Origin of the sequence: Herbaspirillum sp. SJZ099, from assembly GCF_007828355.1 — a bacterium.
GTDB lineage: Bacteria > Pseudomonadota > Gammaproteobacteria > Burkholderiales > Burkholderiaceae_D > Herbaspirillum.
The window spans coordinates 113,289-154,717 of the sequence record NZ_VIUO01000009.1 but is presented as its reverse complement, the minus strand read 5'-3'; the positions used below and the strand labels follow the sequence as shown (position 1 = coordinate 154,717).

The following is a 41,429-nucleotide window of genomic DNA, read 5'->3' as shown; positions in this document are numbered from 1 at the left end:
CTTCGGATGTGAATCGCTTTTTCGGCATGGTCTGACTCTCCTTTTCAATAGCATATGAAATTTCAAGTCGGACCAGTTTTTTCAGGTCAGGTCAACTCCGTTCTCCTGCTCGCTGTCATGAGCAGGATTGTGGTCTAAACATGGGTCAACTTTGGATGCAAATTTCCGGGGAAAGTGGGTCAGTTTTCAATGCAAATCAACAGTCCATGGGAATACCTGCGTATAGATGCACCTATATTAAGTGGGAATCTTGGCGGTACAACTACTGTTCAAGGGCTTTCTGATGGTATTGAGGAAGATATTTCTATTGGATGGAAAATATTTGATTTGCAGGGCCTGATATTGAGGTTGCGTGAAAATATCTCAGGATTAACAGGAGAAAGAATTTGGGGATTTAAATTTACTTTTTATCCCAATGGAAAATTTAATGTTGAGTTTAATTACAACAAACCGGAAGGGTATGAGGAAACAGACGAAACAATCAGCGGAGATCAAATCAATACATCTCTCAATCAGATTCATACCAAGGATGGTTAATTCGGGACAGGACTCCAATCTGATCGGCGCCACAGTGGCAATCTGTAGGTGGTGCAACACAAGCTGCAGTCAAATCACCTGCCGATCGCTAGTTGGAGATTATTATGTTTGACGGATTTTGGTACGGCATATTCGGTGGTTTATTTGGTTCTGCAATTGCTCAGTGGATGAGTCGATTTAAATATTTTTCAATTTTCTTTGTGACAGTATTGGGGTCACAATTCGTTTTTTTTGTCATGGCAGTTTTTTATAGAGGATGGGGTGGGGCGTTCGATATTCTTATTCAAGACCAATCAACATCCCTTATTATTTTTTTATATGTTCCTTTGGGATTTGGTGGGTTGGGTATTCTTGTAGCTTTTTTAGGTTCTTTAAGCTCGTCTAAGAAACTTGGCAATGAAAAAATTGATAAGACGTTGTAATACCCCAGTGGATAAAAAAGTACCCGCGTAGAGACGAGCAACTTCATTGACCTGCTCCGAATTTTTCGGCCCGCTGAAAATTTGAGAAGATAGTTCCCCCATTCGAAAGGGAGCCGCACCAAGCCAAAAAGAGAGATTTTCCTGGCCCTCGGCCAGCGGCGACGACAAGGATCTTCCCCAACATCGCCGCACATTATCTGTATAATCTTTGCAAATATTTCCAGCCGTTGCCTGAACCGGTAACGAACCACCCCGGAAATACGTAAGCGTTCACGTCAACCAACGCGTCCATCCGGCATCGCTGCCAAGCGCGACTGCGTTCGCCTGCGATGCCTCAGACGCTATGGTGAAAAACTTGAAACGACTTTCCCGGCCGGCGCGCTTGCGCATGACAAACGGCTTCTTCCTATCCCCTTTACAACATTCGGTATTCAATCCTCCCGCGGTTGCCGTTTTCGCACGCGCCGATCTTTCCGTCCAGCGAGGTTGAACATGTCCATGAACATCCAACAAAACGAGCAAGAGCGCTCGGCTGCGCGCAACCTGCTGCCGCTGGTGGCTATCGTGTTTTCCGGTTTCCTGTGCATCGGCATCCCGTTGCCGGCCTTGCCGCTGCATGTGAACGGCACGCTGGGCTACAGCGCCATCGTGGTGGGCTGGATCGTCGGCATCCAGTCTTTCGCTACCATCCTGACGCGCAAGTTCGCCGGCGCTTATTGCGACCGGCATGGGCCGAAGCAGTCGGTTTCCATTGGCTTGCCGATGGCGTCATGCGCCGGCCTGCTTTACCTGGTGTCGACCTGGATCGCCAATCCCCTGGGCAGCATCGCCGTGCTGACGCTGGGGCGCTTGCTGATGGGGCCGGCCGAGAGCCTGTTCCTGACCGGCACCATGACTTGGGGCATCGGTCGCGTGGGCATTGCCAAGACCGGCAAGGTGATGGCCTGGCAGGGCATCGCCATGTTCGCCGCGCTGGGCATAGGCGGGCCGCTGGGCGTGGCGATCCAGCAGCGCTTCGGCTTTGCGGGCGTTGCCTGGACGACTATCGTGCTGCCCTTGCTGGGCTTTGTCATCGCCCGCATGCTGTCGGCGCTGGCGGTTTCGCGCGGGCATCTGCAAGGCTTGTCCTTCATGGGCGCGCTGGCGCTGATCTGGCGCTTTGGGCTGGCTCTGGCATTCAGTGCGATGCCGTTTGCCATCCTTACCAGCTTCTTGGTGCTGTTCTATGGCAGTTACGGTTGGCAGGGGGCGGGTTACGCCATTCTCGGGTTTTCGGTGGGGTATATCGGCGTACGGCTGTTTTTCGCGCATCTGCCGGATCGTATTGGCGGCGCCAAGGTCGGCGCGGTTTCCGTCGTCATCGAACTGTGCGGCCAGTTAATGCTGTGGCAGGCGCATGACCCGATGATGGCGCTGGCCGGTTCGGTACTGACCGGCATCGGCTTCTCGCTGGTGTTTCCCTCGATGGGCGTGCAGGCCATGGCGCGCGTACCGGCGCATTCGCGCGGCATGGCAGTGGCTTGTTTCATGGCGTTCATCGACGTTGCTTCGGGGCTGACCGGTCCCATTGTCGGCATGGTGATTGGTTTGTATGGTTATCCGGCGGCGTTCCTGGCCGGCACCTTGGCTTGCGTGGCGTCTTTGCTGGTGATGTGGTCGAGCGTACGGCGCAACTGAAGCTGACGCACAAGAAAAACGGCCCCTGAGTCAATCTCAGGGGCCGTTTTTCATTACTGGATTCGGGGACGTTCAATTACGTTTCGGCACGCAACCCCGCAGGCTTAAGCTTAGACTCCAACGCCTTCCCCTTACGCGCCCGCTTGCCGATATGCACGCCCAGCGCGGCCGCCGACAACGACACTTCCTGCGCCTTGCCGCCGCGGCCGATGCCGTAGACGACGACACCCTTCTGGCTGATTGCTTGCGCGCCCAGGAGCTTTTCGTTTTTCTCCAGTTCCATCAGGTTCACGCCGCGTCCGCCGGAGGAGAGCGTCTTCATTTCGTCCAGGCCGAACACCAGCAGGCGGCCGTTGCCGGAGAGGCAGGCTACGGCGCCGGCGTCGGCTGCTACCGTGCGCGGGGCCAGGGGCAGGGCGCCTTCGTCCAGCGTGAAGAAGGCCTTGCCGCCCTTGACGCGGCCGAACATGTCGGAGGCCTTGGCGACAAAGCCCACGCCGGCGTCGGAGGCCAGCAGCAGCGTGGCGTCGGCCGGGCCGGCGTAGTAGTGCAGGATGTTGCTGCCGCTGGCCAGTTCGACCAGCGTGGTGACGGGCACGCCGTCGCCGCGCGCGTTGGGCAGGCCATTCACGGCGATCGTGTAGACCCGGCCGTTGGAGCCGAAGGCCAGCAGGTTGTCGACCGTGCGGCATTCGAAGGCGCCGTACAGGCCGTCGCCGGCCTTGAAGGTGAATTGCGCGGCGTCGTGGCCGTGGCCGGTGCGCGCACGCACCCAGCCCTTTTGCGAGATGATCACGGTGACCGGTTCGTCGATCACCTTCTGTTCGAAGGTGGCGCGTTCGGCTTCTTCGATGATGGTGCGGCGCTCGTCGCCGTATTGCTTGGCGTCGCCTTCGATTTCCTTGATCACCAGCTTCTTCATCGAGGCCGGGTTGTCGAGCAGGTCTTGCAGCGTGCTCTTCTCGCCGCGCAGCTCGGCCAGCTCTTGCTGGATCTTGATCGCTTCCAGGCGCGCCAACTGGCGCAGGCGGATTTCCAGGATGTCTTCGGCCTGGCGGTCGGACAGCTTGAAGGCGGCGATCAGCGCGGGCTTCGGTTCATCCGATTCGCGAATGATCTTGATGACCTTGTCGATGTTCAGCAGCACCGCTTCCCGGCCTTCCAGGATGTGGATGCGGTCGTTCACCTTTTGCATGCGGAATTGCGTGCGGCGGGTGACGGTCTCGAAGCGGAAGCCGATCCATTCGCCGAGGATGTCGGCCAGGCCCTTCTGGCGCGGGCGGCCGTCGCCGCCGATCATCACCAGGTTGAGCGAGGCATTGCTTTCCAGCGAGGTCTGGGCCAGCAGCGTGTTCATGAACTCGGTCTGGTCCTGGTTCTTGGACTTCGGTTCGAACACCAGGCGCACCGGGGCGTCGCGGCCGGATTCGTCGCGCACGGCGTCGAGCAGACCGAGGATGGCGGCCTTTTGCGATTGCTGCTCGGGCGTGAGCGTCTTCTTGCCCAGCTTGACCTTGGGGTTGGTCAGTTCTTCGATCTCTTCCAGCACGCGCTGGGAGGAGACGCCCGGCGGCAGTTCGGTGATCACCGCCTGCCACTGGCCGCGCGCCAGGTCTTCGATCTTCCAGCGTGCGCGCACCTTGAGGCTGCCGCGGCCGCTCTGGTACATCTCGGCGATGGTGGATTGCGGCGTGATGATCTGGCCGCCGCCGGGGAAGTCGGGGCCGGGGATCAGCGCCATCAGTTCGGCATGGCTGATCTTTGGATTGCGGATCATCGCTACCGCCGCCCTGGCCACTTCGGTCAGGTTGTGCGAGGGGATTTCGGTGGCCATGCCGACCGCGATGCCGGAGGCGCCGTTGAGCAGCAGGAAGGGCAGGCGCGCCGGCAGCAGCTTGGGTTCTTCGGTGGAGCCGTCGTAGTTGGGCTGGAACTCCACCGTGCCCATGTCGATCTCGTCGAGCAGCAGTTTGCTGATGGGCGTCAGGCGGGCTTCGGTGTAACGCATCGCCGCAGCGCCATCGCCGTCGCGCGAGCCGAAGTTGCCCTGGCCGTCGATGAGCGGATAGCGCAGCGAGAAATCCTGCGCCATGCGCACCAGCGCGTCGTACACCGACTGGTCGCCGTGCGGGTGCAGCTTGCCCAGCACGTCGCCGACCACGGCGGCGGACTTGCGCGGCTTGGCGGTGGCGTTCAGGCCCAGCTCGTTCATCGCGTACAGGATGCGGCGCTGCACCGGCTTCTGGCCGTCGGCGACGTCGGGCAGGGCGCGGCCCTTGACCACCGAGATCGCGTAGTCGAGGTAGGCGCGCTCGGCAAAGGTCGACAGCGTCAGCGAGTCGCCGTCCGGCGGGGGCGGGGTCTGGTCAAACAGGTTGGCTTGTTCGGTCATGGAGCTTTGCTAATAATCTGTGTTCGGTCGGTCATGTCGGGGCGGGGCGATCAGATATCGGCCTCGGCCTCATTGCCGTGTTCCTCGATCCATGCCCGGCGCGAGGCGGCTTCGCCCTTGCCCATGAGCATGGTGAAGCGCTCTTCGGTACTTTGCACGCCGGGTTCGCCAAAGCCGATCGGCAGCAGGCGGCGGGTGTCGGGGTTCATGGTGGTTTCCCACAACTGCTCGGCGTTCATCTCACCCAGGCCCTTGAAGCGCGAGATGGCCCAGGCGCCTTCCTTCAGGCCGTCCTTGCGCAGCTTGTCTTCGATGGCTTCCAGCTCGCCGTCGTCCAGGGCGTACAGCTTCTGCACCGGCTTCTTGCCGCGCGCCGGGGCGTCCACCCGGTACAGCGGCGGGCGCGCCACGCAGATGTTGCCGTTTTCGATCAGCTTGGGGAAATGCTTGAAGAACAGCGTCAAGAGCAGCACCTGGATGTGCGAGCCGTCCACGTCGGCATCGGAGAGGATGCAGATCTTGCCGTAGCGCAGGCCGGACAGGTCGGGCGTGTCGTTGATGCCATGCGGGTCGACGCCGATGGCTACCGCGATGTCGTGGATTTCGTTGTTGGCGAACAGGCGGTCGCGTTCGGTTTCCCAGGCGTTCAGGACCTTGCCGCGCAGCGGCAGGATGGCCTGGAACTCCTTGTCGCGGCCCATCTTGGCCGAGCCGCCGGCGGAGTCGCCCTCGACCAGGAACAGTTCGTTGCGCGAGACGTCGGAGGATTCGCAGTCGGTCAGCTTGCCGGGCAAGACGGCCACGCCGGACGACTTCTTCTTCTCGACCTTCTGCGCCGAGCGCAGGCGGCTTTGCGCCTGCTTGATCACCAGCTCGGCCAGCTTCTTGCCGTAGTCGACGTGATGGTTCAGCCACAGCTCCAGCGCCGGGCGCGAATAGCCGGCCACCAGGCGCACGGCGTCGCGCGAGTTCAGGCGTTCCTTGATCTGGCCCTGGAATTGCGGATCCAGCACCTTGGCCGACAGCACGAAGGACACGCGCGCGAAGACGTCTTCGGCCAGCAGCTTGACGCCCTTGGGCAGCAGCGAGTGCATCTCGGCGAAGCTCTTGACCGCCGAGAACAGGCCTTCGCGCAGGCCGGATTCATGGGTGCCGCCGTTGGAGGTGGGGATCAGGTTGACGTAGGACTCGCGCACCACGGCGCCTTCCTCGGTCCAGGCCACGACCCAGGCCGCGCCTTCGCCCTCGGCGAAGCCTTCGGCATCGCGGCCGGCGTACTGTTCGCCTTCGAACAGCGGGATCAGCGGTTCGCTGTTGCTGGACTGGGCCAGTTGCTCCATCAGGTAGCCGCGCAGGCCCTGGTCGTATTGCCAGGTCTGGGTATCGCCGCTCTTGGCGTTGACCAGCGTGACCTTCACGCCCGGCAGCAGCACCGCCTTGGAGCGCAGCAGGCGCTGCAGCTCGCCCAGCGGGATGGTGGGCGAGTCGAAATATTTGACATCCGGCCAGACGGTGACGCGGGTGCCGGATTTTTTGTCGTCGCGGCCGGCCGGGCGCGACCGGAGTTTCTCGATCACGTCGCCGCCGGAGAAGGCCAGCGTGTGTACGGCATTGCCTTGCTCGTCCTTGCGCCAGACGGTGATTTCCAGGCGCGTGGACAGCGCGTTGGTGACCGACACGCCGACGCCGTGCAAGCCGCCCGAGAACGCGTAGGCGCCGCCCGAACCCTTGTCGAACTTGCCGCCGGCGTGCAGGCGGGTGAACACGATCTCGACGGTGGGCACCTGTTCTTCCGGGTGCAGGCCGACCGGGATGCCGCGGCCGTCATCCTCCACGGCGACGCTGCCGTCGGCATTCAGGGTGACGATGATGCTCTTGCCGTAGCCGCCCAGCGCTTCGTCGGAAGCGTTGTCGATGACCTCCTGGATGATGTGCAGCGGATTCTCGGTGCGGGTGTACATGCCCGGGCGCTGCTTGACCGGTTCCAGGCCCTTGAGGACGCGGATCGATGATTCACTGTAATCGGACGGGGATGTTTTCTTGGTTGCCATGCAGGTGAGATTGGGTCTGGTCGGAGAGCGGCCGCAAATCAATGTGTAGCCAAAATGACAGCACATGCCGGCCTTGAGAACCTGTCAGAGAGCCTGCGGCATGCGGTGCCAACTGCGCATTCTAATGAAAATTGCGCCAAGCAGAAAATTGCTTTTTGGAAATGAGGTGTTTTTGGCGGCCGGCGCGCGGCTGCGAGGGCGGTGCGCCGCCGTCGGCGGACGGCGGCGCGAGGGGGGCGGGCGTGCGGGTATCAGGCAGCCAGCAGGCTTTCGACCGCCCGCGCGATCGACAGCAAACGGCGGTCCTGGCCGCCGGGCGCGGCCAGCGACAGGCCGACCGGCGCGTTGCCGGGCTGCTGGCAAGGCAGGGAGATGGCGCAGCCGTCGAGGAAGTTGATCAGCGTCGGGTTGCGCAGGATCAGGCCATTGGCGGCGTAGTAGGCGTCGTCGCTGGCTTGCAGGTCGGCGATTTTGGGCGCCACGACCGGCACGGTCGGCATCGCCAGCGCGTCGAAGCCGTCCAGCTGCGCTTCGGTGTTGGCGATCCAGCGGCGGCGGGCGTGGATCACGTCCAGCAAGTCGGCCGCGCCCATGTCCTTGCCGCGCAGGATGCGCGAGACCACGCGCTGGTCGTAGCCTGCCTTGTTTTCGGCGATCAGTTCGCGGTGCCAGGCATAGGCCTCGGCGGCGGTGAAGCCGCCCTTGGCGTTGATCGCGGCCAGTTCGCCGAAGGCCGGCAGCGGCTGCTCGACGATCACCGCGCCGGCGGCGGCCAGCTTGGCCAAGGCCGCCCGGTAAGCGGCGGCCACCTGGTCGTCCATGCCGTCCAGCACTACATTGGTCGGCGCCAGGAGGCGTAGGCCGCGCAGCGGATGGGGGATGGGGGCGGCGTAGTCTTCGCCGGACAGCACCGCGTCCATGATGGCACAGCACTCGACCGAGGCGGCCAGCGGGCCGATCGAATCCAGGTATTCCGACAGCGGCAGCACACCTTTCATCGATACGCGCGAGGCCGTCGGCTTGAAGCCGGTCAGGCCGTTGAAGGCCGAGGGGATGCGCACCGAGCCGCCGGTGTCCGAGCCGATGGCGGCAAACGCCATGCCGTCGGTGACCGAGATGGCGGCGCCCGAGGATGAGCCGCCCGGGATGCGGCCGCCATCCACGTCGCGCTGCCAGGCATTTTTCGGGGTGCCGTAATGCGGATTGATGCCCAGGCCGGAATAGGCGAACTCGGTCATGTTGGTCTTGCCGATCACGATGGCGCCGGCGTTGATCAGGTTCTGCACCACCACCGAGTTGGCGGCAGCGGCCGGTTTGCCGCGCAACACCACCGAACCGGCCAGCGTGGTTTCGCCGGCCACGTCGAACAGGTCCTTGACCGAGACCGGCAAGCCATCGATGGGCGAGCGGGCAAGGCCGGCCGCGCGCAGCGTGTCGGACGCTTTGGCGGCGGCGCGCGCCTGGTTGGCATAGACGCTGGTGAACACGCGCGCGCCTTCGCCGTTGGCGTCGGCGATCCTGGCCAGCGCCTGTTCGGTCAATTCAACGGAAGTGGTGCGGCCAGCCGCGAGGTCGGCGGCGAGTCGGGAGAGTGTGGGGAGCATGGTCGGCATTGTCGTGCAGTCGATGGAGGGAAAGAGTGTAGCGCACCAGGCAGGCGGTCGTCCCCGCGCAAGCAGGGGCGACATGAATGGCACAGGGCGATGAATCAGGCCACTTCAGCCAGCGACTGCGCCACATAGGCGTGACGCAGCGAGCGGCCGCGGCGCGGGTCGAACAATTCCATGGTGAAGGAGGCCGCCGGGCGGATGCCGCCGATGGCGCCGACGGTGCCGCAGGTCATGCCGCAGCCTTCGGGCAGCACGGCGCTGCCGTCGGTGAAGCGGGCGATCAGGTCGGCCGGCGTGCGCAGCGAGGACAACGGCCCTTCCTGGTACAGCACGGTGGCGCCGTTTTCTTCGATCCAGGAGCGGATCACCAGCTCGTCCCAGTACTCGGCCACGTCGGCCAGCTTCCAGGCGCCGGTGCCGACCGGCTTGACGCAGGCCTGCTTGGAGAAGGCCACGCTGTGCGCTTCCAGCTTGCGGTCGGTGTGGTCGGAGGCGATCGAGACATACAGCTCGCCGCCGGCGTTGAAGACGAAGGTTTCGACTTCGCCGGAGGACTCGAAGCCCAGCACCTGCACGTCGTTGGCTTGCGTGAGCTGGTTGGTCGAGACGCGGTAGAACAGCGGCACTGCGCTGGGGCGCGAAATGCCCAGGGCTTCCAGTTCTTCGATGTGGTGTTCGATGGCGGCCATGTCGCGGCCGGCCCAGCCGGCGATGACCAGGGTGTGGATGTCGGCGCTCACGGTGCCGTTGTCGGGGAGGGAGAAAGAGAGCTTCATGGCGGTTGCTTCAATATTCAATAACGATTGCGTGAATCAAACGCCGGAACCGTGCGGTTCCGGCGGGGGAAAGCTGAAATGCGGAATGCGGCTTACTGCTTCTTGATGAACACCACCACCAGGAAGCTGGCGAGGAATTCGAGCGCGGCCACGAAGTACAGGCCGGAAGACAAGGAGCCGGTGCTGGTCTTGAGCGCGCCGATCATGTACGGCGCGACGAAGCCGGCCAGGTTGCCGATCGAATTGATCAGCGCGATGCCGCCGGCGGCCGCGGTGCCGGCCAGGAACGCCCCGGGGATCGACCAGAACACCGGGAACGCGGCCAGGATGCCGATGGCGGCGACCGTCAGCGAGCACAGGGCGACGGCGGCGTTGCCCAGCGTCAGGCCGGTGGCCACCAGGCCGATACAGGCGATCAGCGTGGCGATGGCGCTATGCATGCGGCGCTCGCCGGTCTTGTCGGAGTGGATGCCGTTCCACACCATGGCCAGCGTGCCGGCGATGAACGGGATGGCCGAGATCAGGCCGATCTGCAGGTTGCCCTTGATGCCGATCTCCTTGATGATCGACGGCGCCCAGAAGGCGATGGTGGCGTTGCCGCTGACCACGCAGAAGTACACGGCGGCGCAGATCCATACGCGGTAGCTGGCGCAGGCGTCCTTGAACGAGAAGTGCTTGCCGGGGGCGCTGTTCTCGGCGGCCAGGGTTTGCGTCACGGCGACTTTTTCGGCGTCCGACAGCCACTTGGCGTTGGCCGGTTTTTCCGGGAGCCAGGCCAGTACCGCCAGGCCTGCCAGCAGCGAGGGAATGCCTTCGATGATGAACAGCCACTGCCAGTTGGCCAGGTGGCCGACGCCTTCCATGCCGCTCATGATGAGGCCGGCGATCGGGCCGCCGACGGCGCCGGCGATGGCGAACGAGGTCATGAACAGGCCGTTGACGCGGGCCCGGCGCTGGGCCGGGAACCAGTAGGTCAGGTACAGCACCACGCCGGGGAAGAAGCCGGCTTCGAACACCCCCAGCAGGAAGCGCAGGATGTAAAAGCTGGTCGGGGTGGTGACATAGGCCATCGCCATCGAGGCCAGGCCCCACAGGATGGTGATGCGCGCCAGCGTCTTGCGTGCGCCGATCTTTTCCAGCAGCAGGTTGCTGGGCACTTCGAACAGGAAGTAGCCGATGAAGAAGATGCCCGCGCCCAGGCCGTAGACGGCTTCGGAGAATTGCAGGTCCTGCAGCATCGACAGCTTGGCGAAGCCGACGTTGACGCGGTCGATCCAGGCCAGCACGAACAGGAAGACCAGAAACGGAATCAGGCGCCAGGCGATCTTGCGATAGGTGGCATCCATCGCGGATGGGTTGCAGCCGGCGCCCGATACCGGATCGAGTGCGGCTGATGTGGAATAAGACATGCATTACCTCCCTAATTATTGATGAGCCTCGGCCGGTTTGCGGCGGCGCGCGGGTGTCTGGACAGTGTGCGGAGCCGGTCGGGTTCTTGTGATTGCCAGGCGCATGCGATGGCGCATGGCGGGTGCCGGTCTTAATTCAGTATGGGGATGAGGGCGGGACGCTGTCCAACAAGAAAATCTGAACAGGATTGATTGAAAAATCTTATGAGCAAAAGCGGGGCGTGTTTGCGCCAATACCATGCACTCAAGCTGGATTATTTATCTCCGTCGCCCTGACGAAGGCCAGGGCCCGGCGTCGTTCAGCGGCCGTTGAGGCACAACGAAAGACACTGGGTCCCGGCCTGCGCCGGGACGACGGATTTCGGATTGGCGATTCAGCCTGCGGCCAGGGGCGAAGGCAGGCGGGCGATCTCATGTCCCCAATTGAGTGCGAAGTCGGACGCCGTTTCCTGTGCGATGCGGGCCACGGTCTCGGTCAGCGGATTCTCATGGTCTGAGCGGAAGCAGGCGATCAGGGCCAGCGCCGGAAACTCGGTATCGACCCGCAGCAGGTGCAATATCTCTTCATTCAGCTCGCGCTGGATGATGGCCGGCGGCACCGCCGCGATGCCGAAGCCGTCGGTCACCAGCCGGATCATGGTCGCCACCGAGGCGATGCAGTTGATATGCAGGTTGCCGCGTTCGCTGCTGGAGAACATGCGTTCGATCACCGCATGCGGGCCGGAGTTGCGCGCGAAGCTGACCACCGGGAAGGCCGCCAGGTCGGACAGCGTCAGCGTCTCGCTGCCGATGTCGAGCTTGGGGCTGCCGACCCAGCGCATCGGGAACTCGCACAGCGCGATGTTGCTGACCTGCGGGCCGATCACCGGTTCGGCCTGCAGCACCAGGTCGAGGTTGCCTTTGCTGAACTGCTCGTGCAGGTGGATGGTGGTATCGCTGGCGATTTCGATCTGCAGGCGCGGGAAGGTCTTGTGCAGACGGCCGAGGAAATCGGGAAACCAGCTATGGACGATCGATTCGATGACGCCGATGCGGATCACGCCGGCGTAGACCTGCTTGTCGGACATGTCGTCCTTCATCTCGCGCATGAGCTTGACCATGCGTTCGGCATACACCAGCGCCTTGCTGCCGTCGGCGGTCAGCGCCACCTCGCGCGCGCTGCGGTCGAACAGGCGTACGCCGAAGTCCTGTTCGAGCGAGGCGATGCGGCTGGAGACGGCGGCTTGCGTGGTGTGCAGGCGTTCGGCGGTGAGCCGGAAATTGCGCAGCCTGGCCAGCCAGACGAAGGTTTCTAGGAAGCGGATATTCATGGCGCTGGAGTTGGCTGGGTGAGGGGAAGGAGGGATGCGGGGCAGGCGAAATCGTTTTGCCGCCATGCGTCCGCAAAGGAGCGTATTTTATCCACTGCCGCTGGTTTTTGGATGTTCTCGTTTTTGGTGCGGCGCGATAGAAAAAGCATCTATAACAGTGCATCTCGAAGGATTTTTAGGGTATTTCTGGTGCAAATATGGATATTCTGTTTTTGAAAGTATTTTTTCTTTACTCTCCAATAAAATGAAAATATATTTACATTTTTCTTGAGCGCCGGAGACGGCCATCTGCCTCCGGGCAAGTGGCCAGTAAATGGCGAGTAAGTGGCCGGTAAGAAGCGCCTCAAGGCATCGATAAAAACACTTTCATGGGGCAGGCGGACTGTGACGCAACAGCCGAAAAACATCATGCTGCAAGGCGCGGGCGCTGTGGCGCAGACCGTGGGCAAGCTGTATCCGCAATTGTCCAAGTCGCACCGCAAGACGGCCGACTATGTGCTGGGAAATCCCTTCCGCGCCGCCACCATGACCATTGACGAACTGTCGGAAGCGGCCGGCATCTCGGTCGCCACCGCCAACCGGTTCGCCCATGCGCTGGGTTTCGACGGCTACGCCTCGTTCCGCGCCGCGCTGGTGTCCGATTTCGCCACCACGCTGGCGCCGGTGGAAAAGCTGCGCAACGAAGTGCAGCGCCCGGCCACCAGCGCCGAGATCATGGCCGCCGCCTTCGAGAACGACATCCACAACATCGAGGCCACCCGCCGCATGCTCTCGCCCGCGCAGTGCGAGCAGGCGGTGGACATGATCCTGGCCGCCGAGCGCATCTTCATCACCGGCTTCGGCGCCTCCGCCTATCTGGCCGGGCTGATGGCGCATGCGCTGGAACCCTATGTGCGCACCGTGTCGTCGGTAGCGTTGGCCGGCGGGCCGTCGCAGGCCGGCCGCCAGTTCTTCAAGCTCGACAGCCGCGACCTGGTGATCCCGATGGTGTTTCCGCGCTATGCGGCCGACACCGTCTGGCTGACCCAGCGGGCGGTGGAGAAGGGCGCGAAAATCCTCGCCATTACCGATGTGCCGGGCTCGCCGCTGGCGCCGCTGGCCGATGTGACAATCTTCGCGCAGACCGACCGCAAGCTCTCGCCGACTTCCGATGCGGCGGCGCTGATCCTGATCCAGGCGTTGTGCGACGCGGTCGCGCATCGCGCCAGCCGCTCGGTGCAGGCGGCTTCGCAGATGGCTGAATTCGTGCTGCCGTGGCTGTACCTGCCGCAACAGCAGCGCCCGGGGACGACGCCGGTCGGCAAGTCCGCCAGGCCGGCAGGCAGAACTGCCGCCCAATCCAAAGGAAAGACGAAAGCATGAATACTCCGGTCATCGCCATCCACGGCGGCGCGGGAACGATTTCCCGCCATTCCCTCAGCGCGGAAGAAGAAGCGGGCTACCACCAGGCGCTGGCCGATATCGTCGCCGCCGGCCAGGCCGTGCTCAACGCCGGCGGTTCGGCGCTGGCGGCGGTCACCGAGGCGGTGCGCCTGCTGGAAGACTGTCCGCTGTTCAACGCCGGGCATGGCGCGGTGTACACCAGCGAGGGCAAGCATGAGCTGGACGCCAGCGTGATGAGCGGCATCGACCTGGCCGCCGGCGCGGTGGCCTGCGTCACCCATATCCGCAACCCGGTGCTGGCCGCGCGCGCCGTGATGGAACAGAGCGAGCATGTGCTGCTGGTCGGGCAGGGCGCGGAATCCTTCGCGGCCCGGCATGGGGTGGAGATGGTCGAGCCCGGCTATTTCCATACCGACGCGCGCCATCAGCAGTGGCTGCGCGTGCGCGGGCAGGCCGGGGCGATGCTCGACCATGACGCCGCATCCTTCGCCTTCGCCCGGCAAGGCGGCGAGGGCGGCCATGAAGGCCGTGAAGGCGATCAGGAAAAGGCGCCGCTCGACCCCGACAACAAGTTCGGCACCGTGGGCGCGGTGGCGCTGGACAAGTTCGGCAACCTGGCCGCCGCCACCTCGACCGGCGGCATCACCAACAAGCAACCCGGCCGCGTGGGCGACTCGCCGTTGATCGGCGCCGGTTGCTATGCCTCCAATTCGACCGCGGCGGTATCGGCCACCGGCACCGGCGAGGCCTTCATGCGCGCGGCCGCCTGCTATGACGTGGCCGCGCGCATGGCTTATGCCGGCGACACGCTGCAACAGGCGACCGACAAGGTGGTATTCCAATTGCTGCCGATGATCGGCGGCCGCGGCGGCCTGATCGCGCTGGACGCGCAGGGCAACCTGGCGCTGCCCTTCAATACCGAGGGCATGTATCGTGCTTATGGGCGTGGAGAACTGGCGCCGGTGACGGCGATATATCAGTCCGAGCAGCCTGAGCAGTCCGGATGCTGAACGGCGCCGGGCGGGAGAAAACAGAAATGCAACAGCCACAACGCGTGCTGGACGTCAGCAACCTGAGCGTAAGCTTTTCCACCTCCGAGCGGACGGTGGAGGCGGTACGCGGCCTTTCATTCCATGTCGGCCGCGGCGAGACCCTGGCCATTGTCGGCGAATCGGGTTCCGGCAAGTCGGTGTCGTCGCTGGCGATCATGCGCCTGATCGAACATGGCGGCGGCAAGATCGTCCAGGGCGGCATGCAGTTCCTGCGCCGCAACGGCCAGTCGCTCGACCTGGCCCGTGCCGACAGCGCTACCATGCGCAGCATCCGCGGCGCCGAGATCGCGATGATCTTCCAGGAACCGATGACCTCGCTCAACCCGGTATTCACCGTCGGCGAACAGATCGCCGAATCGATCCGCCTGCACCAGGGCAAAGGCCATGCGGCGGCGCGGGCCGAAGCGTTGCGCATGCTGGAGATTGTGCGTATTCCGGAGGCCAAACGCGTGTTGGGGCGCCATCCGCACCAGCTCTCGGGCGGCATGCGCCAGCGCGTGATGATCGCCATGGCCTTGTCGTGCAAGCCGTCGCTCTTGATCGCCGATGAGCCGACCACGGCGCTGGACGTGACCATCCAGGCGCAGATCCTGCAACTGATCCGTTCGCTGCAGGAAGAGATGCAGATGGGCGTGATCTTCATCACCCACGACATGGGCGTGGTGGCCGAAGTGGCCGACCGCGTGGTGGTGATGTGCCGCGGCGAGAAGGTCGAGGAAAACGAGGTGAAGAGCCTCTTTGCCGCGCCTGCCCATCCCTATACCCAAGCCTTGCTGGCGGCGGTGCCTCGCCTGGGTTCGATGCGCGGCACCGACAAGCCGCGCCGCTTCGGCATCGCCGCCGAGGCCGAAGCACAGCCGCAAGCCATCGCCACCGAACTGCAAGGCCAGCAAGAGATCGCCGGGCAGCGCCAGCCGATCTTGAAGGTGCGCGACCTGACTACCCGTTTCGACGTCAAGAGCGGCATCTTCGGTCGCGTCAGACAACGCGTGCATGCGGTGGAGAAGGTCAATTTCGATCTGTATGCGGGCGAGACGCTGGCCATCGTCGGCGAGTCCGGTTGCGGCAAGTCGACCACCGGGCGTTCGCTGCTGCGGCTGGTGGATATCGCCGGCGGCCGCGTCGAGTTCGGCGGGCGCGACCTGGCGCAATTGCCGCGCTTGGAGTTGCGCCACTTGCGGCGCGACATCCAGTTCATCTTCCAGGATCCGTTCGCCTCGCTCGACCCGCGCATGACGGTCGGCTATTCCATCATGGAGCCGCTGCTGGTGCATGGCATGAAGGAGGGCGCGCGCGAGCGCGTCGATGCCTTGCTCACGCGCGTAGGGCTGACGCCGGAATACGGCCAGCGTTATCCGCATGAATTCTCCGGCGGCCAGCGCCAGCGCATCTGCATCGCGCGCGCCCTGGCGCTGAACCCTAAGATCGTGATCGCCGACGAGTCGGTGTCGGCGCTGGATGTGTCGATCCAGGCGCAGATCGTCAACCTGATGCTCGATCTGCAGGCTGAATTGGGTATTTCCTTCATCTTCATCTCGCACGACATGGCGGTGGTGGAGCGCATCAGCCACCGCGTGGCGGTGATGTACCTGGGGCAGATCGTCGAGATCGGCCCGCGCCGCGCCATCTTCGAAAACCCGCAGCATCCGTATACCCGCAAGCTGATGGCGGCGGTGCCGGTAGCCGACCCGACCTTGCGCCAGCCGGGCAAGAAGCTGATGACCGACGAGATCCCCAGCCCGATCCGGATGGTGGGCGACGAGCCCAATGTGGCGCCCCTGAAAGAGGTCGCGCCGGGCCATTTCGTGGCTACGCATCGTATTGCCGGGGCTTTCTGATTGCCGGTAGTAGTGTTTGCAGTAAATGAAGTCATCCAAGTAGCGCAACAGGCAGTATCAACCACATAGTCACTGATCAGGAGAGACAGATGTCCGCAACCGCAAAAATGAAAGCCATGACCGCCGCCAAATGGCTGGCCATGGGCACCTTGGGTGCAGCCATGCAATTTGGCGCGGCCAACGCTTTTGCCGCCAAGACCGCGACCGTCGCGGTGGCTTCGACCTTCACCACGATGGACCCGTATGATGCCAACGACACGCTGTCGCTGTCGGTGACCAAGTCCTTCTACCAGGGCCTGTTCGGCTTCGACAAGGACATGAAGCTGATCCCGGTGCTGGCCGAAGGCTACCTGGTCAGCAAGGACGGACTGGAGTACACCTTCCGCCTGAAGCAAGGGGTGAAGTTCCATGACGGCACCACCTTCAAGGCCGATGCGGTGAAGGCCGTGTTCGACCGCGTCACCAATCCCGACAACAAGCTCAAGCGCTATAACCTGTTCAACCGCATCGCCAAGACCGAGATCCTGAACGACTACACGGTCAAGGTCACATTGAAGGAGCCGTTCTCGGCCTTCATCAACGTACTGGCCCATCCCTCGGCGGTGATGATCTCGCCGGCTGCGCTGAAGCAGTACGGCAACAAGGACATCGCCTTCCATCCGGTCGGCACCGGCCCGTTCAAGTTCGTCGAGTGGAAGCAGACCGACTACCTGAAGGTGGCCAAGTTCGACGGCTACTGGAAGCAGGGCTACCCCAAGGTTGACGAAATCCTGTGGAAACCGGTGGTCGACAACAATTCGCGCGCAGCCATGATGCAGACCGGCGAAGCCCAGTTCACCTATCCGCTGCCGTATGAACAGGCCGACCTGCTCAAGAGCAAGGGCAACCTGGACGTGGTCGCGGGCCCGTCGATCATCCAGCGCTATATGTCGATGAACGTCAAGCAGAAGCCATTCGATAACCCGAAGGTGCGCGAGGCGATCAACTACGCCATCAACAAGCAGGCGCTGGCCAAGGTGGCGTTCAATGGTTACGCCGTGCCGATGGAGGGCGTGCTGCCGCAGGGCGTGGATTATGCCTACAAGACCGGCCCCTGGCCGTATGACGTGAAGAAGGCCAAGGCGCTGCTGGCCGAAGCCGGCTATCCGAACGGCTTCGAGACCGAATTGTGGTCGGCCTACACCCACACGACTGCGGTGAAGGTGATCCAGTTCCTGCAGCAGCAACTGGCCCAGGTCGGCATCAAGACCAAGATCCAGGCCCTGGAAGCGGGCCAGCGCGTGGAGCGCGTGGAAAGCTGGCAGGACCCGGCTACTGCGCCGATCCGCCTGTTCTACGTCGGCTGGTCCTCCTCGACCGGTGAAGCCGACTGGGGCCTGCGTCCGTTGCTGGCTTCCGAATCATTCCCGCCGCGCCTGTTCAACACCGCCTATTACAAGAGCGACAAGGTCGACAGCGATATCGCCAAGGCGTTGACCCTGACCGACCGCAAGGAAAAGGAAGAGCTGTACAAGGATGCCCAGCAGGAAATCTGGAAGGATGCCCCGTGGGCCTTCCTGGTCACCGAAAAGCTGTTGTACGCACGCGCCAAGAACCTGAAGGGAATTTATGTGATGCCCGACCAGGCCTATGAGTTCGAGAACATCGAATTCACCAAGTAATGCCGCGTAAGCCAATGCGGTAACCGGTGCTGGATGGCTGCCATCCAGTGCCGGGACTTCAGGCAAGTGAGGGGCGAATGCCTCTCCCGCCTGTAACAAGCAGTATCCAAGGTTTCGATCCACCAGCGAGAGCTTCATGTTTTCCTATGTCATCAAGCGCCTGTTAGGCCTCATCCCCACGCTGCTGCTGGTGGCGGTATTGGTATTCCTGTTCATCCACCTGCTGCCGGGCGACCCGGCGCGGCTGGCGGCCGGCCCCGAGGCCGACGAGAAGACGGTGGCGCTGGTGCGCGCCGACCTCGGCCTGGACAAGCCGCTGCCGGAGCAATTCATCAGTTTCTTCGTCAATGCCGCCCAGGGCGACTTCGGCAAATCGATCCGCACCAAGCGCCCGGTCTCCGAAGAGATCGGCGCGCGCTTCTGGCCGACCTTGTGGCTGACGGTGGTGGCCATGGTCTGGGCGGTGCTGTTCGGCCTGGTCATCGGCATCTCATCGGCGGTGTGGCGCAACCAGTGGCCCGACCGCTTGGGCATGACGCTGGCCGTATCCGGCATTTCCTTCCCGGCCTTTTCGCTGGGGATCCTGCTGATGCAGGTCTTTTCGGTGCAACTGGGCTGGCTGCCGACCGTGGGCGACGATACCTGGCGCCATTACATCCTGCCGTCAATCACGCTGGGCGCGGCGGTGGCGGCGGTGATGGCGCGCTTCACGCGTTCTTCCTTCATCGAGATCCTGCAGGAGGATTTCGTGCGCACCGCGCGCGCCAAGGGCTTGTCGGAGAAGGTGGTGGTCATCAAGCACTGCCTGCGCAATGCCCTGATCCCGGTGGTCACCATGATGGGCTTGCAGTTCGGCTTCCTGCTGGGCGGCGCGATCCTGGTCGAGGTGGTGTTCAACTGGCCGGGCATGGGGCGCCTGCTGGTGGACGCCGTCGAGATGCGCGACTATCCGGTGATCCAGGCCTCGATCCTGCTGTTCTCGCTCGAATTCATTTTCATCAACCTGGTGGTGGACATGCTGTATGCCGTGATCAACCCCAGCATCCGTTTCAAGTGAGGTAAGCCGTGTCTCTGTCCAATGCTCCCATTTCCGAGACCGGCGCGCCGCTGCCGCCGCCCGACCCGTCGGCGGTAGCCGCCGCCTCCGGCCAGAAGATCCGCACCCCGTGGCGCGAGTTCTGGCGCAAGTTCAGGAAGCAGCACCTGGCGATGTATGCCGGCGGCTTCATACTGCTGCTGGTGCTGCTGGCGATCTTCGCGCCGCTGATCGTGCCTTTCGATCCGGAAAATTTCTTCGACTACGATGCGCTCAATTCGCCGCCGACCTGGACGCACTGGTTCGGCGTCGACGCGCTGGGGCGCGACATCTTCAGCCGCATCATCGCCGGCACCCGCATCTCGCTGGCCGCGGGTTTCCTGTCGGTGGCCATCGGCGCGGTGATCGGCACGGTGTTCGGCTTGCTGGCCGGTTACTACGAGGGCTGGTGGGACCGCATCACCATGCGCATCTGCGACGTGCTGTTCGCCTTTCCCGGCATCCTGCTGGCCATCGGCATCGTCGCCATCCTCGGCGGCGGCATGCTCAACGTCATCATTTCGGTCTCGGTGTTCAGCATCCCGGCCTTCGCGCGGCTGGTGCGCGGCAATACGCTGCAGTTGAAGAACCTGACCTATATCGAAGCCGCGCGCAGCATCGGCGCCTCCGACATGACGATCATGTGGCGCCATATCTTCCCCGGCACGGTGTCGTCCATCGTGGTGTATTTCACGATGCGCATCGGCACTTCCATCATCACCGCCGCCGGCCTGTCTTTCCTCGGCCTGGGGGCGCAGTCGCCCACGCCGGAGTGGGGCCTGATGCTCAACGAGTCGCGCGCCGACATGATTACGTCGCCGCATATCGCGCTCTTCCCCAGCATCGCTATCTTCCTGACCGTGCTGGCGTTCAACCTGCTGGGCGACGGCCTGCGCGACGCGCTCGACCCCAAGATCGACCAGCGCTGATGGATGCGCCGCATATCGGCCGGCTCGCCGCCGGCCCGCGCAACAGCATCGCCGATGTCGAGGGCGTGACGGTCGGCCATTGCACGCTGGACGACGGGCCGGTGCAGACCGGCGTGACGGTGGTGTCGCCGCATGGCGGCAACCTGTTTGCGCACAAGCTGCCGGCGGCGGCGGTTGTCATCAACGGCTTCGGCAAGAGCGCCGGGCTGATGCAGCTGGAAGAGCTTGGCACGCTGGAAACCCCGATCGCGCTGACCAATACCTTTGCCGTGGGGACCATCGTCACCGCGCAGATCCGCCATGCGCTGCAGGCCAATCCGGAGATCGGCCGCAGCCAGCCCACGATCAACCCGCTGGTGATGGAATGCAATGACGGCTATCTCAACGACTTGCATGCCTTCGCCGTGCAGGAGGCGCATTTCCGGCAGGCGCTGGCGGCGTTGTCCGCTGACGTGCCGCAAGGCGCGGTGGGGGCGGGGCGCGGCATGTCCAGCTTCGGCATGAAGGGCGGCATCGGCAGCGCTTCGCGCATTGTCGCCGTCGGCGACAATGCATTCACCGTGGGCGCGCTGGTGCTATCGAATTTCGGCAGGTTGCCGGATCTGATCCTGGACGGGCAGCCGCTGGGCCGCGCCTTGGCCGTGGCCGAACCGGCGGAGCAGGCGCCCGAGAAGGGTTCCATCATCATGCTGCTGGCCACCGACGCGCCGCTCGACGCGCGCCAGTTGAAGCGCCTGGCCACCCGCGCCGGCGCCGGCCTGGCGCGTACCGGTTCGGTCTACGGCCACGGCAGCGGCGATATCGCGCTGGCCTTTTCCACCGCCCAGCAGATCGAGGCCGGCAGCGAGTGCCTGAACATGGCGCTGCTGCCAGACCAGTTGCTGGACCCGCTGTTCCATGCCGCCGCCGACAGCGTCGAGCAGGCCATTGTCAATGCGCTGTTCGCCGCCAAGACCGTGCGCGGCCGCGACGGCCACGTGCGCGAATGCCTGCGCGAGCGGCTGGCGCGCCTGCCATCCTGATTGATTTTTTGGACCACAACATGCATACCGTCAAGCGCGCCAACATCCTGGTTTCGGTCGATATCGAAGGCGTTGCCGGCGTCTTCCATCCCGAGCAGACCCGTCCCGGCAATGGCGAATACGAACGCGCGCGGCGCTGGATGACCGAAGAGGCTAACGCCGTCATCCGTGGCGCGCTGGCTGCCGGCGCCACGGCCGTCAAGGTCAACGATTCGCACGGGGGCTTTCGCAACCTGTTGCCCGACTTGTTGCTGCCGCAAGCGCGCATGGTGCTGGGCAAGCCGCGCGTGCTGGGCATGATGGGCGGCGTCGACCAGGAAGTCGATGCGGCGATGCTGGTGGGCTACCATTCGCGCGCCCAGGGGCGCGGCATCCTGGCGCACACCACCAACAGTTTCGCTTTCGCGCGCGTCTGGCTGGGCGGGCAGGAGATGGGCGAGGCCGGCTTGTACGGCGCCCTGGCCGGCGAGCATGGCGTGCCGGTGATCTTCGGCAGCGGCGACGATGCTTTCGTGGAAGAAAACCAGCCGCTGTTTCCGCATGCGGTATTTGCCGAAACCAAAAAAGCTTACGGCGCCAACAGCGGCGACACGCTGTCGCCCGCGCAATCCTGCGCGCTGCTGGAAACGCGCGCCAAGGAGGCGGTGGCGCAATGGCTGGCGCAGCCGTCGGCCATGCCGTCGCTGATCTTGCCCGGCCCGCTGCGCTGCCGGTTGCAGGCGCAGAGCGTGGCGCTGGCCGACCTGTTCAGTCAGTTGCCGATCCTCGAGCGTGCGGACAACGTCACGCTGGAGTTCGATGCGCCTACGGCTGAATATGCGGTGCGGGTATTGAACAGCCTGTCGGCGATGTCGGCCATGTTGCGCTGAGCCGCTTTCGGCAAGCGTCCTTTTCTTCCTTCAGGCATGCGTTCAATCCAGCGCATGCGCCTCCACGTCCGGTCCCAGATGGCCGCGTTGCTTGCGCATCAGCAGCACCAGCGGCACCGATACCAGCGTCGCCACCATCATGATCTTGAAGTCGTTGATATAGGCGAGGAAGGCCGCCTGGCGGGTGATTTCCTGGTTCAGCGCGGCCGCCCCGGCCTGGGTGCCAAGGTCGTAGAGCCAGGGCAGGCCGGCCTGCACGGCGGGGTTGGCGTAGTTGATGTGTTCCACCAGTTGCGAATGGAAGGCGCCGGTATTGCGCGTGACCAGCGTCTGCATGACCGAGATGCCGATGCTGCTGCCGATGTTGCGCGAGAGGCTGAAGATCGAGGTGCCATCCGGGCGCAGGTGCGGGGCCAGGGTGGAGAAGGTCATGGTGGTCAGCGGCACCGACACGAAACCCAATCCCAGGCCCTGGATGAAACCGGGCCAGACGATGTTCGACTCCTGCATCATGAAGGTGTAATTCGACATCTGCCACAGCGACAGCGCGGTCAGCAAAAAGCCCAGGCCGATCAGCGCGCGCGGGTCGATGCGGCTGACCAGCCGGCCCGCCACCATCATCGACATCATGGTGCCGATGCCGCTGGGGCCGATCACCAGGCCGGCCGTCACCACCGGATAGCCCAGCAGGGTTTGCAACAGCGGCGGCAGCAGGGCGCGGGTGGCGTAGAGCAGCAGCCCGACCATGAAGTAGAGTGCCAGGCCGGTGACGAAATTGCGGTCCTTGAGCAATTGCACGTTGAAGAAGGACAAGCCCTGCGCGGTCGAGGTCAGTACGATGAAATAGGCGAAGCAGACAGCGGCGGCGGTCGCTTCGATGATGATTTCGGTGGAGTTGAACCAGTCCAGCAGTTCGCCGCGGTCGAGGAACATCTGCAGGAATCCGATCGACAGGCTCAAGGTGATGCAGCCGAGATAATCGAACTTCAGTTCGGGCTGCACCTTGGTTTCGCGGATATAGGCCTTGATGCCGAGGAAGGACAGCACGCCGATGGGCAGGTTGATGAAAAATACCCAGCGCCAGGTCAGGTTCTCGGTCAGCCAGCCGCCCAGCGTGGGGCCGAGGATGGGGCCGATCATCACCGCCATGCCCCAGATCGCCATCGCCTGGGCATGCTTGTGGCGCGGGTTGATGTCCAGCATCACGGCTTGCGACAGCGGCACCAGCGCCGCGCCGAACAGGCCTTGCAGCAGGCGCGCCAGCACGATTTCGGCCAGCGTGCCGGAGATGCCGCACAGCATCGAGGCGATGGTGAAGCCGACGACCGAGGTCAGGAAGATGCGCTTGCGGCCATACTTGCCGGAGAGCCAGCCGGTGAGCGGCGTGGCGATGGCGGCGGCCACGATATAAGAGGTCAGCACCCAGGAAATCTGGTCTTGCGAGGCCGAGAGGTTGCCGGCCATGTGCGGCAGGGCGACGTTGGCAATGGTGCTGTCCAGCGTTTGCATGATGGTGGCCAGGATAATGGCGACCGTGATCAGGCCGCGATGGCTGGTTTGTTCCGCGGAGGTTGCCGGTGCGCCGGCCGGTGCCGAATCCGGCGTGGCAGTACTTGTCTGGCTCATGATGCTGAGGGGCCGAAAGGCCTCTTATTTGGTTACCTTGGGGATAGTGACATACGTTACTATTTGCTCGAAAAAAAAACAGCAGGCGGAATCAACCGGGCTGCTGTGCCTGTTTCCTTCGCTAGCCGTCCAGTTGCAGCAGCAGCTTGCGAAGCAAGCCTTCGAACTGCGTCATCTCCGCAGCCGAGAATGTGGACCACAGTTCGCGGTATTGGCTGCGCCGTTCCGGCTGGTACTTCTCGACGAAGGCGGTGCCCTTGGGCGTTAATTGCAGGTGCACTTCGCGGCGGTCTTCTTCATTGGTCAGCCGGCTGATGAAGCCTTTTTTGGCCAGGTCGTCGGCGATGCGCGAGCAATGGGTGCGCGAGCTGAGGATGTAAGTCGCCAGCTCGGAAGGCAGCATGCGGCTTTCAGGTTGGCTGTACAGCACCACCAGCGAAGTCCAGGTGGTGTAGTTGAGCCCATGCTCTCTCAGTTCGGCATCGAAATGGTCGCCGAGGTTGGCGCCCAGGTGCATGAGCAGGCGCGTGAGCACGGCTTCCCTGACCGGGGCGCCGGCAAACTGTTTTGAAATCGACTTGATGGCCGATTCGTAGGGGGAGAAGCTGTCGCTCATGGCGGTTTGCGGCCTATGCTGCGGTAAAAGCTGAAATAGTAACCTATGTTACTAGTTTGCGCTTTGTCTTGGCAAGCATCCGTCGTCCTGGCGCAAGTCAGGATCAGGCGTCGTTCAATGGATCATGGCGTGCAGCGAAAGCCACCGGATCCCGGCCTGTGCCGGGACGACGGTGATGGGGCGCAGATCAGGCCGGAACTTGCTTGCTTTCAAGCAGCTTGACCAGCGTATGCATGGCCAGGTTGACCGGCGTGGCAATCCCCAGCGCCTGCCCGCGCCGCACGATGAAACCGTTCAAGTGATCAATCTCGCTGGCCTTGCCGCGCGCCAGGTCCTGCGCGGTGGAGGAGTATTGGGTGGGCATGGTTTCGGCGATCAGGCGTACGGCGGCATCGACGTCGCCCGGCAGCGTGACGCCTTCGGCCGCGGCGACGGCACGGCATTCGGCGACCAGGTTGCGGATCACGTCGGCCACACCCTGGCCTTGCACGATCTTGCCGTAGGGAAGTTGCGTGATGGCCGACAGCGCGTTGTAGGCGCAGTTGAGGATGAGCTTGACCCACAGCGCGCCGCGCACGTTGTCGGAGATTTCGGTCGGAACGCCGGCGGCGGCCAGGGCCTGGGCAACGTCTTCGCTGCGCGCCGACGGTTCGATCACCAGTTCGCCGCGGCCGTGGTGCCTGACGTGGCCGGGGCCGGCCATTTCCGTGGCGACGTACACCACGGCTGCCGCCACCGGTTGCGGGATCACGCCGCGCAGGCGGTCGGCGTTGTCGGTGCCGTTTTGCAGCGTCAGCACCAGCGTGTCGGGGCGTAGGTGTTGGCGCAATTGTGCGCCGGCGTTTTCGGTATCGGTGGATTTGACGCAGAACAGCACCAGGTCGGCGCCGGCGGCGATGGCGGCATCGGTGCCGGCTTGCACGGAAATGGTTTGGTCGAAGCTTTGCGCCTGCAGCCGCAGGCCGACCCGGTTGAAGGCCTCGACGTGTTGCGCGCGGCCGATCAGGACAACCTCATGGCCGGCGCGCGCCAGCATGCCTCCGTAATAACAACCTACCGCGCCCGCGCCCATTACCGCGACTTTCATTGCCGAGTCTCCCGTCTGGTCAAAGCGGAAAGCCTAACACAGCGCCGGGCAGCTTACCGGCGCCTGCTCAAGCCAGCACTTTGGCCAGCCACTGGCCGATATGGCCGACTTCCTCGCCGCAGACGGAATGCTGCATCGGGTATTCGTGCCATTCGATCCGGTAGCCCAGTTGGGTCAACAGGTCGCGCGATTTCTCGGCGCGTTCGATCACCACCACCGGGTCGAGCCGGCCGTGGGCCATGAAGATGGCGGTGTCCTGGTTGGCCGCATGGCGTTCTTCGGCAGCCTTGGCGGCCAGCGGCAGGTAGCCTGACAGGCACATCAGGCCGGCCAGCTTTTCCGGATGGCGCAGCCCGGTTTGCAGCGTCATCGCGCAGCCTTGCGAGAAGCCGGCCAGCACGATGCGTTCGGCGGGGATGCCGCGGGCCTTTTCCTGGGCGATCAGCTCTTCGATTTGCGCCTGCGAATGGCGCAGGCCTTCTTCGTCTTCGCGGCGCACCAGGTCGGGCGTGAAGATGTCGTACCAGGCGCGCATCACATAGCCGCCGTTGATGGTGACCGGCATGGTGCCGGCGGTCGGGAACACGAAGCGGATGGCGGGGCAGTTCGACAGGTCGAGCTCGCGCACGATGGGAACGAAGTCGGAGCCATCGGCGCCCAGCCCGTGCATCCAGATGACGGCGGCAGTGGGGTTAGGAGCGGTTTCGATCTGGATGGTGTCGAGCTGGGTAGCCATGGCGGTTTGGGTATCCTGTTATGCGTTGGTGAGGTATGCGATTGCTGGGATGCGATTTGTGCGCACGCTGGCGCGCAGGCACAATACGGTTTCGATTGCGCACAAGCGCAAGTTGCCAATCATACGATGAACGCCGGGGAAAATCTCTGGCGTCTGCAGGAGCGGACTTATGGGGCTGAAAAAATTGACGGGCGCGGCCATCATCGCCTGCGCGGCGCTGGCGGCGTCGCTGCCGATGCGCGCCGGTGCGGAACTGATCACGGGGGCGGTGTTCCAGCCCCAGGGCGAAAACCTGATGATTTCGACGCCGCCCGGATGGCGGATGGCGTATATGGATGGCCGGCCGGACGGCGATTATGTGGTCGACTTCCTGCCGCCCAACGAAGCGCATGATTCCTGGCGCGAAGGATATATGGGCGTGCAGCGCCGCAGTTTTCCCGACAGTGCGCTGCTGGACAATATCAAGGCGCGCAACCTGAACGTGCCGCAGGTGGCGATGACGGAGATCATGCAGGGAGCGCAGCGCAACTGCCCGGGACGCTTCCAGCCGATGGGGCAGAAAAATACCGTCACCAACGGCATCCCGACCTCGGTCAGCGGCGGTTTTTGCGACCGCGCGGGCGCCGCGGCGCCGTATGGCGAGGGCAGCGTGGTGGCCGTGTTCCAGGGGCGCGAACGCTTGTTCGTGGTGCAGTTCGGCTGGCGTCCGGCGACCCCGAATGAATTGAAGGAGTATGGCTGGCGCATCACGCCGGCCAGGCTGCAGCAGTATCTCGATCTGATCAATGGCGCGACGCTGTGCGGCGGGCCGGACCAGGGGCCTTGTCCGAAATGACGGCTGGCCCGGGTTCTGGCCGGGGCGCCAGCGCCGGGTTGTAGCGGGAGGGAATTATTTAGCGGCGGGCCGGATGGCCGACTTGGGGCGGAAGGCTTTGCATACCGCCTCATTGGTTTCGATATAGGGACCGCCGATCAGGTCGATGCAGTAGGGGACGGCGGCGAAGATGCCCGGCACTGTCTGCTTGCCGTTTTCGTCCTTCAGGCCTTCCAGCGTTTCCTTGATCGATTTCGGCTGGCCCGGCAGGTTCATTACCAGCGCGGCATGACCGGCGGTTTCGCGGATCACCGCCACCTGGCGCGAGAGGATCGCGGTCGGCACGAACTGCAGGCTGATCTGGCGCATCTGTTCGCCAAAACCCGGCATCTCCTTGGTGCCGATGGCCAAGGTGGCTTCGGGGGTGACGTCGCGGCGCGCAGGGCCGGTGCCGCCGGTGGTCAGCACCAGGTCGCAGCCGGCTTCGTCCACCAGTTCGATCAGGGTTTTTTCGATCGCCGCGCGTTCGTCGGGGATCAGGCGGGTTTCCATCTTCCAGGGGCTGGCCAGCGCGGCGCCGAACCATTCCTGCAGGGCCGGGATGCCGCGGTCTTCATAGACGCCGCCGGAGGCGCGGTCGGAAATCGATACCAGGCCGATCAGCAGATGGTCGCGTTCAGGTTTCATCGCCGTCATCGCCGAAATCCTTTTCGTCGATCTCTTCGCCGCGGCGCTTGGCGGCGGCGATCTGCAATTGCTTGAGGATCTGGAAGATTTCGCGGTAGGCCTTGGGCGGCTTGTTCTCGGCCTGCTCCTTGCGGGCGTTGCGGATCAGCGTGCGCATGTGCTGCACGTCGACTTCGGGGTGTTCGTTGAGCAGGTTGGTCAGCGCGGCGTCGTCGGCCAGCAGCTTTTCGCGGCGGCGTTCGAGCGCATGCATGGCGGCGGTTTCGGCCTTGGAGGCGCCGCGCCAGCTGTCGATGGTCTTCTGGATGATGGCCAGCTCGTCTTCTTCCAGCGTGCGCATTTTCTTGCCGACGTATTGCATCTGGCGGCGCCGGCCCTCGTGGTCCTTGATCTGCTGGCATTCGAGGATGGCCTCGCGCACATCCTCGGGCATGGGCACGCGCTTGACGCGGTCGCGCGGTTCGGCGACCAGCGCTTCGCCCAGCTTTTGCAGGGCTTCCATTTCGCGCTTGAGCTGGGACTTGGAGGGGCGGTCGTATTCCTGTTCGAATTCGTTGGACTTGAATCCGACAGCGCCGCGGTTGGCATTAGGCATGGTATAGCTTCGGGAAATATTGCTGAACGGCTGCTATGATACCCGTTTTACCCGCATTTCAGAGAAAACAGGCTCATGAGCGATACCCCATTTAGCTATAGTCAAGACCAGTTGAAGCAATTGGCGCAGGATGTGTTGCGCTATGCGAAAGAGAAGGGGGCCTCGGATTCGGCGGTCGACATCAGCGAAGGCAGCGGCCTGTCGGTGGCGGTGCGCCGTGGCCGGGTCGAGACGATCGAGCAGAACAAGGACAAGGGTATCGGCGTGACCGTGTTCCTCGGCGAAGGCCGCCAGGTGCGCCGGGGCAACGCCAGCACCTCGGATTTCTCGCAGCAGGCGCTGAAGGAAACGGTCGAGGCCGCTTACAACATCGCGCGCTTTACCTCGGTCGACGACTGCGCGGGGCTGCCGGATGCCGACATGCTGGAAATGGCGCCGCGCGACCTGAAATTGTTTTCCCAATGGAATATTTCCGCGGAGGAAGCCGTCGTCGTCGCCCAGCGTTGCGAGGCGGCGGCGCTGGAGACCGATCCGCGCATTTCCAACAGCGAAGGCGCCAGCGTGTATGCCCAGCATTCGCATTTCGTGGCGGCCAATTCGCGCGGTTTCATGGGCGGCTATCCTTTCTCGCGCCACACCATTTCGGTGGCGCCCATCGCTGGCAAGGGCAGCGGCATGCAGCGCGACGACTGGTATTCGTCCAAGCGCGATCCGAAGAAACTGGCCAAGCCCGAAGACATCGGCCGCTATGCCGCGCAACGCGCCCTGGCGCGCCTGAATGCGCGCAAGCTGTCGACCCGCAAGTGCGCGGTGCTGTTCGAGGCGCCGCTGGCGGCTGGCCTGCTGGGCGCCTTCGTGCAGGCGGTGTCGGGTGGCGCGCTGTACCGCAAGTCGAGCTTCTTGCTCGATTCGCTGGGGCAGCAGGTGTTCCCTGAGCACATCCAGATCCTGGAAGATCCGTATGTGATCGGCGGCGTCGGTTCGTCGCCGTTCGACGACGAGGGCGTGCGTACCGCCAGGCGCGCAGTGGTCAAGGACGGCGTGGTGCAGGGGTATTTCCTGTCGACGTATTCGGCGCGCAAGCTGGGCATGCAGACCACCGGCAACTCGGGCGGCTCGCACAACCTGACGCTGACGTCGGCCTTGACGGCCAAGGGCGATACGTTCAAGGGCATGCTCAAGAAGATGGGCACCGGGCTCCTGGTGACCGAGCTGATGGGGCAGGGCGTGAACTACGTCACCGGCGACTATTCGCGCGGCGCGTCGGGCTACTGGGTCGAGAACGGCGTGATCCAGTATCCGGTGGAAGAGATCACCATCGCCGGCAACATGAAGGACATGTTGCGCCAGATCGTCGCCATCGGCAACGACACGCTGGTGCGCGGCACCAAGGAAACCGGTTCCATCCTGCTGGAAAGCATGACCGTCGCCGGCGACTGACCCGCCACGCCCGCGCCGCCGGCACATGCCCGGCGCGGCGCCATGGCGGCAGCCCTGCGACGCGTACCTGAGCGGAGCGAGGAGGCAAGCCATGGACGATATCCATATCCACCGGGGCTACACGCCCGGCGCCATCGGAAGGGTCGCGGAACTGCATGCGGCCTACTACACCGAGAACTGGAGCTTCGGCGTCTATTTCGAAGCCAGGATCGCCACCGAACTGTCGGCCTTCCTGAGCCGCTACGACGAGACGCGCGACGGTTTCTGGACCGCCACCGTGCATGGCCGCATCGAAGGCTCGCTGGTCATCGACGGCCAGCATGCGCAGCAGCAGGGCGCTTACCTGCGCTGGTTCATCGCTTCCGAAAAGTTGCGCGGCAAGGGTGTGGGCGATGCCCTGATCGGCAATGCGGTGCAATTCTGCCGCGACAGCGGTTTCCCCTCGATCTACCTGTGGACCTTCGATGGCCTGCAGGCGGCCCATCATCTCTACCGCAAGCATGGCTTCGTGCGCACCGAGGAGCGGCAGGGCACGCGCTGGGGTGTCCGGCTCAATGAGCAGCGCTATGAGCTGTTGCTATGAGCTGTTGTTGTGAGGCCTGGTGCGCTCACAACGGTTTGCAATATGCGGTGCCTTTCGGCAATAAATGCCGCCAATTGTTAAAATGCCGGGTCGGCGCGTTGGCGCCTCTTCCTGGATTGTCTTCCACGCAACATGGCCCTCCATACCGATGCCGCGCACTCCAGCGGCCAAGTCCTGCCTTTCCGTGAATCCCTGCTGGCCACCCTGGGCATCTGTTTCGTCATCATGCTGGTGGCGCTGGATCAGACCATCGTCGGTACCGCGCTGCCCACCATCGTGGCCGAGCTCAAGGGCTTCGATCTGTATGCCTGGGTGGCGACCTCGTACCTGCTGACCTCGGTGATCACCGTGCCGATCTTCGGACGGCTGGGTGATTATTTCGGCCGCAAGCCGTTCGTGATCGCTTCCATCATCGTGTTCGTTGCCGCGTCGGCGCTGTGCGGCATGGCCGACAGCATGCTGTTCCTGGTGCTGGCGCGCGGCCTGCAGGGCATCGGCGGCGGCATGCTGGTGGGCACCTGTTTCGCTTCCATCGCCGACCTGTTTCCCGATCCGCGCGTGCGCCTGCGCTGGCAGATCATCCTCTCCGCTTCGTTTGGCATCGCCACCGCCGTCGGCCCGTCGCTGGGCGGTTTCCTGACGCAGGGCCTGGGCTGGCGCTGGGTGTTCTACTGCAACCTGCCCATTGGCGTGATCTCGCTGTTCTTCGTCTGGCGTTTCGTGCCGCATATGCGCCATATCCAGCACCAGGGCAAGATGCGCCTGGACTGGCCGGGCGCGCTGCTGATCTCGCTGTCGCTGGGCAGCCTGCAACTGCTGGTGGAGATGCTGCCCAAGCGCGGCATCACCGGCGGCATGCTGGCGTTGCTGGTGCTGGCGGTGGCGGCTTTTTATGCGCTGTGGAAGTGGGAGCAGCGGGCGGCGCAGCCGATCCTGCCGTTCGAGATGATGCGCGACCGCGCGCTGTCGAGCCTGTTCATCCTGTCGGTGCTGGCGGGTTTCGCCATGTTCTCGCTGCTGATGTATGCGCCGCTGCTGTTCCAGGGCGGCTTCGGGATGACGCCGCGCGAGGCCGGCTTGCTGATCACGCCGCTGGTGGCCTGTATCACCGTGGCCAGCATCGTCAATGGCCGCATCATCACGCGCATCCCCAATCCCAACATGATGATGACGGTGGGTTTCGTGCTGATCTCGGCGGCTTGCCTGGGCGTGGTGCTGTGCGACCGCGGCACCGGCAACGGCTTTATGCTGGCGACCATGCTGGCCGGCGGTTTCGGCCTCGGCCTGGTCTTGCCCAACCTGACCGTGTTCGCCCAGCAGGCCGCCAGCTGCGAGCACCTGGGCATTGCCACCGCCTTGCTGCAGTCGCTGCGCATGATCGGCGGCATGCTGGGCACCGCCATTACCGGCACGCTGGTCAGCCAGATGTATGGCAGCGGCGTGCAGAAGGCGCTCGAGAGCGACCATGCCGCGCAATGGCTCAAGGAATTCAGCGATCCCGAGGTGCTGGTCAACCATGACATCCAATCGGTGCTGCTGGCGCAACTGATGAAAGCCGGGCACAACGGTTCGGCGCTGCTTGACGCCGCGCGCGATGCCCTGGTCGGGGCGATCCACATGGGCATCGCCATCGCCATCGTGGCCGCGCTGGCCGGCTTGTGGATGGTGCGCCGGGTGCCGCCGATCAAGTTCGGCAGCGATGCCAAGGTTGAGCCGGTGATGTCGGAATAAGGACTTGGCCGAGAGCGGAATTCATGGCATAGGTGAACATGCCGATGCCATGGATTATTGGCTTTCCAGATGGGGACGAAGAGGGGACGGGGGCCGGAATGGAGAGGATGAAATCCGGCGTAAAAATGAAAAAACGGGTGAAACCCAAAGGTCTTACCCGTTTCAACATTCCGGCTGCAAAGCCGTTTGGCTTTCGCGTTGATTGCTTGGTGCCCACGGAGGGACTCGAACCCCCACACCTCGCGGCACATGGACCTGAACCATGCGCGTCTACCAATTCCGCCACGTGGGCAATAACGCGAAAGAACGTGATTATATACGATAGAAGGATCTTGTCAATGCCCTTGTGGGGAGGAATGTGCGATTTTTTCGTGCCTGTTCCGCCGAACGGTGCTGCAGGCAGGGTATTGCGGTTAGGTAAATGGCCGCAACTCCGTTACACTAGGGGCTATCCAACCTGACCGGAGTGATCGCGCCGGTTCCATCGATAACAATTGCGCAAACGACACTTTTGAGCCAATTTCCATACTCCATTCCCAGCCGGGAAGAAATCCTCGGCATCCTGCGCACTTCGCCCACGCCGCAAGGCGCGCCCAGTCTGGCGGCCGCGCTTGGCGTCAAGCCTGAAGAAATGGATGGCCTGACGCGCCGGCTCAACGCCATGGAACGCGACGGCCAGATCAAGCCCGACCGGGCCGGCAACTACAAGCTGACCCATTCGCCCAATTTCATCGAAGGGCGCGTGTCCAGCCACCGCGACGGTTTCGGTTTCCTACTGCCGGACGACGGCAGCGACGATCTGTTCCTGCCCGAGAAGGAAATGCAGAAGGTCATGCACGGCGACCGCGTCCAGGCGCGCATCGTCGGCACCGACCGCCGCGGCCGGCCGGAAGGCACCATCGTGGAAGTGGTGGAGCGCGCCAATACCCATGTGATCGGCCGTCTCCTCAACGAGAACGGCGTGTGGGTGGTGGCGCCGGAAGACAAGCGCATTGGCCACGACGTGCTGCTGGCCGGTTCGCCCGGCAAGGCCAAGGCGGGGCAGGTGGTCAGCGTCGAACTGACCGAGCAGCCTTCGCGCTATACCCAGCCGGTGGGCAAGATCGTCGAGATCCTGGGCGACATCGATGACCCGGGCATGGAAATCGAAATCGCGGTGCGCAAATACGGCGTGCCGCACGAGTTCTCGGACGTGGCCAAGAAGCTGGCGGCTAAGCTGCCCAGCGAAGTGCGTGCGGCCGACCTCAAGGATCGCGTCGACCTACGCGACGTGCCGCTGGTCACCATCGACGGCGAGGATGCGCGCGACTTCGACGATGCCGTCTACTGCGAGCCGGTCAAGATCGGCCGCGCCAACGGCTACCGCCTGATCGTGGCGATCGCCGACGTCAGCCATTACGTCAAGCCGAACGACGCGCTGGATGCCGATGCGCTGGAGCGCAGCACCTCGGTCTACTTCCCGCGCCGGGTGATCCCGATGCTGCCGGAAAAGCTGTCCAACGGCCTGTGTTCGCTCAATCCGGATGTCGACCGCCTGACGCTGGTGTGCGACGCCGTGATCACCGCCAAGGGCGAGATCAAGGCTTACCAGTTCTACCCGGCCGTGATCCATTCGGCCGCGCGCCTGACCTATACCGAAGTGGCGTCCATCCTGACCAACACCAAGGGCCCGGAGGCGGCGCGTCGCATCGGCCTGGTGCCGCACCTGACGCACTTGTATGAAGTGTTCCAGGCGCTGCTGCAGGCGCGCCAGGCGCGCGGCGCGATCGACTTCGAGACTACCGAGACCTACATCGTCTGCAACGCCGCCGGCAAGATCGAGAAGATCCTGCCGCGCACCCGTAACGATGCGCACCGCCTGATCGAGGAGTGCATGCTGGCGGCCAACGTCTGCGCCGCCGATTTGCTCAAGCGCCATGAACATCCGGCGCTGTACCGCATCCACGCCGGCCCCACCAAGGAAAAGCTGACGCAGCTGCGCAACTTCCTCAAGCAAACCGGCCTTTCCCTGGGCGGCGGCGACACCCCCAGCGCCTCCGACTATGCCGAGCTGATGCCCAAGATCAAGGCGCGCCCGGATGCGGTGCTGATCCAGACCATGCTGCTGCGCTCGATGCAGCAGGCGGTCTACAGCCCGGACAACATTGGTCACTTCGGCCTGTCCTACGAGTCCTACGCGCACTTCACCAGCCCGATCCGCCGCTATCCCGACCTGCTCACGCACCGCGCCATCAAGGCCGTTTTGCAAGGCAAGCGCTATGAACCCAAGGGCATCGACAGCAGCGCGTTGAACACCTCGATCTCGCCGGCGGCGCGCAAGATGCAGCAGCAACAGCGCGCGGCCGACCTGGCTGCCGGCAAAAAGCCGCGCGGCGATAGCAAGCAAGGCAGCCTGGCCATCTGGGAAGCGCTGGGCCTGCACTGTTCGGCCAACGAGCGCCGCGCCGATGAGGCTTCGCGCGATGTCGAGGCATGGCTCAAGTGCTATTTCATCCGCGACAAGCTGGGCGAGGAGTTCACCGGCACCATTTCCGGCGTGGCCACCTTCGGCATCTTCGTGCAGCTCGATGCGCTGTATATCGAAGGCTTGGTGCATGTCACCGAACTGGGCGCCGATTACTTCCAGTACGACGAGGCGCGCCACGAGCTGCGCGGCGAGCGCACCGGTATCCGCTATCAGCTGACCGACCGCGTGACCGTGCAGGTCAGCCGGGTCGACCTGGATGCGCGCAAGATCGACCTGTCGCTGGTCAACGAGCCGGGCATCCGCACGCTGATCAAGAACGAGGCCAAGCGCGCCGAAAGCGCCGCGCGCGGCAAGCCCAACGGGGCGGCCAAGCCGGCGGCACAAGGCAGGAAGGCAGCCGCGCCCAAGCCGGCCAATGCAACCAAGGCCGCCAAGCAAAGCAAGGCCAAGGGCGGCGCGGCGCAGGCGCGTGCCGGCGAAACCGACCGCAAGCGGGCGGCGGCCAAGGGATTTTCCAAGGGCAAGAAGAAGCGCTGAAGCGGCGCTGGAGGTTTGCCCTTGATCCGTAGCAAGCCATCGTCATCGTAGTAATAAAGAGAAGAAACAAGCAGGTTTTATGAAGAGCAAAATGATTTTCGGCTTCCATGCCGTCACGTCCCGCATCCGCCACGAGGCCTCGTCGGTGGATGAAATCTATGTGGACGCCGACCGCCGCGACCGCCGCATGCTGGACATGCTGCATGCGGCCAAGGAAGCCAATGTGCGCATCATCCAGGCCGACGACCAGCGCTTGTCGGCGATGGTCGGCACGCGCCGCCATCAGGGCGTGGTGGCCAAGGCTGCCACGCTGTCGCTGGCGCGCACGCTGGACGAGTTGCTGGATGCGGTGCAGGGGCCGCCATTGCTGCTGATCCTGGACGGCATTACCGATCCGCACAACCTGGGCGCCTGCCTGCGCGTGGCCGACGGCGCCGGCGCGCATGCGGTGATCGCTCCCAAGGATCGCGCGGTGGGCCTGAATGCAACTGCCATGAAGGTTTCCAGCGGTGCTTCCGATACCGTGCCCTACATCACCGTCACCAACCTGGCGCGCACCATGCGCGACCTCAAGGAGCGCGGCGTGTGGATCATCGGCACCACCGACGATGCCGAGAAGGGTTTGTACGAGGGCGACTTCACCGGACCTACCGCGCTGGTGATGGGGTCGGAAGGCGAGGGCATGCGCCGCCTGACGCGCGAGACCTGCGACGTGCTGGTCAATATCCCGATGTTCGGCTCGGTCGAGAGCCTGAACGTGTCGGTCGCTTCCGGCGTCTGTCTTTACGAAGCGCGACGTCAGCGCTTGCCCAAGTAAGTCCGGTCATCTTTGCATGACACGATCGCCGGACTGTATGTCCGGCGATTTTTTTTGCAGTTCAGCATCTCCCGTTTCAGGAAATCCATCATGTTCAGCCGACTCCGTGAAGACATCGCCAGCATCCGCGAGCGCGATCCCGCCGCGCGCAACACTTGGGAAGTGCTGACCTGTTATCCCGGCTTGCATGCGGTGGCGATGCACCGCTGGGCCAATGCCTGCTGGCTGGCGGACTTCAAATGGCTGGGCCGTTTTATTTCACACATCGCGCGCGGCTTGACCGGTATCGAGATCCATCCGGGCGCGACCATCGGCCGCCGCGTATTCATCGACCACGGTTTCGGCGTGGTGATCGGCGAGACTGCGGTGATCGGCGACGACTGTACTATTTACCAGGGGGTGACGCTGGGCGGCACCTCGCTGGCCAAGGGCGCCAAGCGTCATCCCACGCTGGGGCGCGGCGCGATCATCGGCGCCGGGGCCAAGGTGCTGGGCGGATTCACGGTGGGCGATGGCGCCAAGGTCGGCTCCAATGCGGTGGTGACCAAGGAGGTGCCGGCCGGCGCCACGGCGGTCGGCAATCCGGCGCGCATCGTGCAACGCGCGGCGCCCCAGGATCCGCGCGAGCCGGCCGCGGCGCGCATCTTCGCCGCCTACGGCGTCATGCCCAACGGCGACGATCCGCTGTCAAAGGCCTTGCACGGGCTGATCAACCAGGTGGCGGCGCAGGAGCAGCAGATCGAGGTGATGCTGGCGGCGTTGAAGGGCGCGGGGATAGGGTGTCAACGCTTCGAGGAATTGAGCCGCTTCGATGCCGAGCAGTTGAACAAGCTGGTCGATTGAGGGCTCCCAGCAGGGTATGTGGGGGGAATCCTTCGATACGCCGCGATGCGGCTACTCAGGACGAGCGGAGGCGCAACATTGAAAGCCGTTCGGACTGAGTAGCGCCGCAGGCGCGTATCGAAGGCGCGCCGTCAGGCAGTAATTTCGTCACCATGCGCATCATGACGATGCAGCACGCCATCCGCCGTCAGGCCGATCCAGCCGCCGCGCGGCGTTGCGATATCGTATTCCCAATCCGGCAGCACATAGCGCAGGCGTTGGCCTTCACCGCTGCCCAGCACATGCAGGGCGGGGCGGTGCGTATGGCCGTGGATCAGCACGCTGGCGCCGGTCTGTTCGAACAGTTGGCCGATGGCGCCGGCATTGACGTCCATGATCTCGTAGGACTTGTTCTGGTTGGAGTCCTGGCTGTTCTTGCGCATGCCCTCGATGATGGCCTTGCGCTGCGCCAGCGGCATAGCGAGGAACTGTTGCTGGTAGGCCGGCTGGCGCACTTGGGCGCGGAAGGCCATGTAGGCGGCGTCGTCGGTGCATTGCGCGTCGCCGTGGGCCAGCGCGATCTCGCGTCCGGCCAGGCGGATCACGTGCGGGTCGTCCAGCAGCGTCAGTCCGGCGGCTTGCGCGAACCCGGCGCCGACCAGGAAGTCGCGGTTGCCGGCGATCCAGAAGACTTGCACGCCATGCGGCTGCAGCGCCTTCAAGGCATCGGCGATGTCCCGGTTGTAGGGCGTGACCAGATCGTCGTCGCCGGCCCAGTATTCGAAGATGTCGCCCAGCAGGTAGAGCTGCTGCGTTTGCGTCGCATGGGTTTGCAGGAATTCGAGGAAAGCCGCCGTGGTGCGCGGCAGCGAAGCCTGCAGGTGGAGGTCGGAAACAAAAAGCGCAACCGTCGGCTGCGCTTGTTGTGAGGACGCGAAAATCGTCATCGTCTGGTGGGAAGCGGGGTCAGACCACTTCCGCCTTTTCGATCACGACATCTTCGGTCGGCACGTCGGCGAACATGCCGGTGCGGGAAGTCTTGACGCCCTTGATCTTGTCGACCACTTCAGTGCCTTCGACCACTTTGCCGAACACGCAGTAGCCCCAGCCGTCCTGGCCCGGGAAGTCGAGGAAGCTGTTGTTCTTGACGTTGATGAAGAACTGCGCCGAGGCCGAGTGCGGCGCGGCGGTGCGGGCCATGGCCAGCGTGTAGGGCTCGTTCTTGAGGCCGTTCTTGGCTTCGTTCTCGATCGGTTCGTTGGTTTCCTTCTGCTTCATGCCGGGTTCGAAACCGCCGCCCTGGATCATGAAGCCGTCGATCACGCGGTGGAAAATGGTGCCGTTGTAGTGGCCGGAGTTCACGTAAGCCAGGAAGTTCTCGACGGTCTTCGGCGCTTTTTCGGCATCCAGTTCGATCTTGATGTTGCCGTGGTTGGTGGTGAGCAGAACTGCCATGTTGAATCCTTTGCTGAACAGTGAAAGTGGTAAAAACAAGGGTGAAAACAAAAAAACGAGGCGGGCATCCGATGGCCCGCCTGCCCTGGGTCAGGTGTTGCGCGACGTTTATTTGACCAGCGTTGCCGATTCGATCACGACCGGGGTCGCCGGCACGTCGCCGGCGCCGGTGGGCACCTGCTTGATCTTGTCGACCACATCGGCGCCCTGGACCACCTTGCCGAAGACCGCGTAACCCCAGCCATCGCGGCTCGGGTAATCCAGCGGGGCGTTGTTGGCCACGTTGATGAAGAACTGGGCCGTGGCCGAGTGCGGGGCCGAGGTGCGCGCCATGGCGATAGTATAAACCTCGTTCTTCAAACCGTTCTTGGCCTCGTTCCTGATCGGCGCGTCGGTGGCCTTTTCGCGCATGTTCCGGTCGTAGCCGCCGCCCTGGATCATGAAGCCGTTGATCACGCGGTGGAACAGGGTGCCGTTGTACTGGCCCTTCTTGACGTAGTTGAGGAAGTTGTCGACGGTGACGGGCGCCTTCTCGGGATTGAGCTCGACCACGATGTCGCCCATGCTGGTCTTGAGCAGCACGCGCGGCGCATCGGCGGCCAGGGCCTGCGCCGACAGGGCGGCCGAGAGGGAGAGGGCGGCCAGGCCGCGCAGCAGGCTACGACGAGAAATCATCATGCATTACCTTCGTAAATAATTTTCCATTCCGATCCTTCCTTGACCCAGTACTGGCGTTTGCGGATCGCGTTTTTACTCTTGCCGACAGCGCTTTCCTGGATGAAAGTGCTGACGATCATGTCTTCCGGGCCCGGATAGCGGAACAGGCTGACATCGCGCAGTTTGACACTGGTGAAGCGCGCGCCGTTCATGCTCTTTTGCTGGCGCGAGAACCAGGTCGGCAGGCTTTCGCCCAGGGCCGAGCGGAAATCGCGCGAATAATACGACAGGGTCTTCTCGCTGTCGGCGCTCTCCAGCGACTGCTGCCATTGTTCCAGCATGGCGGTCGCGGCCTGGCGCTGCTTGTCCCATTCGCCCTTGTTGACGAATTGCACGCCCTGGCTGATCACCACCACGGTCTTGCCGACCTCGGCCGTGGAGTACAGGCTTTGCAGGTCCGGATTGGCCAGCACCACGCAACCGTCGGAAGACAGCGGCGGACGGCTGAAATTGTCGGACGGCGTGCCGTGCAGCCAGATGCCATAGCCGCTGCGGCCGTTGCGCTTGTCCCATTCATTGGGATAGGACAGCGGCAGCGCGCCGGTGCCATAGAAGTCGGGCAGCTTGGGGCCGGGGATGCGGTTGTTGACGTAGTACACGCCGATCGGGGTGCGCTGGTCGCCTTCCTTGGTCTTGTTGGCGCCGAAGCGGCCCTGTGAGATGTAGTAGTCGCTCTGGTACTTCAGCTGGCCGTCCTGGTTCTCATAGACGTACAGGCGCGAGCGCGAGGTATCGACCACCAGGACATTCTTCTGGTCTTCGCCCATCTGCAGCACGGCTTTGGGGATCAGGTTGGGATCGGGTTTTTCCTGCAGCGAGCGGATGCGCACCATGGCTTCGTCGCGCAATTCCTTGAGCTTGTCCTGCGGGGCGTCGGCCATGGCGCCGAAATTGCGCACCGGGCGCGCATGCATCAGCAGCAGGTCGCCTTGAACCAGATGGCCGAGCCGGAAGGTCGGATAGGCCGCCACCAGGGCATTGGCCTTGTCCAGGGCTTCGCGCAGGCGGTTGGCGCCCAGATCCTTGTAGACGTCGATCAGCAAGGCCTCGGGATCGGGCTTGCCGGGCGCGGCCGGACTGGCGCTTTGCGGTGGGATGGAAGAGGAGGAGGCAACGCTGCCGGTTGTCGGCAGGCCGGCCAGACATAACATCAGCAGGCGCCCCAGCATGCGCGCCGGACGCCCTTGTAAAACTTGAGCCACCGATTATCCTCCCGATCGTTCCTGTTTGATCAGCCATCTGTTGCCCTGTTTGATGAAGACCAGGGTCTTGCGGCTGTCCACCGTCAGCCGGTTGGAATTATATATCTGGCGATAGCGCACGGTGGCGGTATTGCCCTTGATGGCGACCAGGGCGTTGCTTACCTTCACGGTAATATGGCCCTTGTCCTCGATGCGGGCGCGGCGTTCCTCGGCCCATTCCTTGCGTGTCGCGCCCTTGGGCGTTTCGAAATCGCTGGCGTAGTGGGCCAGGTAGCCCTTGACGTCCTTGTCGCTCCAGGCCTTGGCCCAGCTGTTGAGCGAGGCCAGCACGGCGTTCTTGTCCTGGTCGGCGTCGGCGGATGCCTTGGCCTTGTCGGCCCGGGCTTTGTCTGCCGCGGCCCTGGCCTGGGCGGCCTTTTCGGCGGCTGCCAGCTTCTCGGCCTGGGCGGCTTTTTCCTTCTCGGCCCGGGCCGCCTTTTCTTTCTCCAGGCGTTCGGCCTGTTCCTTCTGCTTCTGCTCGGCCGCCGCCTTGTCGGCCTTTTTCCTGTCGGCTGCGGCTTTGTCCTGGGCCGCCTTTGCTTCGGCTGCCTTGTCGGCGGCGGCTTTCTCCGCTGCCGCCTTGTCCGCCGCCGCTTTCTCTGCGGCCGCCTTGTCGGAGGATGCCTTGTCGGCCGAAGCCTTGGCGATGGCGGTCTTTTCCGCCGCCGCCTTGTCGGCCGCGGCTTGCTGCGCGGCCTTCTCGGCGGCCAGCGCCTTCACCCGTTCCTGCTGTTCGGCGGCATCGGCCTTGGCCTTGGCGTCCCGTTGCGCCTGCGCGGCCTGGCCGGGAGCGGCGCTGGCCAGGCGCGGCACGGTGCCGCCGGTGGCATTGCCGTTGAGCGAGCGCAAGAGCGTCAGTTTGGGCTGCGGGACGTTGCTGCCCGGATCGATCTGCAAGGCCTTGTCGTAGGCCTGGCTGGCCAGCTTGGCGTAGACGTCGCCGAGATTTTCCAGCGCGGTGGCATAGGTCGGGTTGGTGCGCATGGCCATGTCCAGCGCCGCGCGCGCCTTGTCGTATTGCCCGTTGGCGGCATACAGCACGGCCAGGTTGTTGTACGGTTCGGGCAGGTCGGGGAAGTCTTCCGTCAGTTTGACGAACACCGCGATGGCCTCCGCAGAACGATTCTGTTCTGCTAAGATCAGGCCTTTCGTGAAACGCATCTGTGCGTCGCGCGGGTGTTTCGCGAGTATGGCGTCGGTTTTCGTGAGCGCCTCGGCATACTGGCCCGACCGCATCAGCTTGTTGATGTCGGACATCTCGCTGGCATGCGCGGGAATGGCGAAGAGGGCGGCGACCAGGCCGGACAGCAGTGCCGTCTTGTGGGCAGTTCTATTGATCAAACCGCGCAAACCATGAATAGATGTCTGTTCTTGTGATTCTGGGGGCATGGTTTATCAATGCTATACTCGGACGAAAGCAGGCATTTTATATCAAACAAGCACCA

At 63.6% G+C, this 41,429-nt stretch carries 36 protein-coding genes and 1 tRNA gene; 18 read left to right on the top strand and 19 right to left on the bottom strand.

Translation table 11 applies throughout. From position 1 onward, the window contains the following. The first annotated feature begins 189 nt into the window (after positions 1 to 189). The 3 genes from FB597_RS17530 (at position 190) to FB597_RS17520 (ending at position 2,636) form a co-directional block, all read left to right on the top strand. The gene (locus tag FB597_RS17530) at positions 190 to 537 is read left to right on the top strand and encodes a hypothetical protein (protein ID WP_144770234.1); all 348 of its coding nucleotides are present in this window, start codon (positions 190 to 192) and stop codon (positions 535 to 537) included. Between the two features lie 104 nt (positions 538 to 641). After that, the gene (locus tag FB597_RS17525) at positions 642 to 959 is read left to right on the top strand and encodes a hypothetical protein (protein WP_144770233.1); all 318 of its coding nucleotides are present in this window, start codon (positions 642 to 644) and stop codon (positions 957 to 959) included. A gap of 498 nt (positions 960 to 1,457) precedes the next feature. Next, positions 1,458 to 2,636, top strand: a complete 1,179-nt coding sequence (locus FB597_RS17520; RefSeq protein ID WP_255517207.1) for an MFS transporter — start codon at positions 1,458 to 1,460, stop codon at positions 2,634 to 2,636. A gap of 76 nt (positions 2,637 to 2,712) precedes the next feature. Here FB597_RS17520 and parC read toward each other — a convergent pair whose 3' ends face one another. The 7 genes from parC to FB597_RS20395 form a co-directional block, all read right to left on the bottom strand. Beyond that, complete coding sequence (gene parC, locus FB597_RS17515) at positions 2,713 to 5,028, bottom strand: DNA topoisomerase IV subunit A (RefSeq protein WP_144770231.1); 2,316 nt, start codon at positions 5,026 to 5,028, stop codon at positions 2,713 to 2,715. Between the two features lie 50 nt (positions 5,029 to 5,078). Continuing rightward, positions 5,079 to 7,079, bottom strand: coding sequence for a DNA topoisomerase IV subunit B (locus FB597_RS17510; RefSeq protein WP_144770230.1), 2,001 nt, complete (start codon positions 7,077 to 7,079; stop codon positions 5,079 to 5,081). Between the two features lie 251 nt (positions 7,080 to 7,330). Continuing rightward, complete coding sequence (locus tag FB597_RS17505) at positions 7,331 to 8,683, bottom strand: amidase (protein ID WP_144770229.1); 1,353 nt, start codon at positions 8,681 to 8,683, stop codon at positions 7,331 to 7,333. Positions 8,684 to 8,787: 104 nt separating this feature from the next. Continuing rightward, on the bottom strand, positions 8,788 to 9,465 hold the full coding sequence (locus FB597_RS17500) for a DUF2848 domain-containing protein (RefSeq protein WP_144770228.1): 678 nt from the start codon (positions 9,463 to 9,465) through the stop codon (positions 8,788 to 8,790). A 92-nt stretch (positions 9,466 to 9,557) separates the two neighbouring features. Continuing rightward, positions 9,558 to 10,874, bottom strand: a complete 1,317-nt coding sequence (locus FB597_RS17495; RefSeq protein WP_141914709.1) for an MFS transporter — start codon at positions 10,872 to 10,874, stop codon at positions 9,558 to 9,560. Between the two features lie 374 nt (positions 10,875 to 11,248). Continuing rightward, a complete protein-coding gene (locus FB597_RS17490; RefSeq protein WP_144770227.1) occupies positions 11,249 to 12,184 on the bottom strand; it encodes a LysR family transcriptional regulator in 936 nt (311 codons plus the stop codon). Between the two features lie 87 nt (positions 12,185 to 12,271). Next, entirely contained in the window at positions 12,272 to 12,472 is a 201-nt protein-coding gene (locus tag FB597_RS20395) for a hypothetical protein (RefSeq protein ID WP_222428656.1), read from the bottom strand. A 120-nt stretch (positions 12,473 to 12,592) separates the two neighbouring features. Between FB597_RS20395 and FB597_RS17485 the strand changes: the two genes are divergently transcribed. From FB597_RS17485 to FB597_RS17450, 8 genes are all read left to right on the top strand, one after another. Continuing rightward, positions 12,593 to 13,546, top strand: coding sequence for a MurR/RpiR family transcriptional regulator (locus tag FB597_RS17485; protein WP_221292287.1), 954 nt, complete (start codon positions 12,593 to 12,595; stop codon positions 13,544 to 13,546). Continuing rightward, positions 13,543 to 14,577, top strand: a complete 1,035-nt coding sequence (locus tag FB597_RS17480) for an isoaspartyl peptidase/L-asparaginase family protein (protein ID WP_144770226.1) — start codon at positions 13,543 to 13,545, stop codon at positions 14,575 to 14,577. The genes FB597_RS17485 and FB597_RS17480 overlap by 4 nt, the downstream gene beginning before the upstream one ends. 26 nt (positions 14,578 to 14,603) lie before the next feature. Next, complete coding sequence (locus FB597_RS17475; protein ID WP_144770225.1) at positions 14,604 to 16,457, top strand: dipeptide ABC transporter ATP-binding protein; 1,854 nt, start codon at positions 14,604 to 14,606, stop codon at positions 16,455 to 16,457. A gap of 89 nt (positions 16,458 to 16,546) precedes the next feature. After that, positions 16,547 to 18,118 (top strand): glutathione ABC transporter substrate-binding protein GsiB, encoded by a 1,572-nt coding sequence (gsiB, locus tag FB597_RS17470; RefSeq protein WP_144770224.1) that lies wholly within the window; start codon positions 16,547 to 16,549, stop codon positions 18,116 to 18,118. A 136-nt stretch (positions 18,119 to 18,254) separates the two neighbouring features. Beyond that, positions 18,255 to 19,175 carry a glutathione ABC transporter permease GsiC gene (gene gsiC / locus FB597_RS17465; RefSeq protein ID WP_144770223.1) on the top strand — a complete coding sequence of 307 codons (921 nt, stop codon included), beginning with the start codon at positions 18,255 to 18,257 and terminating at the stop codon, positions 19,173 to 19,175. Between the two features lie 50 nt (positions 19,176 to 19,225). Beyond that, a complete protein-coding gene (gsiD, locus tag FB597_RS17460) occupies positions 19,226 to 20,122 on the top strand; it encodes a glutathione ABC transporter permease GsiD (RefSeq protein WP_370454723.1) in 897 nt (298 codons plus the stop codon). Continuing rightward, the gene (locus FB597_RS17455; protein ID WP_144770221.1) at positions 20,122 to 21,144 is read left to right on the top strand and encodes a P1 family peptidase; all 1,023 of its coding nucleotides are present in this window, start codon (positions 20,122 to 20,124) and stop codon (positions 21,142 to 21,144) included. The genes gsiD and FB597_RS17455 overlap by 1 nt, the downstream gene beginning before the upstream one ends. Positions 21,145 to 21,164: 20 nt before the next feature. Further along, a complete protein-coding gene (locus FB597_RS17450) occupies positions 21,165 to 22,013 on the top strand; it encodes a M55 family metallopeptidase (protein WP_144770220.1) in 849 nt (282 codons plus the stop codon). A 42-nt stretch (positions 22,014 to 22,055) separates the two neighbouring features. Here FB597_RS17450 and FB597_RS17445 read toward each other — a convergent pair whose 3' ends face one another. The 4 genes from FB597_RS17445 to FB597_RS17430 all read right to left on the bottom strand — a co-directional run bounded on the left by FB597_RS17445 (position 22,056) and on the right by FB597_RS17430 (position 26,078). Next, a complete protein-coding gene (locus FB597_RS17445) occupies positions 22,056 to 23,639 on the bottom strand; it encodes a DHA2 family efflux MFS transporter permease subunit (protein ID WP_186442811.1) in 1,584 nt (527 codons plus the stop codon). A 121-nt stretch (positions 23,640 to 23,760) separates the two neighbouring features. After that, positions 23,761 to 24,255 carry a MarR family transcriptional regulator gene (locus tag FB597_RS17440; protein ID WP_144770219.1) on the bottom strand — a complete coding sequence of 165 codons (495 nt, stop codon included), beginning with the start codon at positions 24,253 to 24,255 and terminating at the stop codon, positions 23,761 to 23,763. Positions 24,256 to 24,442: 187 nt separating this feature from the next. Further along, positions 24,443 to 25,342 (bottom strand): ketopantoate reductase family protein, encoded by a 900-nt coding sequence (locus tag FB597_RS17435; RefSeq protein WP_144770218.1) that lies wholly within the window; start codon positions 25,340 to 25,342, stop codon positions 24,443 to 24,445. Positions 25,343 to 25,409: 67 nt separating this feature from the next. Further along, the gene (locus FB597_RS17430) at positions 25,410 to 26,078 is read right to left on the bottom strand and encodes an alpha/beta hydrolase (RefSeq protein ID WP_144770217.1); all 669 of its coding nucleotides are present in this window, start codon (positions 26,076 to 26,078) and stop codon (positions 25,410 to 25,412) included. Positions 26,079 to 26,313: 235 nt separating this feature from the next. On the opposite strand from FB597_RS17430, the gene FB597_RS17425 reads away from it, so the two are divergent. Further along, positions 26,314 to 26,913: a hypothetical protein gene (locus tag FB597_RS17425; RefSeq protein ID WP_370454722.1), complete on the top strand. Its 600-nt coding sequence runs from the start codon at positions 26,314 to 26,316 to the stop codon at positions 26,911 to 26,913. A 54-nt stretch (positions 26,914 to 26,967) separates the two neighbouring features. Here the strand turns inward: FB597_RS17425 and mog are convergent, their stop codons facing one another. Then, a complete protein-coding gene (gene mog, locus FB597_RS17420; RefSeq protein WP_141911202.1) occupies positions 26,968 to 27,588 on the bottom strand; it encodes a molybdopterin adenylyltransferase in 621 nt (206 codons plus the stop codon). Next, positions 27,569 to 28,174 (bottom strand): ribosome biogenesis factor YjgA, encoded by a 606-nt coding sequence (yjgA, locus tag FB597_RS17415; RefSeq protein WP_144770215.1) that lies wholly within the window; start codon positions 28,172 to 28,174, stop codon positions 27,569 to 27,571. The genes mog and yjgA overlap by 20 nt, the downstream gene beginning before the upstream one ends. Positions 28,175 to 28,249: 75 nt before the next feature. Here yjgA and pmbA point away from each other — a divergent pair, with 75 nt between their 5' ends. The 3 genes from pmbA (at position 28,250) to FB597_RS17400 (ending at position 31,928) form a co-directional block, all read left to right on the top strand. After that, positions 28,250 to 29,614, top strand: a complete 1,365-nt coding sequence (gene pmbA / locus FB597_RS17410) for a metalloprotease PmbA (protein WP_144770214.1) — start codon at positions 28,250 to 28,252, stop codon at positions 29,612 to 29,614. A gap of 91 nt (positions 29,615 to 29,705) precedes the next feature. Beyond that, the gene (locus tag FB597_RS17405) at positions 29,706 to 30,197 is read left to right on the top strand and encodes a GNAT family N-acetyltransferase (RefSeq protein ID WP_144770213.1); all 492 of its coding nucleotides are present in this window, start codon (positions 29,706 to 29,708) and stop codon (positions 30,195 to 30,197) included. A gap of 132 nt (positions 30,198 to 30,329) precedes the next feature. Continuing rightward, positions 30,330 to 31,928 carry an MDR family MFS transporter gene (locus FB597_RS17400; RefSeq protein ID WP_144770212.1) on the top strand — a complete coding sequence of 533 codons (1,599 nt, stop codon included), beginning with the start codon at positions 30,330 to 30,332 and terminating at the stop codon, positions 31,926 to 31,928. Between the two features lie 207 nt (positions 31,929 to 32,135). Here the strand turns inward: FB597_RS17400 and FB597_RS17395 are convergent. Beyond that, a tRNA-Leu gene (locus FB597_RS17395) sits at positions 32,136 to 32,220 on the bottom strand. A gap of 219 nt (positions 32,221 to 32,439) precedes the next feature. On the opposite strand from FB597_RS17395, the gene rnr reads away from it, so the two are divergent. From rnr to cysE, 3 genes are all read left to right on the top strand, one after another. Further along, positions 32,440 to 34,932 (top strand): ribonuclease R, encoded by a 2,493-nt coding sequence (gene rnr / locus FB597_RS17390; RefSeq protein ID WP_144770211.1) that lies wholly within the window; start codon positions 32,440 to 32,442, stop codon positions 34,930 to 34,932. A 79-nt stretch (positions 34,933 to 35,011) separates the two neighbouring features. Further along, positions 35,012 to 35,749: a 23S rRNA (guanosine(2251)-2'-O)-methyltransferase RlmB gene (rlmB, locus tag FB597_RS17385; RefSeq protein WP_144770210.1), complete on the top strand. Its 738-nt coding sequence runs from the start codon at positions 35,012 to 35,014 to the stop codon at positions 35,747 to 35,749. Between the two features lie 90 nt (positions 35,750 to 35,839). Next, the gene (gene cysE, locus FB597_RS17380; protein ID WP_144770209.1) at positions 35,840 to 36,592 is read left to right on the top strand and encodes a serine O-acetyltransferase; all 753 of its coding nucleotides are present in this window, start codon (positions 35,840 to 35,842) and stop codon (positions 36,590 to 36,592) included. 131 nt (positions 36,593 to 36,723) lie between these two features. Here cysE and FB597_RS17375 read toward each other — a convergent pair whose 3' ends face one another. The 5 genes from FB597_RS17375 to FB597_RS17355 all read right to left on the bottom strand — a co-directional run bounded on the left by FB597_RS17375 (position 36,724) and on the right by FB597_RS17355 (position 41,373). Continuing rightward, positions 36,724 to 37,518: a UDP-2,3-diacylglucosamine diphosphatase gene (locus tag FB597_RS17375; protein WP_144770208.1), complete on the bottom strand. Its 795-nt coding sequence runs from the start codon at positions 37,516 to 37,518 to the stop codon at positions 36,724 to 36,726. A 19-nt stretch (positions 37,519 to 37,537) separates the two neighbouring features. Then, positions 37,538 to 38,026, bottom strand: coding sequence for a peptidylprolyl isomerase (locus tag FB597_RS17370; RefSeq protein WP_141911224.1), 489 nt, complete (start codon positions 38,024 to 38,026; stop codon positions 37,538 to 37,540). 108 nt (positions 38,027 to 38,134) lie between these two features. After that, positions 38,135 to 38,704 carry a peptidylprolyl isomerase gene (locus tag FB597_RS17365; protein ID WP_144770207.1) on the bottom strand — a complete coding sequence of 190 codons (570 nt, stop codon included), beginning with the start codon at positions 38,702 to 38,704 and terminating at the stop codon, positions 38,135 to 38,137. Then, the gene (locus tag FB597_RS17360; protein ID WP_144770241.1) at positions 38,701 to 39,912 is read right to left on the bottom strand and encodes a murein L,D-transpeptidase family protein; all 1,212 of its coding nucleotides are present in this window, start codon (positions 39,910 to 39,912) and stop codon (positions 38,701 to 38,703) included. The genes FB597_RS17365 and FB597_RS17360 overlap by 4 nt, the downstream gene beginning before the upstream one ends. 36 nt (positions 39,913 to 39,948) lie before the next feature. Beyond that, complete coding sequence (locus FB597_RS17355) at positions 39,949 to 41,373, bottom strand: tetratricopeptide repeat protein (protein WP_144770206.1); 1,425 nt, start codon at positions 41,371 to 41,373, stop codon at positions 39,949 to 39,951. Positions 41,374 to 41,429 lie beyond the last annotated feature (56 nt).

Coding starts and splice junctions, on each gene's coding strand:
- FB597_RS20395 (WP_222428656.1), bottom strand. CDS start 12,472: ATGGCCGTCTCCGGCGCTCAAGAAAAATGTAAATATATTTTCATTTTA.
- FB597_RS17455 (WP_144770221.1), top strand. CDS start 20,122: ATGGATGCGCCGCATATCGGCCGGCTCGCCGCCGGCCCGCGCAACAGC.
- FB597_RS17485 (WP_221292287.1), top strand. CDS start 12,593: ATGCTGCAAGGCGCGGGCGCTGTGGCGCAGACCGTGGGCAAGCTGTAT.
- FB597_RS17370 (WP_141911224.1), bottom strand. CDS start 38,026: ATGGCAGTTCTGCTCACCACCAACCACGGCAACATCAAGATCGAACTG.
- gsiB (WP_144770224.1), top strand. CDS start 16,547: ATGTCCGCAACCGCAAAAATGAAAGCCATGACCGCCGCCAAATGGCTG.
- FB597_RS17510 (WP_144770230.1), bottom strand. CDS start 7,079: ATGGCAACCAAGAAAACATCCCCGTCCGATTACAGTGAATCATCGATC.
- FB597_RS17490 (WP_144770227.1), bottom strand. CDS start 12,184: ATGAATATCCGCTTCCTAGAAACCTTCGTCTGGCTGGCCAGGCTGCGC.
- FB597_RS17520 (WP_255517207.1), top strand. CDS start 1,458: ATGAACATCCAACAAAACGAGCAAGAGCGCTCGGCTGCGCGCAACCTG.
- FB597_RS17400 (WP_144770212.1), top strand. CDS start 30,330: ATGGCCCTCCATACCGATGCCGCGCACTCCAGCGGCCAAGTCCTGCCT.
- FB597_RS17500 (WP_144770228.1), bottom strand. CDS start 9,465: ATGAAGCTCTCTTTCTCCCTCCCCGACAACGGCACCGTGAGCGCCGAC.
- FB597_RS17480 (WP_144770226.1), top strand. CDS start 13,543: ATGAATACTCCGGTCATCGCCATCCACGGCGGCGCGGGAACGATTTCC.
- yjgA (WP_144770215.1), bottom strand. CDS start 28,174: ATGCCTAATGCCAACCGCGGCGCTGTCGGATTCAAGTCCAACGAATTC.
- FB597_RS17405 (WP_144770213.1), top strand. CDS start 29,706: ATGGACGATATCCATATCCACCGGGGCTACACGCCCGGCGCCATCGGA.
- FB597_RS17445 (WP_186442811.1), bottom strand. CDS start 23,639: ATGAGCCAGACAAGTACTGCCACGCCGGATTCGGCACCGGCCGGCGCA.
- mog (WP_141911202.1), bottom strand. CDS start 27,588: ATGACGGCGATGAAACCTGAACGCGACCATCTGCTGATCGGCCTGGTA.
- parC (WP_144770231.1), bottom strand. CDS start 5,028: ATGACCGAACAAGCCAACCTGTTTGACCAGACCCCGCCCCCGCCGGAC.
- cysE (WP_144770209.1), top strand. CDS start 35,840: ATGTTCAGCCGACTCCGTGAAGACATCGCCAGCATCCGCGAGCGCGAT.
- rlmB (WP_144770210.1), top strand. CDS start 35,012: ATGAAGAGCAAAATGATTTTCGGCTTCCATGCCGTCACGTCCCGCATC.
- FB597_RS17435 (WP_144770218.1), bottom strand. CDS start 25,342: ATGAAAGTCGCGGTAATGGGCGCGGGCGCGGTAGGTTGTTATTACGGA.
- FB597_RS17530 (WP_144770234.1), top strand. CDS start 190: ATGCAAATCAACAGTCCATGGGAATACCTGCGTATAGATGCACCTATA.
- FB597_RS17355 (WP_144770206.1), bottom strand. CDS start 41,373: ATGCCCCCAGAATCACAAGAACAGACATCTATTCATGGTTTGCGCGGT.
- pmbA (WP_144770214.1), top strand. CDS start 28,250: ATGAGCGATACCCCATTTAGCTATAGTCAAGACCAGTTGAAGCAATTG.
- FB597_RS17375 (WP_144770208.1), bottom strand. CDS start 37,518: ATGACGATTTTCGCGTCCTCACAACAAGCGCAGCCGACGGTTGCGCTT.
- FB597_RS17425 (WP_370454722.1), top strand. CDS start 26,314: ATGCGCGCCGGTGCGGAACTGATCACGGGGGCGGTGTTCCAGCCCCAG.
- FB597_RS17365 (WP_144770207.1), bottom strand. CDS start 38,704: ATGATGATTTCTCGTCGTAGCCTGCTGCGCGGCCTGGCCGCCCTCTCC.
- FB597_RS17430 (WP_144770217.1), bottom strand. CDS start 26,078: ATGGCTACCCAGCTCGACACCATCCAGATCGAAACCGCTCCTAACCCC.
- FB597_RS17525 (WP_144770233.1), top strand. CDS start 642: ATGTTTGACGGATTTTGGTACGGCATATTCGGTGGTTTATTTGGTTCT.
- FB597_RS17450 (WP_144770220.1), top strand. CDS start 21,165: ATGCATACCGTCAAGCGCGCCAACATCCTGGTTTCGGTCGATATCGAA.
- FB597_RS17505 (WP_144770229.1), bottom strand. CDS start 8,683: ATGCTCCCCACACTCTCCCGACTCGCCGCCGACCTCGCGGCTGGCCGC.
- FB597_RS17440 (WP_144770219.1), bottom strand. CDS start 24,255: ATGAGCGACAGCTTCTCCCCCTACGAATCGGCCATCAAGTCGATTTCA.
- gsiC (WP_144770223.1), top strand. CDS start 18,255: ATGTTTTCCTATGTCATCAAGCGCCTGTTAGGCCTCATCCCCACGCTG.
- FB597_RS17360 (WP_144770241.1), bottom strand. CDS start 39,912: ATGCTGGGGCGCCTGCTGATGTTATGTCTGGCCGGCCTGCCGACAACC.
- FB597_RS17495 (WP_141914709.1), bottom strand. CDS start 10,874: ATGTCTTATTCCACATCAGCCGCACTCGATCCGGTATCGGGCGCCGGC.
- FB597_RS17475 (WP_144770225.1), top strand. CDS start 14,604: ATGCAACAGCCACAACGCGTGCTGGACGTCAGCAACCTGAGCGTAAGC.